A 57,671-nucleotide genomic window follows, 5' to 3' on the forward strand; every position below is an offset into this window, starting at 1 on the left:
TTACCCCGTCGTATCCGGAAACGTGTCCCTTTACAACGAGACCAACGGCAAAGGTATTCTACCAACGCCGGTTATCGGTGGTGTCGGCTTACTTAAAGATTCTGATAAAACTGCCACTGTTACTTTTGGATCAGAAAACGAAAGCCTCGTTCTTATCGGAGACTCAATCGGGCATATAGGCATGTCCATATACCTTGATGTCATCGAAGGACGTCGTGAAGGGAATGCCCCGGTTGTTGATCTTGCTGCCGAACGTAAAAACGGTGATTTTGTCAGATCTCAGATTGAAGGTGGTTTTGTAGAAAGCTGTCACGATCTCTCTGACGGTGGCCTTGCCGCAGCAATTGCAGATATGGCCATAGCCTCAAACATGGGTGCCGAAGTCATAAAACCTGCTAACGTTGAGATACCAACGACAGCATGGTTATTTGGTGAAGATCAGGGACGTTACCTGATTTCTATCGGTGATGCCGAAAGCTTGCTCGAAGCAGCCGAAGAAGCTGGTGTTTCAGCTGTTGTTGTTGGACGTACAGGCGGCAATGACTTGACGCTACCGGGTGGAAGCACCATATCCGTTGCAGAGCTTCGTGCATGTAACGAAGCATGGATGCCGAACTATATGGCTGGATAGTCTAATCTATCCTTCGAAAAGAAATTTTGACGCAGGAGAGGATTAAACATACCTCTCCTGTAGATCTTTTCGAACAAGCTTTGTAGTGTGGTATCTGAAAAGGGTTGAGAATCCAAAACAAGGTCTCAATCTGAACCGGAGAAATGAGAACAAGGACAGTATTTATGCCGATGAACCCTGCAGAGATCGAAGCACTGATTCGGGAAGCACTGCCCGAAGCAGATGTAACCATTGAAGATCTTCGTGGCGATGGTGATCACTATGCAGCTTACGTCGTTTCGCCTGCCTTTGAAGGAAAAACCCGCGTGCAACAGCACCAAATGGTTTATCAAGCCCTTCAAGGACGCATGGGCAATGAGTTACACGCGCTGGCTTTACAGACCTCTGCCCCGCAGAACTAAGCCCACCTATTAAATTAATACGATCAAGGAATAGACCCTATGGATAACGTTGTCGCTGAACGCATTCGTCAGGAAGTAAATGAAAACGACGTTGTACTTTTCATGAAAGGAACACCTGTATTTCCACAATGTGGGTTTTCCGCAACTTCTGCCCAAATCCTCACTCATCTCGGCGTAAAATTTACTGGTATTGACGTTCTTCAAGACCCAAGCATTCGCCAAGGTATTAAAGATTTTAGTAACTGGCCGACTATTCCACAGCTTTACGTCAAAGGTGAATTCGTTGGCGGCTGTGATATTCTTCGCGAAATGTTCCAGACCGGTGAGCTGCAACAGTTCTTCAAAGACAAAGGGTTAGAAACTCAAGAACAAGCTTCTTAACCTTCACTGACAATCGAAAGAGGCCGCTTTATGCGGCCTTTTTTTGTCCCAAACAAATCAAATTATTATTGAATTAATTCTCCAAGAGAATGAATAGCATGACGAAACCAAGATTCCTTACACAGCTGTTCACAATTTCCAGCTTTCTCTTTTTATCTATTGATAACTCAGTATCTGCTAGTTCAATAAATCCTTATCCTGAAGAAATTAAAGAAGTTCTCGCTAAATATAAAATTGACGAAAGCAAGATTACGTCGCAAAGAACTATTAGGGATTTTCGTAACAAGCGCAGAATATTTGGGTACGATACCTATATTCGTTTTGAAGACTGCAAAGGTTATTTGCAAATTGTTCAGCATCGTTTTGGGCGCGTGGACCGAATTTACACCAGAGGCGAATGTAAATTTCCTCGCATCGAAAGCTTTTAAGTTTTAAATCTTTGGTCAAAAGCACAGAGGCTTAAAACAGTCGAGACAATACGAATTACGGAAATAAAAAAGGTTGCCAGCAAAGCTGACAACCTTTTTTGATAACCATTTGATGCCACCGAAAATCGTTGGCAGAATTTTCGTCCCGATTAGCGGGAGTAAAATTCGATGATTAGGTTTGGTTCCATCTGAACTGGATATGGAATATCAGCAAGTTCAGGAACGCGAACGAAAGTAGCTTTCATCGCTTTCAGATCGGAATTTACATATTCTGGAACTTCACGCTCAACAGATTCGACAGCTTCCAGAACCATTGGGATCTGACGGCTTTTCTCTTTAACTTCGATCACATCGCCTTCTTTAACAAGATAAGAAGGAATGTTCACTTTTTTGCCGTTTACAGTTACGTGACCGTGGTTCACGAACTGACGCGCAGCAAATACAGTTGGTACGAATTTCGCGCGGTAAACAACAGCGTCCAGACGGCTTTCAAGGATACCCACAAGGTTTTGACCTGTGTCACCTTTACGACGGTTAGCTTCTGCGAAGTAACGACGGAACTGTTTTTCACCGATGTTACCGTAGTAACCTTTGAGCTTCTGTTTGGCCATAAGCTGTGTACCAAAGTCAGAAGTCTTACCTTTGCGGCGTTGGCCATGCTGACCTGGGCCGTAGTCACGACGGTTTAGGGGGCTTTTTGGGCGACCCCAAAGATTCACGCCAAGACGGCGATTAATCTTATATTTAGCAGCAATACGCTTGGACATTTCTGTATCCTATATATTAAGTTTGGTGTCCCGGTAGTTCCAATTAAGGACGGGGAACAGGCCTTGGGCCGCCCCACTTTCCCGGGAATGCAGGCGCGACTATACGGATACACTTCCAAAAGTCAAACCTATTTCCCGCTGTACAGATTGAAAAGCCTGCGTAAGATGCCTTTTATATCTTTCTTGCAGGTCAGCAGAAATACCCATTTTACGAGGTTAAGCCAATGGCAATCCACTTTTCCGAAGAGGAACTGGCCCAACGCCGCCAAAACACTATTAATGAAATGGTAAAAAGAAACTTAGACGGAATGCTAATTTTCCGTCAAGAATCAATGTTTTACCTAACCGGATACGATACTTTCGGTTACGTTTTCTTTCAGTGTCTTTACCTTGGCTCCGATGGAACAATGACTTTGCTGACTCGATCGGCAGATCTACGGCAAGCCAAACATACATCGATTATTGACGATGTGAGGATATGGGTTGATGGCCCCGATGCGACACCTGAATTGGAACTCCGGAAGATTCTGGATGAGCATGGCGGAAAGGATAAAACCTTTGGAGTCGAACTTGAGGCCTACGGATTAACAGCCCGAAACGGACGCCGTCTTTATGCTGCACTGGAATGTTTTTGTCGTCTTGAAGATGCCTCTGATCTCGTAAGCCAACTCAGGGTCATCAAAAGTCCTGCAGAGCTGGGATATGTGCGCAAAGCTGCTGAACTTGCTGATAATGCACTCCGCGAAGCAAATGAGCTTTGCGTGCCCGGAGCATTTGAAGGCGACATTCTCGCCGCCATGCAAGGGGCCGTCTTCAAAGGCGGCGGCGATTATTCAGGTAATGAGTTTATCATTGGATCAGGCCAAGATGCCCTTCTATGTCGATATTTCACAGGCCGTCGTCACCTTGATTCTGAGGACCAAATTACACTGGAATGGGCCGGCGCCTATCGTCACTATCACGCGGCGATGATGCGTACCATTGTAGTTGGCACACCGTCGGTCCGTCAGATTGAAATGCACAAGGTCGCGACAGATGCCATGGCAGCTTGTATGGACGCCCTAAAACCCGGCGCAGCCGTCGGTGATGTGTTTGATGCCTACGCACGAGTTGCGGATGAAGCAGGTATGCAGAAACATCGACTTAACGCTACTGGATACAGCCTCGGAACCACTTTTGCACCGAACTGGATGGATTGGCCAATGTTCTACCATGGTAATCCTGTAGAAGTGCAGGAAAATATGGTCTTCTTCCTTCACATGATCCTGATAGATAGCGATAACAACACCGCCATGTGCCCCGGCCAGACAGTTGTCGTTACAAAAAATGGCTGTGAGAATCTTTCCAAAATGCCGCTTGATTTGATTTCGAACGGATAGGACAAAAAGGATGTGAGGATTGAAACTTAACAATTTCTCTTCATCCTTCCTTCACAATAGAAAGAGCTATTTCTTTGGCTTTTGCACTCTTGGACCAAGCTGCAATGTCTTCACCACACCGTGCAGTGTATTGACTTCCTGGTCCGTTAAATGAGCCCGTTGAAAAATATTCCGTAAATTACGCACCATGTTTGGACGTTTTTCCGGCGGCCAGAGGAACCCGGATTCATCTAAGGCTGCCTCAAGACGTTTGTAAAAATTCAACAACTCGTCTTTAGTCGCAAGCGGAGAACTACCAAGCAAAAGTTCTTCATCCGGGACGTCAACACCCTGCTGAAACCATTCATACGCGATCAACAAGACAGCTTGTGCCAAGTTCAACGAAGAAAACTTGGGGTTCAACGGAACCGAGATAACAGTATCAGCCAAAACAACATCATCATTATGCAGACCAGCCTTTTCCGGCCCGAAGAGAACACCAACCTTCTGACCAGATTGATCAAAAGCACGCATTTCTTTGGCCGCATAATGTGGAACCGCTACAGGTTTTGTCATGTCCCGGGTCCGGGCCGTCGTTGCATAGACTTTATGTAAATCGGCAACCGCCTCTTCTGTCGTCTCGAAAATTTTCGCTTTTTCAAGCACCTCAATCGCGCCCGCGGCCGATGCTTCCGCCGCAGGGTTCGGCCAACCATCTCTGGGTTTGACAAGACGCAGTTCGGTAAGACCGTTATTCAACATGGCACGAGTGACCATGCCAATGTTTTCGCCAAGCTGGGGTTTTACCAGAATAATGACTGGGCCGCCTGTTTTTGAAGTGTGAGCCAAATTTTCTTGAGTGGAATCAGTACCGGCCACCGTGTTCTCCGTTCTCGAAATCAAACCTTAGATAGAATGCTTTTCGGGATTAAATGCTTTTGGCTTTTTCATGAAAGAGCTTCCATGTAATACCGTCATTAATGGCGTTATACGATGCATCGATAATATTTGGCGACACCCCAACCGTCGTCCACCTACGCCCCGTACTATCACCGGATTCAATCATCACACGGGTCACCGCTCGCGTTCCATCCTGTGGCGTTAGAATGCGCACTTTATAATCAAGAAGAACCATATCTTCAAGTTCCGGATAAAATGGCAACAGAGCTTTGCGTAAAGCACAATCCAAAGCGTTCACAGGACCATTCCCTGTCGAAACTTCCATTATCTCCTTATCGCCAACCTCCAAACGAACAGTGGCTTCTGATTCCGTCACAAGATTATGAGTGGCATCCCAGCGTCGATCATCCATGACCCGAAAGCGCGAAAGAGAGAAATACTTTGGCACCTCACCAAATGCACGTCTTGCCAAAAGCTCAAAACTGGCCTCGGCACCATCATAGGAATAACCTTCATATTCCCGATCTTTCACCCGCTGCAGCAAAGTCGTCATCTTGCCGTTATCCTGAACATCTAAATTGATATTCATATCACGGAACATGGCCAAGACGTTCGAGCGACCGGCCTGATCTGAAACAACTATATGACGGTGATTACCAACATCCTCAGGGCTTATGTGCTCATAGGTCTTAGGGTCTTTCTCCACAGCCGAAACATGCAATCCCCCTTTGTGGGTAAAGGCAGATTGCCCGACATAGGCAGCATTGCTGGAAGATGCTCGGTTTAGGCGCTCATCCAGCATATGAGAAACAGAGGTCAAGCGCCGTAACTGTTCGTCACTTACACCAATATCATAAGATGTTTTGAGCTTTAAGGATGGAATCAACGAGACAAGATTTGCATTGCCACACCGCTCGCCCAATCCATTAAGCGTGCCCTGAATTTGACGGGCGCCAGCCTCAACCGCTGCCAGTGAATTAGCAACTGCGTTTTCTGTATCATTATGACAGTGGATTCCAAGGTATGTACCTGGAATTTTATCTGTCACCTCACTCACGATTTGACGAATTTCTTGGGGTAACGTACCGCCATTGGTATCACAGAGAACTATCCAGCGCGCACCTGCATCATAAGCGGATAACAAACAGTCCATAGCAAACTTCGGATTGGCCTTATAACCGTCAAAAAAATGCTCTGCATCGAACATCGTTTCGCTTTTACGTGCTTTCAGAAAGGCAATGGACTCACCAATCATGTCGATGTTTTCTGTTTTTGGAATATCAAGTGCGACATCAACATGGAAATCCCACGTCTTGCCAACAATGCAAACAGCATCCGCAGCTGAATTAACCAACGGCGCAAGTCCGGGATCGTTTTCAGCCGAGCGCCCAGGGCGACGTGTCATACCAAAGGCAACAAACTGAGCTGTTTTCAGGTCAGGGCGCTCATTAAAAAACTCGTTATCCGTCGGATTAGCTCCAGGCCACCCCCCCTCAACATAATCAACGCCAATCGTATCCAACCCCATGGCAATAGCAATTTTATCAGCAACAGAGAAATCGACCCCCTGTGTTTGCTGACCATCACGCAATGTGGAATCAAATAGAAATACACGGTTTTCGTTTGGGGTTCCTGACGACATTTTATTACAAGTTTCTTTGTGAAATTGATTTATACCTGCTTTTGAGCATACAGATACGAAAAGGTCAATGTTCCAGCCATAATTCATATACTCATTAATGTCCCACCGATTACCGGGAGGTTTCACAGTTACGTCACAACTAACCAAGATAAAAACAATAGAATCACAACTATAATAATGTTATACAAGCGCCCAACTTAAGGCGTTCTTGAGTTCGTTTCTTTTTTGTACAATGAATCTGGGGAAAGCCTTTTTAGCGGTATTTTTTCACTCCTTGCCCTCATTCCTTCAATATTAATCCTAATCAAGCGTTGGCATGATAGAGATAAAAGCGGCTGGTGGACCCTTATTATTTTTGTCCCAATCATCGGCTCTTTTTGGGTTCTCATTGAATGCGGCTTCTTGAGAGGGACAGCAGGTCCAAATCGTTTTGGCGCTTCACGGTTTCCGGAAGAACAGAATATCAACGAAGTTTTTGAATAAAGCTTTTCATTGATCATAAAGCCCGTAGGATAAAACAAATCCTACGGGCTTTTTTTTGAGTATTAAGCATGCCACAGCTTCTTCCTGATTTATCGTTACTGATCCCCTTCATTCTTGCGGGGGTTGCGTTGAACTTAACTCCGGGTGTTGATATGGCCTATGTCCTTGCCAAGACAACACATCAGGGTAAGAAAGCCGGATTGCTTGCTGCATTGGGTATTAGTCTAGGATCAATGGTACATGCCACAGCCTCCGCCCTTGGGATTTCGACTCTTCTAGCTGCATCTGAAACTGCTTTTCTGACACTCAAAATTGCTGGCGCGATCTATCTTTTTTATATCGCCTACAAAATTTTGACGGCACCATCACAAAATCATAGAGAAAACGAAAAACAATTAATCTCAATAAAATCAAAAAACGGACGTATTATCCTAGAAGGTGCCACAACCAACCTTTTAAATCCCAAGATTGGCCTGTTCATGCTCGCCTTTCTACCCCAGTTCATTGATGCTGCACCGCAGGACGTCGTGTGGCAAACACTCGCCTTGGGGCTTCTTTTTAATATCAACGGCTACATAGTTTTCGTTGTTCTCATCACATTGACTTCTTTAGCCGCAGCAAAGATTAAAGCAAGCAAACGTATAAAGACATTATTACGCGGGATCACAGCGACTATTCTAGGCGGGATGGCAATACGAATAGCCTTTACCAATAACTAAGATTTTTCATAGAGAAACAGGGCTGAGAACCCCAGACCTGTTTGCTTTTTATCCTTACCTAAAACAAGATAAGTTTCTTTGGTGACATGACGGAACCAAAAGCTTACGCGAGATGCTTGCGAAAATGCGCAAGTGTTCGCTCCCAAGACAAATCAGCCATCGCTTCATCAAAACGCGGCGTGCTGTCGTTATGAAAGCCATGGTTGGCACCCTCGTAGATATAAGCCTCAAATTCTTTACCATTGGCTTTAAGCGCTGCTTCATAGTCAGGCCAGCCCGCATTCACCCGCTCGTCGAGTTCTCCGTAGTGTAGTAGTAATGGCGCTTGAATTTTTGGCACATCTTCAGCGCTCGCTTGTCGGCCATAGTATGGGACAGATGCTTTCAGTTCAGGATAAGCGACCGCTGCCGCATTGGCCACGCCACCGCCGTAACAGAACCCGGTTATACCGACGTTTCCTGTAGAACCTTCGTGGGCCATCATAAATTCAATAGCTGCGAAAAAGTCGTTCATTAGTTTTTCAGAATTAACCGTGCGTTGCAGCTCGCGCCCCTCAGCATCATTGCCGGGATAGCCACCAACCGACGTAAGACCATCAGGTGAAATTGCCATAAATCCAGCCTTTGCAAGCCGCCGGGCAACATCTTCAATGTATGGGTTAAGACCACGATTTTCATGCACAACGACAACGGCAGGTAGCTTGCCCTCAACACCTAAAGGACGCACCAGATAGCCCCGTACTTCACCATGTCCGTTAGGTGATGGGTACATGATGTATTCGGGTATGATATCTGGATCGTTAAAAGAGACCTGTTCCGCCAAGGCATAGTTCGGTGACATCAAGCCCAAAATAGTGGTTGCTGTCATGCCAGCAACAGTAAACTTTGCTGCCCTCGTAAGAAACTGTCGTTTCGTGATCATACCGTGCGCATAAAAATCGTAAAGTTCCAACAACTTTGGGTCAAAATCTTTAGCTGTTAGTCGGGTCATTATTAGTGCCTCCCTTGTAGGTTACGACTCAATTCAATACGGACCAGCCCTGAACTGTTGCAGTACACTATGATTAACTATTTCCGATAACTATCGCCGATACAAAGGAGCCGTTTATCACTCCAAAGCACCATTTACCAACATCCGCCTTGCAGTATAGCTCTTTTACACCTCACGCAGATATACTCTAAACCTTGCGTATAATAACATGCTTAAAGCCTCAAATATTATCGTGTGGATCTGCAATAAGCAACGTCTTGGCTGTGACCAAACCGCCATATCACGCAACTGTGTCCATTGTTTATCCTGCCTTTGAGGTTCTCTCCGTGAAAATAATCGAACAAAGTGTTATTATTAACTTGGATTTTTCATAGTTTGAAAGAAGCCACATGACAGATACTCTCATCACTCGTCGTACCGTCATTGCATCAGTTAGCGCAGCTTTGATTATCGGCGTATCTCACCCTCTTTTACCAGCTCACGCACAAGGACTTTTGCCAACACCTACAATGCGTGGCGGGTCCAACAACTACCTTCCCGGTGCAGCCATCGTAGACAAGATCGGTGGGGGTGGCTTTTGGATGACAGGAACTGTACGCCGCGCCGGGGATGGAAAGCCTCTTGCTGGTCAACGTATTCAAATATGGGCACATACGACCGAGGGGCACGAACGCGATCCCCAAAGCCATGGCGCTACGTTGACAAATGCTGACGGCGCTTTCCGACTTGAGATGCCACAGATTGTTCCCGCTTTCGGTCAACCGCACGGTCACCTTGTCTATGATGGTGATGAATATAAAACCGTCTTCCTTCGGCCTGTCATGCAAAGCGTCAACGATACGAGCCTTAATGTAGAATTCGTACTTCAACCAGCCTAATCAAAGTGAAGCTTAAAAAGAAGACCTGGATTAATACAGGTTTAATTTGGTTAATCCTTGCTATAGTCATCATTGTTCCCGTTGTTGCCGCACTGCGGAGTCCGCTGCTCGCGTGGCGTGATCCAATATATATTGTCGCCGGATTAGCTGGCATTATTGCGATGGTACTCTTATTCATTCAACCTGTACTCGCAGGTGGATATTTACGTGGGCTAAGCCGATTAAAAAGTCGCCGGGTTCATCGTGTTATCGGGAGAATACTGGTCATGATGATCCTGATCCATGTCATCGGTTTATGGATCACAAGCCCCCCTGATGTAATCGATGCACTCCTTTTTGCCTCACCGACGCCATTTTCCTTTTGGGGCGTCATTGCGATGTGGGCCTTATTTGCCTCTGCTCTTACAGTTTTATTGCGTCATCGCCTGCGCATTAATCCACGCATGTGGCGGTTCATTCATACGGGCTTCGCGGTCGTGATTGTTCCGAGCAGCGTTATACATGCGTTTCTAATCATCGGCACAATGGAAGTAATATCAAAACGCATATTATGTGGGTTCATTATCACGATTACTGCGAAAGTGATCATTGATTGGTGGCGGTTGCCTAAACGATAGATCACAGCACGACGACATTAACAGGTCATAATTTCACGCAATTAGTGGCGCCCAAATCAAAGGCCAGAAAGCTATTATTCCGAAGCTTACTCAACAAAATGAAAACTGAAAGTATCTCAAAATGAAAAGGGGCTAAGTCAAAACCTAGCCCCTAATCTAAATTCTTGCATAATCAAATTTTATTTACGACGCCAAGTCGTGCCCGTTGGGCTATCAAGCAACTCGATACCTTGAGCGGCGAGATCATCCCTTATTTTATCAGCACTGGCAAAATCTTTTGATTTCTTGGCTTCGATACGTTCTGCAATCAAAGCCTCAATATCCTGTTCATCATCACCCTCGCCTTTGAACCAGACTTCGGGGTCAGATTGGAGAATACCAAGCAAATACCCACCAGCCAGAAGCTGACCCTTTAAGCGACCAAGAGCTTTTCTATGACTTTTACGGTCCGTCCCGGTTTTGTTTAACTCAGTTGTAATCTCATGAAGGACAGATAATGCCAACGGCGTATTGAGGTCATCTTGTAACGCTTCAAGGAAAGCATCAGAAGCTTCTTCTGTTGAGGCTTCAATCTTTTCAACAGCCTGTAAAGCCCCGTAGAAACGATCAAGTTGAACTTTAAACTCAGCAACCTTTTCACGGGTGATATCCAATGGCTGGCGGTAGTGACCAGACAACAGTGTCAACCGCAAAGCCTCACCATTCAAACCTTCGTCCAAAAGCTGACGCACGGTAAAGAAATTGCCAAGAGACTTGGACATTTTTTCGCCATTCACCACCACATAACCATTATGCATCCAGTAGTTCACATAAGGTTTTTCATTGCAGCATTTTGACTGTGCAATCTCATTCTCGTGATGTGGGAAGGTCAAATCTAAACCACCCCCGTGTACGTCAAAGGTCTCGCCTAAATGAACCCGTGACATAGCAGAACATTCGATATGCCAGCCCGGTCGGCCTTTGCCCCAAGGGCTTTCCCAACCCGGTTGCTCATCATTGCTCGGCTTCCAAAGCACAAAATCAGCCGGATCTTTTTTATAGGGTGCAACCTCAACACGAGCGCCGGCAATCATATCTTCGCGGTTACGTCCAGATAACTCTCCATAATCCGCCATGGACTTTACTGAAAACAAAACATGCCCTTCTGCTTCATAAGCATGTCCTTTTTCAATCAGCTTCGCGCTCATATCAATCATTTCCTGAATGTGATCTGTCGCTCGAGGCTCTATGTCTGGCGGAAGCGCACCGAGTGCGGCCATATCATCATGATAAGCCTGCGTTGTACGCTTGGTAATACTTTCAATTGGCTCACCCGATTTTAGGGATGCTTCGATAATCTTGTCTTCAACATCTGTGATGTTACGGACATAGGTCACATGTTCCGCGCCGTATACATAACGCAGAAGACGAGCAAAGGTATCAAAGACGACAACAGGGCGGGCATTACCAACATGTGCCAAATCATAAACGGTCGGTCCACAGACATACATGCGCACATTTTTAGGATCGATTGGCTCGAAATCCTGCTTTTCACGCGCAAGAGTATTGTGGACTTTAATCGTCATTGTCTTTTCCCGAAATCTAGGGGTTGAGTAAAGTGATTGTATTAAAGAAAGAGGTTCATTTTAAACCTCTTTCTTGGATATACGCCAATAATTTTAATTCATAGCAACTTAGAGAGCGCTATGATGGCTAACATATTAAGCAGTTCGGCCTTTGAGACGTGCTTCTGCACGTTCCCGACCAATAACAGGCAGAAGCTGAGCCAACTCTGGGCCATGTTGCTGACCGGTCAAGGCTTTACGCAGCGGCATAAAGAGTTGTTTGCCCTTACGACCCGTTTCATCTTTCAAAACAGTGGTCAAAGCTTTCCATGTCCCCTGATCCCAATCTCCTTCTGGTAGTTTTTCTGCTGCCAGAGCTAGGAATTCGGCATCTTCACCTGCAATATCCGGCGTTACCGCGCCCCGACAGATATCAAACCAGGATTGCGTATCAGATAATTTTTCTAGATTTGGACGCACAACTTCCCAAAGCTCTTCATCAAACCCATCCTGTAAGCGGGATTTGATCGATGCAAAGTCTGCGTCGTGTAGAACTTTAGCATTCAAATGGCCAAGTTCAACAGGATCAAAGCGCGGTGTCGCACGGCCAAAGCGTGAAATATCAAACAGCTCGGTCAAAGCCGCTGGTGTCTGTCGTACTTCAATCGGGTCAGGCGTCCCAAGACGTGCCAAGTAGCTATTCAAGGCCATTGGCTCCAGACCCTCTTCTTCACGAAGAGACCCAAGACTTAAACTACCAAGGCGTTTTGACAGACCAGAACCGTCTGCACCAACCATAAGCGAGATATGCGCAAATTCCGGCACTTTACCACCGAGGGCTTCAAACAACTGAACCTGAACGGCAGTGTTAGATACATGGTCTTCACCACGCAACACATGCGTCACGTCCAGTTCAATATCATCGACACAGGATGTCAGCGTATACAAAGGACGACCGTCTTCTCTGATAAGCACAGGATCGGTCAGGTGTTGACCTTCAAAATGCACGTCGCCGCGCACAAGATCGGTCCAGTCGATATCCTTGTGCTCTAGCTTGAAACGCCAATGAGCCTGACGCCCTTCAGCTTCGTACTTGGCAATATCTTCAGGCGTCAACTTCAGAGCTTCGCGATCATAGATCGGTGGACGACCAGCCTGTAAGGCAATCTTCCGCTTTAGACCAAGTTCATCAGAGGTTTCATAACAGGGGTAAAGACGACCATCCGCTTTTAGCTTCTCCGATGCGAGTTCATAACGATCCATACGGTGGGACTGAACAGCAAATTCATCCCACTCAAGGCCCAACCATTTCAGATCGGTTTGAATGGATTGTGCGTATTCTTCGGTTGAACGTTCAGTATCGGTATCATCCAGACGAAGCAAAAAGCTTCCACCTGCTTTTTTGGCCATAAGCCAGTTCAATACCGCAATACGGGCGTTTCCGGCATGTAATCGACCCGTTGGGCTAGGAGCAAAGCGTACTTTCATGAACTCGTCTTTATCTCTAATTATCTGTTTGTAAGACCACGAAATGCATTCGTAATCGGATAGCGTCGATCGCGGGCAAGGTCACGAATTGTTACACGAACACCCGGCGCAGATTGACGTCGTTTATATTCAGCAAGGTCTAACATACGCCAGACCCGACGAACAGTGCTCTCGTCATATCCTCGTGCCAGAATATCTACAAGGGGTAATTCCTCTTCGATAAGGCATTCCAGAATACCATCCAGAACATCATACTCCGGCAAACTATCCTGATCCGTTTGATCTGGTTTTAATTCGGCAGAAGGTGGTTTGGTGATAATTCTATCCGGCATCACCGCACCATCTGGCCCAAGAACATCAGCTGGTTTGTTTTCATTTCGCCAGCGAGAAAGGGCAAAAACCTTGGTTTTATATACATCTTTCAAGGCGTTATAACCACCACACATATCGCCATAAAGCGTTGCGTAGCCAACCGACATTTCAGATTTGTTACCCGTAGACAGCACCATATAGCCCAACTTGTTGGAAATAGCCATCAGTGTTAAGCCACGCGATCTCGCCTGAATATTTTCTTCTGTTGTATCCGCTTCGGTACCTGCCATCACTGGAGCCAACATTTCTTCGAATGCCTTCATGGCCGGGCCAATAGAAATAGAATCGTATTTTACCCCCAGCAGTTCGGTGGCAAGCCTTGCATCTTCTAGGCTTTCTTGGGATGTATAGGGCGAGGGCATCATCACACAACGCACGCGTTCTGGACCAATCGCATCCACTGCAATTGCGGCAGAAAGCGCGGAATCAATTCCCCCTGACATGCCAATGACAATACCGGGGAAACGATTTTTCCGGATATAATCACGGACACCGATTACCAAGGCACGATAAATGGCTGCAAGTTCTTCTTCGGGTGCGACGGTCTGTGCTGGCTGACACTCCCATTCACCATCCGTATTCTTCAACCACTCTGTCACCATGAAGTGCTCATCGAACACGGGAGCCTGTGCCTTGAGACTGCAATCCGCGTTCAGAACAAAAGAACCACCGTCAAATACAATGTCATCTTGCCCCCCAACCATGTTCAGATAGGCCAGCGGCAATTCACATTCCTTGATCCGTTCTATGGCTAAAAGCTGACGTATATCTGTTTTTCCGGCGTTGAACTGAGACCCATTGATCCCGATCAACATTTCCGCGCCAGCTTCAGCAAGCGTTTCGCAAACATCAGCATCCCACATATCTTCGCAGATAAAGACACCTATGCGGACACCACGGAAAGAAAACGGCCCTGTCAAAGCACCCTGTTTAAAAACACGCTTTTCATCAAAAACACTATAATCACAGAGGAAATGCTTCCCCTTCCAGCCAACAAGGTTTCCGCCATCCAACAGAACAGCAGCATTGTAGATTTCTGACCCCGTTGTCGTGAAGGCTTTCTTGAAAGGGTTTTCCTGTAGCTTTACATCCGGCATTGGCGCCCCAACCAGTATCCCCGGACCACCATCAGCTGTATCAGCCATAAGGCTCCGCAGTTCGGCCTGAGCTTCCAGCAATAGTTCTGGCTTGAGAACCAGATCTTCTGGCGGATAGCCCACCAGACTTAACTCCGGCGTAACCAGCAAGTCCGCCCCGGCATCAGCAGCTTTCTTACGGGCAGCACGAATAAGATCAGCGTTCCCACGGATATCGCCGACTGTCGGGTTCATTTGCGCAAAGGCTATAATCAGTTTTTCGCTCATGTCAGCTTATTACCTCTATACAGGTACGGCGGCAAGGATAAGAGGCAGTACTTACCCTAGAAATCTACATATACTCATATTGAGTATATGTAGATTTCTTTCTGCCAAAAAACAAGTGTAATTTGATATGGCGAAAATAATGTACGCACAGCCAATCATTAGAGCTTGCAGGATGGTCCGAGAAGCACAAAATTGATGGCAAGAAATTCGCCCATGAATTCCTATCTTTTATAAATCAGGGAGATACAGAATGGATCTAGATATTGCAGGCCGCAAAGCCATTATCTGCGCATCGTCCAAAGGGCTTGGGAAAGCCTGTGCTATGGAACTCGCAAACGAAGGTGTTGAAGTCGTTATTAACGGAAGAACACCAGAGTCGCTGGAAACAACAGCTGAAGAAATTCGCAAAGCGACAGGAACAGCCGTAACAGCTGTTGCCTGTGATGTCACAACTGCCGAGGGGCGCGCTCTCTTACTTGCCGCATGCCCTAATCCTGATATTTTGGTAAACAATGCCGGTGGCCCACCACCAGGTAACTTCCGCGATTGGGACAGCGATGAGTGGCACAAAGCTCTAGAAGCCAATATGGTCACTCCTATTTTGCTTACCAAAGCAGTTATTGACGGGATGATCGAGCGTAAATTCGGACGCGTCGTGAACATCACTTCTGGCGCCGTAAAAGCACCTATCTCTATCTTGGGGCTATCCAACGGTGCGCGGTCTGGCTTAACCGGTTTTGTGGCTGGTCTTGCCCGGGAAGTCGCCGCAAATAACGTTACAGTTAACAATTTATTGCCTGGACCGTTTGAAACAGATCGTCTGACCGCGACACTGGAAGGTGCTGCGAAAAAGAACGGCACAACGCTTGAGGAAGAATGGGCCAAACGCCAGTCATCAAACCCAAGCAAGCGCTTTGGTAAACCTGATGAGTTCGGCGCTGCATGCGCATTCCTGTGCAGCACACGTGCAGGCTTTATTACCGGACAAAACTGGCTACTCGATGGTGGTTCTTATCCCGGAACTTTCTAGTCCGACCCAATACCCCCGTATTATAAAGTCACAAAAAAAAGCTCGCAGAAAGTTTCTGCGAGCCTTTATACTTTTGAAGGCATTTTACAAGCCCGCTACTGATCTCAACAATAGCTTTCGGCAGTAGCCTGAATACGCTTTACCATGGCATGCAAACCATTGGCACGGTTCGGACTAAGATGCTGAGAGAATTCAAGTCGAGCAAGAATATCATCAATATCAATCGCCTTGATTTCCTGGGCAGTCTTATTTGAAAAGATCATCAGAAGAACAGCAACAAGCCCGCGGACAATATGGGCATCACTATCAGCAATAAAGCTCAAACGCGGCGGCGTGCTTTCATCCACATTACACACAAGCCACACTTGACTCGTACACCCTTGAACACGGGAAGATTCTGTCTTGAGAGCATCGTCCATAGCCGGAAGCTTTCGCCCCATCTCGATGATATAACGATATCGTTCTTCCCAATCATCTAGGAATTCAAAACTATCGATAAGATCTGCAATAGATGTATCTGTGACTGTTTCAGTCATTGTGACTTATTTACTTTCTAATCAGGAACTCTCGTCCCACCTTAACACGGGGAACGTTGTCATATTCTACGATATCAGCCGTCGCATAGGTTTCAGACCAACGATTAGGCAGGTAACTTCCTGTACCAACGACATTAAGCGGTGCTTCCGCCTCGGCCATTAAGCGACACTTTGCCGGACTGAAACCGGATGAAGCAACAATTTTGACTTTGGAAAAACCTTCCTTATCCAAAGCTTCGCGCATCGTCCAAATCGCAGCGGCGGATACACCAGGTCCAACCAGATAACGAAGTTCTTCTTCGTTACGATAGCCACGGATTGCCCGTGGCACATTACGTTCTAGCACCGCATAAGAACTCGGAGGATCAAGTGTCTCGACAAATCGGCTTCCCGCCGTATCCAAACGTACAGACAACAGACCTTCAGCCGCACGTTTTGGAAAGCGGCGACATACCGTCAGTGCATCTGTAATCTCACGAGCAAAATAATCAACGAGAACAGTCATAGGATCGCCCGGAAAAGTTTCATCGAACATTTCCGCAGCTTTCAACGTCGACCCAGCATAGCCAATCAGAGCATGCGGCATTGTGCCCATACCGCTATCTTGTCCAAAGAAGTGCGCCGTTGCATCCGTCGCATTACCAATGAAACCAATTGCTCCGTTTTTACGCTTGGCCCGATCTGCGCCAACAGAAGCAGCATAGGCCATAATTTCAGCCATGTCGGTTCCGGCACAATGGCGCGCATCCATTGCAAGGAAAGCAACGGAATGAAGATCTGAACACATCGTAAAGGCATTGTATGCAGCCACACAGGCAGGCCCAAGGCGCTGTAACAGCAAGGTCTCAAGATCTACCAGATGTACCAGAGATCCAGTCAGATACATTATCGGTTCACCCGCACCGACCCATCGTCCTTCGGCGTAACGGAGATCTATTTCAAGATCAAAGTTACGTTTTTCTGCCATCTCTTCCAGCCACTTGATGACAAGACCCGGCGCGGACACGACAGGACGCCGCATAAAGATGGCATAGGTCACCTTTTGATCACCAAACTTTTCAACAACCTTTTTACTTCTATTAAAATAATGGTCGGTCCAAGCCGTGATGTCTTTATCTTCAACAGGCCAGAGGGAGGATCGCTCCTCCCTCTGGTGTTTGTTCTGTTGACGTTTTTCGTGTGTACTGTCAGGCATAAAGCTTACCCGTTAATCGTCAGAACCTTAAGACGCCTGTGCAACAGGTGAAGAGGAACGGTTTTCACGCTCTTCTTTCAACTGTTCCGCAATCAGGAAGGCCAATTCCAAGGATTGGCTGGCATTCAAACGCGGATCACAATAGGTGTGGTAACGTGCGGAAAGATCTTCATCTTTAATCGCCTGCGCTCCACCGATGCACTCGGTCACGTCCTTACCTGTCATTTCGAAGTGAACACCACCTGCATAGGTGCCTTCAGCTTTATGAACTGCAAAGAAGTTACGAACCTCGGCTAGGACACGATCAAACGGACGTGTTTTGTATCCGCTAGAAGACTTGATGGTATTGCCATGCATAGGATCACATGACCAAACCACTTTCTTGCCTTCACGCTCAACAGCACGGATCAGTGCCGGAAGATGCTCTTCAACTTTGTCGTGGCCCATACGAACGATCAAGGTCAGACGCCCAGCATCATTTTTCGGATTCAGGCGGTCAATAAGTTTCAGCAGGTCATCCGGATTGGATGTCGGACCACACTTCATACCGATTGGGTTATGGATACCACGCATAAATTCGACATGCGCCTCGTCCAGATGTCTTGTACGGTCACCAATCCACAGCATGTGTGCGGAACAGTCGTACCAATCACCAGTCAGACTATCTACGCGGGTCAGGGATTCTTCATAATTAAGAAGAAGGGCTTCATGACTGGTGTAGAAATCAGTTTCGCTCAACTGCGGAACCTTGTCTTCGGTCAAACCACAGGCTTCCATAAAACCAATGGCTTCATCGATACGCTGAGCCAAGGCTTCGTAGCGATCTGATTGCGCAGAGTTACGAACGAAATCATGGTTCCAGTCGTGAACCTTACGAAGGTTGGCATAACCACCCTGTGCAAAAGCCCGCAACAGGTTCAACGTCGAAGCTGATTGGTGGTAAGCTTTTACCAAACGTTCCGGATCGGGAATGCGTTCTTCAGGGGTAAAACCGATACCATTAATGATATCACCACGATAGCTTGGCAGCTCCACACCATCGATTGTTTCTGTTCCCGCTGAACGTGGCTTAGCGAATTGTCCCGCCATACGGCCAACTTTAACAACAGGGCAAGCTGCCCCAAAGGTCAAAGCCACAGCCATTTGCAGCATTACTTTAAAAGTATCGCGGATATTGTCAGGATGGAACTCGGCAAATGCCTCTGCACAATCGCCGCCCTGTAACAGGAAGGCGCGGCCTTCGGCCACTTCACCAAGTTGCTTACGTAGTCTGCGTGCCTCGCCTGCAAAAACCAGTGGCGGTTGGCCCGCCAAGGTTTTTTCCACGGAATCTACAACAGCAGAATCCGGGTATTCGGGCACTTGCCGAATATCCTTGGCGCGCCAGGAATTAGGTGTCCATTTCGCGCTCATTTACAATACCTCTAAATTACACAATATAATTTCACGTTTGACAGTTTTAATCGTCTTTTCTGTCCTTTACCAGCATAAAGCCTTACTTATCTTATATATTCATCAAAAACACATATCTCAAGCATATCCGCAGTACGGAAGATACTCTTGATATAGGCATCTAGAATTCAGATTTCACTAGAATTTCATTTGCAGCAAAGCCTATTCATGATTAGTTGATAGCGATTCGCACTTATAGCTTTTCGTCATTTGAAACAGTTCAGCAGACGGGCTATATACATAGAAGAAACGTTAGCCAGTTTGAAAATCACACCGCCGATCGATCTTCCCAAGATATCAGGCTCAGCCGGAAATATCAGAGACATGTCGTATTCGGTCAGAAGCTAAGGGTCACTTTATGAGCAAGAAACAGATCAGCAGGTTATTACGCGTAATCATTCCGCTGGCGATCCTCCTCTACTTCATCCCCCTCTTGACCATAGCCTTTATCATCATGGGTCTTCTGGATGTCGGGCGTCACCATCAGGTCACAGCAGATCTGGCAAAGAAATATTTTATCGGCAACGGCATGCTAACCTGGGCCTTGTCCCCGATCAATCTGTTCCTTGATCTGATTTCTGATCGCAACAGATATGTGTACAAACTGGATGATTTTCCCGAAGGACATCGCAACGAGATAGCAAGTGTCCTGAAAGAGTTTGACGATAATAAAGAAGAAATCATTGGTGACATCCGCGCTCAACTTGGCGGTGAAAGCCGTGGCATGCTGTTTTACAAATGGTATGGCAAGAACACCAATGATGCGGTTCCAGCCTTTAATAAGGAATTTACCTATATCAAGACCATCGGCGTATCCGTTTTTAATAAAAAGAAATCCACGTCACTGCATTTTGGCCCCTTACGCCTGACGCTACGTGTTCTTTATAACCTGACACCGATTAAAAGTGATAATATCTATATCGAGGTCGATGGCAAAAAGCACTACTGGCACGATGAGCCGCTTTTCATTTTTGATGATACGATCCAGCATCAGTCTATCAATGAAGAAGACCACGAACGCTATTGTGTCTTCGTTGACGTGCTGCGGCCATCAGCCTTCACAGGATTACAAAACGTCTTTATGCAAATCATGCAGACTGTGTTCATTAAATTTAATGGCATCTTTTACAAAAACTGGACTTTCCTTAAATAATTTAAAGTCTGAAAGTCATATTCTATGCACAAACAAAGGGCTGCACGAATTTCGTGCAGCCCTTTGTAATTAAAAACAATAAATGTAAGTTCGTTATTTTTTCACAGGCTCACGCATTGTGACAAACTCTTCCGCAGCTGTTGGGTGTATGCCAACAGTTGCGTCAAACATATCCTTCGTCGCCCCGGCTTTAATGGCAACAGCAAAACCCTGAACGATTTCAGGCGAGTCAGCGCCGACCATATGAAGCCCAACAACTTTCTTGCCATGTTTTTCAACAATCAGCTTCATCAAAGCCCTTTCATCACGCCCAGACAAGGTGTGCTTCATGGGGCGGAAAGAAGATTGGTATACATCAACGTCACTATAACGATCCAACGCCTGTTCTTCGCTCAAGCCAACCGTACAAACGGGCGGATGACTAAAGACAGCGGTCGCAACATTATGATGATCCATCGCGCGAGGCTTACCCTTAAAGGCTGTGTCAACAAAAGCCATTGCTTCCTGAATGGCAACAGGTGTTAGGTTAATCCGATCAGTCACATCTCCAACGGCATAGATATTCTTCGCCGTTGTCTGAGAGAATTCATCGACCTTGATTGCGTCTTTGCTGTTTAGTTCAACACCGGCCTTTTCAAGGCCAAGTCCCTCAACATTCGGCTTACGACCTGTTGCCGCAAAAACAGCGTCCACTTCGACCTTGCGCCCATCAGAATAGGTTACTTCCAGTCCGCCATCTGTTTTTTCTATATTTTCAATCGTCAAATTAAGCTCAAGCGCGATACCCTTTTTAGCCATTTCAGCACCTAGGAATTCGCGAACATCACGGTCAAATCCACGCAAGAGTGCATCACCGCGATAAACTTGCGTTACATCGGCCCCAAGACCGTTGAAAATCCCTGCAAACTCGACCGCAATATAACCACCACCATAGACGATCACGCGCTTGGGCAGCTCATCCAGATGAAATGCTTCGTTAGAGCTAATCGCATGCTCCCAGCCTTTTCCTTCGGGGAAGACAACATGACCGCCAGGAGCTAACAAGATCTTATTGGCCGTAAAAGTCTGATCGCCAACACGCACAGTGTGCCTGTCTTCAAGAACAGCACGCCCGTCATATCTTGTTACATTTGCATTTTTCAAAATGCCCTTATAAATATCTTCAAGGCGATCAATCTCTTTATCTTTATTGGCAATCAGTGTCTTCCAGTCAAAAGAGCTACCACCTACGGACCAACCAAACCCGGCGGCATCTTCAAATTCTTCATGAAAATGGCTTGCATAGGAAAAGAGTTTCTTGGGAACACAACCGCGAATAACGCAAGTTCCGCCATAGCGATATTCCTCTGCCAAAGCGACTTTAGCGCCCGTAGCCGCAGCCATTCGTGCACCACGAACACCACCGGAACCCCCACCGATTACAAACAGATCATAATCATATTGAACATCATCATCGTGATAGGTCGGCATACAACAGGCTCCTGAAAGATAAAGCTATATTTTTGATATTAAATACTTAGGACAGACTAAGTGGAAATAAAAGTATCGAATTTAAAGATCAGATTATTATAATAGTTATTATAGGCACTGTAATCTCCCTCTTAGCCCTGATAAATCACTGTTTTTATTATACAGTTAGAAGTTCACAAGATCGTGACAGGGTAATATTTTTTGAAGACACTAGAAGTTTAAAGAAACGCATTCTCTTCGGAAGAGTTAACCAGTACATGAACCCTTACAAATACATCATCATTTTGATCGCTCTCATCCATTTCCCAACATTTGCACATAGCGAAGAAAGAAAACTATCCAGTGAGGAGATCAGACAGTATCTCACAGACAAAAAGGTTGTTCATCGCCAAGATGCAAATAATGGTTTCTGGCAAACCTTCAATGCTTCAGGAGTAACCAGTTATCAGGCACAAGACAGAAAATCTGAACAGGGGAAATGGAGCGTGCAAGCTGATCAATATTGCTCGCAATGGGGACCTTTTGGCTGGACTTGTTATGATATGACGGTCCAAGGCAATCTCATAACCTGGATATCGAAAGAAGGAACGCTTTATAAAGGGCGGATAATTGATCAATAGAGAGACGACTATGTTAGGCCGCTCCTTCCTCCTACCGCCTTCTCTCTAAATTTTACGATCTATAGCTTTACGATGACCTTACCCTGATTAGCTCCGGTCAGAAGGCTTTCCAGCCCCTTAGGCGCAGAAGACAGCCCTTCAAATATCTCTTCGCTAAAACTTAATTTCCCTGTTTTGTAGAGTGGCAAGAGACCTGAAACAGCTTCGGAGAGACGGTGCATATGATCAAAAATCAAGAAACCTTGCATCTTGGCCCTCTTCACCAGCATAGTACGCGATACACGTGGACCATTCATGTGATCCGGCGAGATGCCAATCACGCCGCAAACAGTCATCCGGGCGCCGATATTAAACAAATTCATAACAGCATCTGAAATTGGGCCACTGACATTATCAAAATAGACATCGACACCATCAGGGCAAACCTTGGCAAGATCACCAGCCAAATCTGTCGCTGTTTTGTAATTCAATACAGCATCATACCCAAATTCCTTGAGGCAACGCGCTGCTTTTTCATCACTACCCGTAATACCAATGGTTCGACAGCCCCTTGCTTTGGCAATCTGTCCAACCATAGATCCCACAGCGCCCGCCGCCGTCGAAACCACAACAGTCTCTCCCCTTTTAGGATCAGCAAATTCGGTTAATCCAAACCAGGCTGTTGCGCCCGTCATCCCCAGTACATGAAGGTTGATCGAAAGAGGGCCATCCTCAGAATTAACCTTGCGCTCAATATCCGTACCATCACTTACCGCAAACTCTTGCCACCCAAACAGTCCATACACAAATTCGCCAACGGCATAGTCAGGATGCTTGCTTTCGACCACTTCACCGACAGCAAAGCTTCGCATCACCGCGCCGATATCGACAGAGGGAATATAGTTCGGCATATCTGTCACCCACCCGCGCATTGCAGGATCAACAGAGAGATAGTGGTTTTTGATTAGAAATTGGCCATTAGACAAAGGCGAAACTTGTTCTTCTTCCAACCGGAAAATATTCGCCGAGATTGTTGGGTTTGGGCGTGTTGCCAACACAAGTTTATTATTCTTCATCTGATTGCCTTCATTACTGGGTCCCAAGATTTTCTCGGGCTCAAGATATAACTGAGCCTTAAGGGATTTTATATGGACAATGCCTGCGTGGGCACACACTTGATAGATTTATCAACACCACTATAAATTTAGAGCACAGATATTAAACAAAAAAATGGCCTACCACTGTAAATAACAGTAACAGGCCATGAATAAAAATATAGGATTTATCCTTATTTAATTAAGACGTTCAAACACAAATCGATAGCTAACCGGAACGATAGTCGCAACCGAACTCAGATCCGCCAGTTCACGTAAAACCTCAACACCAGCTTCTAAATTGAAATCCTCGGCATCGAGCATCACAATAAAATCGGGCTGAACCATAATCCGTGTCGAGCTAAGGCGTGTCACAACAATAGAGCTTGTAATCTCACTGTTTGCACCCGCAATTGACACGTTGGTATCGACATCTTCCAAAACCATCATCTCCCCGGGTTTCAGGGCGGTTAAAGAAGTAATATCCACATCCATAGCAAGTGTTGCTTGTGGCCACGAATCCGCTTTAAAGACATGTTCTTTTAAGCGTTCATCCCGAATATCAATGCCAGTCTGTACAGAACTCAGCTCAACTTGAATTTGCGCTTTACCAGCAGCGTTCACGCTTCCCTTTAGATTAGAAAAATAATGGCTCTCTCCAACAGATGTTTTCTTGATAGAGCCAAAGCTTAACCGCGAACTGTCATTATCAAGTTGCCAATCACTGGCTATCGCCTTCAAAGGCAAGAACACAAGAACCGCAGCAAACAGAAAATTGACTGTATTTTTTAACATTATAAAACCCTTAAATTTGTTTATCCCAATTATAAAACACGCGAGAGCAATTTTTATTCATTGGTAAAAGGATTTATTTAAAATCAGCCCTCTAACCCCATGTTAATATATTTAATTTCAAGATATTCCTGAAGCCCGTATTGCCCTCCTTCACGACCAATTCCAGATTCTTTAATCCCGCCAAAAGGTGTTGCTTCGGAAGATAACGTTCCCGAATTAGCTCCGATCATACCGAACTCCAAAGCTTCGGACACACGCCACACCCGACCAACATCACGAGAAAAGAAATAAGCCGCCAAGCCATAGCGTGTCGCATTCGCCAATTTGATGGCCTCGTCTTCTTTCTCAAAACAGTAGAGCGGCGCAATCGGACCAAAGATCTCTTTGTGAAAAACCTGCATATTTTCAGTAACGCCCGTCAACACTGTTGGGGCATAAAATTGATCACCAAAGGACAACGACGTTCCCCCGACCAGAGCTTCCGCCCCTTTGGACAAGGCATCCCGGACCAGACCATCAACCTTATCAATCGCGCGGTCATCAATTAATGGACCTAACTCTACGCCTTTCTCTTGACCAGCGCCGACTTTTATCTCCTTTACAGCCTTTGCCAACTTCTCGGCAAAAGTATCATAGACACCTTTTTGGACCATGATCCGATTGGCACAGACACAGGTTTGACCTGCATTGCGAAACTTGCTTGCCAGCAAGTGCTTTACCGCAAGATCAAGATTGGCATCGTCGAAAACAATAAAGGGGGCATTCCCGCCAAGTTCCATAGAAACCTGTTTTACCGTCAAAGCGCACTTTTCCATCAGAACCTTACCGACAACGGTTGATCCGGTAAAAGAAAGCTTACGAACCGCATGATGGGACGTCATTTCATCCCCGATTTCACCAGCCTTGCCCGTCACAATATTAAAGACACCATCTGGCAATCCGGCTCTCTGGGCTAAGACAGCCAAAGCAAGAGCAGAATAAGGCGTCTGAGGTGCTGGCTTCACAACAACAGTACAGCCCGCGGCCAAAGCCGGCGCACATTTACGCGCAATCATTTGCGCCGGAAAATTCCAGGGTGTTATTGCAGCAACAACGCCGATTGCCTGTCGGATTGTCAAAAGCTGTTGATCATGACGCCCAGCCGGAATTGTTTCGCCATATACCCGTTTAGCTTCTTCTGCGAACCATTCAATATAACCGGCAGAAGATCTAATTTCCCCTCTTGCTTCGTCCAGTGGCTTTCCCTGTTCAGCTGTCATGATCTGAGCCAAATCATCTTGGTGCTCTAACATCAGATTTTGCCATCGCCGCAAAACAGAAGCGCGTTCTTTTGCTGTTTTTGCCTTCCAGCCGACAAGAGCCTCTTCCGCGCTTTCTATTGCTCTACGTGTTTCCCCAGCCCCCATCCAAGGCATTTTCCCCAATTCATTTCCCGTAGCCGGATCATATACAGGAACCGTTCTGCCAGAAACTGCATCAACCCATTTACCTCCAACAAAGGCCTGTTGTTGGAAAAGAGACTTATCTCGTAAAGAAAGAGACATTGTGGGTATCCTAAACAAATATAAGGTTGGCGACGCAGGCAATTAGACATCTCGAGAATTGAGTAGCTTGAACGCTAAACAAGCATAGATCACAGTTCAAGAGCCAATTATCGCGACCACTTGGGTTACGGAAAAACTATTAAATCCAAGCTCCACTCAACACAAAAAACACCAAAGTATTGTAAATTTTATGTGGATGTAAACTATTGATAATACTGAAATTTAAATAACGATATCACTTTAAATACAAATTCACATATTTATGGGCATAATTATTATTTTTTGAATTTCAATACCCCTGATGAGGTATTGCTGAAGCAGAAAGATCATTGCTAGATCTCGTAAGCAATTTAGAAAAATGCGCAATGTTCCTCAAAGTTCAGCTTTACTATGGAGATCTAAATAAATGAAAAAAATTTTCCTGGCGAGTACCGCGCTTGCTGCAGGTTTTTCCTTTGCCGCATCTGCGTCTGCAGCAGATACGCAAATTGAATGGTCTGCTTATACAGATTTCAACGTTTCGTCGACAGGCGTTGATGGAGATGTAGCTGGTGGAGACACCAATAAAGGCCTTGATTTTAACACCAATTCTGAGATTCATTTAAATGCATCCCAGACAAGTGATAATGGCCTAACCTATGGCCTTCACATTCAATTAGAAGCAGATCAAAACAACACAAACAACACCGATGAAAACCATATCTTTATCGAAGGTGATTTCGGACGCGTTGAACTTGGCGACCAAGATTCAGCGGGTGATCGGATGATGGTTTCAGGCTCTTCAGTTGGGTTCCAGTACGGCATGTTTGGTAACTATACTGGTGGTTTGTCCGCACTTGAAAATGAAGGTAACCTGGGGCGTACCGCCGCAGATTTTAGTGATTCATCTGATTCGTCTAAAATCACATATTTCACCCCAACATTTAATGGCTTTAAAGCCGGGTTATCCTTTGCCCCTGACAGTGATTCAGGGCAATCCGTCAGCGGCGACGAAACTAGTTTTAACAACCATATTGATACTGGTCTGAATTATTCTGGTACCTTCAATGACTTTACCATTGATGCTGCACTTATAGGAGCCACCCACGAAGTCACCAGCCAAGGATCTTCTGACGACACTTATTATGCCGTAGGCGGCGGTTTGATGCTTGGTTACGCGGGCTTTAAAGCAGCCGTCGGCGTGCTACATGAAGACACCGAAAATACAAGCGAGATCAACACTGTTGATACAGGGTTATCATACGGTATTGGCGCGTGGAGCATGTCTGTGGGTGCTGCGTGGTCAGAGTTTGACCAAGATAACGGCGTCGAGAACGAAAGTATTGCCTATTCCGCTGGTGTTGGTTACGAAATCGCCCCTGGATTAACAACTTGGGCAGGCGCAACAATCGGGGACTATGAAGGCGGTGTCGAAGACTTCACCAACTTCCAAACAGGTATTTCTGTCGCGTTCTAAATCACCCATCAAACGCAATGTCGAAAAGAGGTTCGCGATTTGCGGACCTCTTTTTATTTCGTCCAAAATTTAAAAAGCCATAAACACGACTATCAAAACCAGAAAGAAATTCTGATTTGGAAGAATAAAAACAAAACATACATACAGTATGTCAGATAAAACTAGGAATAGCCTTCAAATCTTCAAAAAGGATATTCATCTGATTTCTAACGACTTCTTGTGCAAAACAGGTTTACCTTTATGTCTCCAACACACGACCTCACCTCTTTTTACATTCTTGGTGAACTCGACATGATCAAAAAATTCATTGCAGATGAAGTTGGCATAGCCTTCCCCGAAAGCAAAGTTTTCATCAACGATGGTGACGATATACGTCTTCCCTTCAATTATACGGAATTTCCTCACTGTATTTTGTATATATCTGCAACGCTTAGTAAAAATTGTTTATTAAGAATTGCATCAATCAAACAGAATACGTCTGCAAAAATAATTCTCATAACCGATGAAAAAACTGGTCCAGCCCATATTTTGAATACCATTGAAGTAGAAGCCATCTATTCCATAAACAAGCCAATTAACGGGCTATTCAATTTAATCCATCAATCATTTTCTTTGGATCTGTCTCATAGAGATGACGTACTTTATTCAAACAGTGATTTATTTTCAGAAATACAGTTAACAACGACAGAAATTCAGATCTTAACTCTCCTGAAAACAGGCATGAGTAATAAAGAAATTGCGAACATAACGAGAAAATCAGAAGGCACAGTTAAAGTGCAATTGAAATCAATATACAAAAAGCTAAATATTCATAGCAGAACTGAAGCCATAAATCTCTTCATCACCTAGCTTACAACCATTAAGCACAAACAAAAAAATGCTCGTGTAAGCAAAAAGTGGTCAGGTCAGACCTGCCTCTGATTTTTCGATAAGAAAATCATAAAATTCATCTTGAAGAAGATTTTGTGTTCTCGTTTTACGGCGGGCAACATCAATATTAATCGTGATCGGTTTAGATTCTGGGAATACAGGTACGACAGCATAATCTTCTGATTTTGATTGCCCTCCAAAATCATCATAAAAACCTATTCCAGCTCCTTTTTTTATCAAACTGCGCAAAGCCTCAGCATCCTTTACGGTTATAAGCTTAGTGATATTATCAACCTGCTTAAGGAGTTGGTTTTGCTGGTTTATTTTAAGCCAATATTTATAATCAGAAAGGAGATTAGAGCTCGCAATAACCTCTAGATCAAAAATATTTTCATACGTAAGTGTCGATGAAACGGTCGACAAATACTCACGTGATGCGACAAGGTGGCGTTGAAAACTATAAAAGGGCTGTGTTTCAAAGAAGCTAGGCTTTTTTAGGGTTGTAACCAGTCCAAGATCGATATCATTTCCCAAAAGCCCAACTTCGAGAGCATCATGGTCGAGCTCAATAATATCTAAACGAACTCTCGGGTGTTCCCTTTTAAATGCATGCACAATCTCAGGAACAAAAGAAGAGGTAAGCTCGAAGTAAACTCCTAAGCGAATTGTCCCATCCAGGTTTTGTCGATTATTACGAAGGCAGGCCACAACTCCATCAATTTCATCAATACGCTCACGTGCGTATTCGAACAGACATGTGCCTTCTTTAGTCAAATAGATCTTTGAATTTTTCCGTTCAAAAAGTACTAGCTCTGTTTCCTCTTCAACATCCTTAAGCTGAGCACTTATAGCAGGTTGCGTTCTATAAAGGCGTGCCGCCGCCTTTGTAATTGAACCTTCATCCGCCACCACAGTAAAAGTACGAAGCTTATTTAAATCAATCATAGCCCAAGATTACTCGACAAATAATTACGCTAAAACAAAGGGGATAAAACGATACGGGTATGAGTGATAAAGTTTGTTAAACTTCACTATATTCCCTGTCGAAGATATAAGCACTAAGACACTGATTTCAATAGTTCTGAGAGGCTATTAAGGAATAAAAAAACTGCTAATAGATATAGTCTTTCAATCAAAGGCATCGGAAACAAGGTATAAAACTTAAACCTACAAACACATAAATGTAAGAAAGTTTACATTATCAACGTATATAATTATATTTCAATTAATAAGCCCTTATCCAATACAGGTAATTTCCGTGATTGATCAAAAGCGCATAGGTATCAACAATCGTCAGGACCAGATCATCGATCTTGTTCGTGAGCGTGGATTTGCGTCCTTAGAAATGCTCGCCGAAAAATTCCATGTTTCTCAACAGACCATTCGCCGTGATATCATCTATTTAAGTGAAAAAAACTTGCTCCAGCGTCATTTTGGTGGTGCAGGATTACCCGCTGGAATAGATGGCTTAGCCTATCCCAACCGCAAAGTCAGAAACGCGCAAGAAAAAGCAGCAATTGGCCGTGAAGTTGCAAAGCAGATCCCGAATGGGTCTTCGCTTTTCATTGATATTGGCACGACCATGGAAGCAGTTGCCGAAGCACTCGTTTATCACGAGGGGCTACGAATTCTTACAAACCACATTGGCGTCGTCTCAATACTTTGTGAAAAAACGGACTTCGAAATTATCTTACCAGGGGGACTTGTTCGCAATAAAGACCGCGCCATAGCGGGGGAAACGACAACCGACTTCCTTAAAAGCTTTCGAGTTGGGTATGGCATCTTCGGCATAGGCACCATCACAAATGACGGACAGCTTTTGGACTACGACTATCGTGACGCACAGGCATCCAGAGCTGCCTTAGCCATTTCACGCCATAAATTTGCCGCTGCTGATCATTCGAAATTTAACGCAGATGCCATGATGCCATTTGCCAGTGCCGCAGAGGTTGATGGTATTTTTACGGACACGCCCCCCCCAAAATCAATCGTTGAAGCATTAGATAAAGCAGGAACAAAACTTTTTGTCGCCCCCAAATAACCTGTGCCCTAGCTAACCAAGGTTTATCACAACGGTATTTGGCTTTCACACCCTCTAGTGTAAGAATATTTACATTCATGTAATTTTATGTACACAATAGTTACATAATTCACCCCTATACAGGCACCATATTTTGGTGCTGACACCTCTCATAGAGGGTACAGGAACCTGAAAGGCAAAAGAGAGAATATGTCAGCCATAGAACTACAAGGCATAAGTAAAATATGGGGAGAGACAACTGCTGTTAATGATGTTTCCTTCTCTATAGACCAAGGAACTTTTGCCGTACTTTTGGGGCCATCTGGTTGCGGAAAATCCACCTCGCTGAGAATGATCTCTGGCTTAGAAGAAATCAGCCAAGGCAAACTTGTTATCAATGGGAAAGATATGACGACAGCATCACCAGCTGAACGTCATCTTTCAATGGTGTTCCAAAATTACGCTCTGTTCCCCCATCTTAATGTAGAAGAAAACATTCTCTTTGGCTTAAAAGTACGCAAGACACCAAAACCTGTTCAAAGTGATCGTCTGCAAAAAGTTGCTCAGCAGGTAGGGCTTGAACAGCTTCTTGATCGCAAACCAGCGCAACTTTCTGGTGGGCAACGGCAACGCGTAGCACTGGCACGGGCAATTATCGCTGAAAATCCAATCTGCCTGATGGATGAACCACTTTCTAATCTGGATGCCAAGCTTCGCCATATAATGCGTGTCGAAATCAGAGCACTTCAACAGCGTTTAGGAATGACCGTTATTTACGTCACACACGATCAGGCTGAAGCGATGAGTATGGCAGATAAAGTTATTTTGATGTGCGATGGTAAAATTGAGCAAGAAGGCACCCCAGAAGAGCTTTACAACAAACCAGCAACAACCTTTGCTGCGGCTTTTATCGGCACTCCGCCAATGAACCTTATTGATCCGACAGCATGTGATATCGGCAAGAAAATATCTGCCAAAAAGAAAGACCAATTTTTAATCGGAATCAGACCAGAAGACATCACATTATCTGATAATAAGGGTCTGAAAGCAGAGCTTGTTTCAGCCGATTATCTAGGCGCAGATACTGTTGTTACCGCTAAAATCAATGATCAGGAAATACTTGTACGCACCCCCGGTAAGGTCGCGATTTCAGCCCCCGTATCAACACGACTGCAATGGGATGAAAAGGCCGTGCATGTTTTTGACAAATCAACAGGTAAACGTAATGACGAAGTAAAGGTTCAATCTTTCTAATTTCACCCCCTTACACACCCCTTCTACAATCAAGTAGCAGGAACTAAAAGGAAGCCGGAAGTACGGTCTTCCTCAATCACAAGAGGACTACACCATGCTGAAGACACTAAAAAGAAAAGCCGGAAGTCTCGCGCTCGCTACAACCCTGGGGTTGGGGCTTGCGACAAACGCATCTGCGGTTGAGCTTACAATGTATTATCCGGTAGCCGTTGGCGGCTCATTAACAAACATTGTTGATGGATTAGTTGATGACTTTGAAGCACAGAACCCGGATATCAAGGTTAATGCAATCTATGCCGGTAATTATAATGATGCGCGTATTAAAGCCCTGGCGGCCCTTAAAAGTGGGGAACCTGCTCAGACTTCTGTCATGTTTTCAATCGACACCTATGAGTTGATCGAACAGGGGGCTATCGTTGCCTTTGATGATATCGTTGAAACCAAAGAAGAAAAAGAATGGCTCAAAAGTTTCTATCCCGCGTTAATGGAAAATGGCCAGACCCAAGGGAAAACCTGGGGTATTCCTTTTCAAAGATCAACAATCGTCATGTACTACAACAAGGATGCTTTCCGTGCCGCAGGCCTTGATCCAGAAACACCTCCTGCCACGTGGGACGAATTGGTTGCTGCCGGTAAAAAGCTAACCAAAGATGGTCAATGGGGTACCATGATCCCATCCACAGGTTATCCATACTGGATGTTTGGCGCGCTTAGCATGCAGAACGGCCAAGTTCTTATGAATAGTGATGGCAACGAAACATATTTTGACGCACCTGCAACTATTGAAACGCTAGAGTTCTGGAAAGACCTGGGATCAAAACATGGTATCATGCCTGAGGGAACGATCGAATGGGGAACTCTCCGTCAGAACTTCCTTGAAGGTAAAACAGCCATGATGTGGCATTCAACAGGGAACCTGAGCGTTGTCAAAAAGAACGCCAAATTTGACTTTGGTGTTGCCATGCTTCCTGCTCAAAAACGTCGCGGCACACCCACCGGTGGCGGTAACTTCTACATCTTTGAAAAAACGACTGCCGAAGAACGTAAAGCCACGATGAAGCTTATCCGGTTTCTTACCGAGCCAAAACGGACAGCTGAATGGAGCATGAAAACAGGTTACCTAGCCACAATGCCAGCGGCTTACGAAACAGAAGAAATGAAACAGTATGTAGCTGATTTCCCGCCTGCTGCTGTTGCTCGTGACCAGTTGGAATTCGCAACAGCAGAATTATCAACTTATCAAAATGGTCGTGTCAGAAAACTTCTTGATGATGCCATTCAGGCAGCGTTGACAGGATCAAAAACACCAGCAGAAGCATTAAGCGGTGCACAGAAACAGGCTGATCGCCTGCTAAAACGCTACCGTTAAATCTTTGGTTGCAAGCCCCCGGAGACGATTAATTCGTCTCCGGGACTTTCTGTTTTATGGTTAGAATTTATTGTTGATTAGGTATGAGTGTAAATAGATGAAGCATGTATCCACAAAACATCAGCTATATGGTTGGCTTTTATTATTGCCTGCCGCTCTATTTCTACTCTCTTTCACCTATTACCCCACCCTTGCCACATTAGCGAAAAGCTTCTTTTCCCAAGGCACAGCAATCAGGCCCTCTGAGTTTGTGGGGCTCGAAAACTACACTTTTATGTTAGAGGACGACGTGTTCTGGCGTGTCGCTTGGAACAACGTAATTTATGCACTGTTCACGATCCCGATTTCCATTGCTTTGGCTTTGATGATGGCCATTTGGGTGAACAGTCGTTTGAAGTATAAATCTTTGGCACGCATGAGCTTCTTTCTGCCAACCATGCTGCCCATGATCGCAGTCGCAAATATATGGCTTTTCTTTTACTCCCCTGAAATAGGGTTAATTGATCAAGTCACCGCCGCATTTGGGGTCGAAAGCCACAACTGGCTCGGAGATCCGGATACCGTTTTAGGATGCATCATCGTGATAACCATATGGAAAGAAGCTGGTTTCTTCATGATATTTTACCTTGCGGCTTTACAGACTTTATCACCCGAACTGGAAGAAGCGGCCCGTCTGGAAGGTGCCAGCCGTTGGTATTATTTCCGTCGCATTATGTTTCCATTATTAATGCCCACAACCCTATTTGTGCTGATCAACGCGATTATTAATTCTTTTAAACTGGTTGATCATTTGTTTATCCTGACAAAAGGCGGACCAGATAACGCAAGCTCATTATTACTGTACTACATCTACGAGGTTGCTTTCAGTTTCCTTGATCAAGCTTACGCGTCAACCCTGACGGTAATTCTACTCGCTGTACTCGCGATTATTGCAATCGGGCAGTTTGTCTTTCTTGATAAAAAGGTCCATTACCAGTGACAGCCAACATACAAAGACGAAAGTTTTCATTTTCGATTGAATCCAGTGCAGCCTATTTTTTGGCTTTTCTCTGGGTTTTACCGCTCGTTTACGCGCTCTGGGCTGCTTTTCATCCTGCAGAATACGCGACCCGGTTTGAGCTTTTTGCCCCATTGACCCTTAACAATTTTGCTACGGCATGGGAACAAGCCCCTTTTGCTCGCTATTTTCTCAATACCTTTTTGTTGGTCACTTCTATCCTATTGGTCCAATTCTTTCTCTGTACACTCGCGGCCTACTCTTTTGCCCGGTTCGAATTTCCGGGGAAATCGCTCGCTTTTGGTCTTGTCTTGATTCAGCTGATGATTATGCCAGAAGTCTTGATTGTAGAGAATTACACGACAATGAGTAACCTTGGCCTCGTGGACAGTATTCTGGCGATTGGGTTACCGTACATGGCCAGTGCGTTTGGCATATTTCTTCTGAGACAAACCTTTAAAACGATCCCCCATGAATTAGAAGATGCCGCAAAAATTGAGGGATGTTCTTTGTGGCAAATTCTATGGAAAGTTTATGTCCCCCTCGCTCGGCCAACCTATGTCGCCTTTGGGTTGGTTTCCATCAGTTATCACTGGAATAACTTTCTTTGGCCGCTTGTGATTACGAACTCGGTAACAACTCGTCCCCTGACTGTTGGCTTAGCCATTTTTGGCGCCCCGGAATCAGGCGTTGATTGGTCGATCATTACCGCTGGAACTCTTCTGGCTGTTGCGCCTCTGCTTGTTGCCTTTCTTCTCTTCCAGCGTCAGTTTGTTCAGTCTTTCATGCATGCGGGGATCAAATGACAAAAATTGTCAGTTGGAATATACAATGTGGCCTCGGGGTTGATGGCCAGATCAATCTTAACAGGATCGCAGAAGTCATTTCATCACAGGGCGATCCCGATATCATTTGCCTGCAAGAAGTGGCTCGTTTTGACCCAGATTCAGATCAAGGCCAAGGCGCTGACCAGTACGCTATTCTTTCAGACCTTTTTCCTCATCATAGTGCCTTTTGGGGACCTGCAATCGATCGACTATATTCTGGTGAGCATAATCGGCGTCAATTTGGCAATATGATTCTCTCCCGCCTTCCTGTGCTTCAGGTATTTAATCATCTATTACCTCAGCCTCGGCCAGAAAAGCCATGTAAGAATATGCCGCGTCAGGCATTGGAAGTTGTTGTTAACCTCGAAAATGGCCCCTTACGCATCGCAACAACACATTTGGAATATCACTGTACGAAACAACGCTATGCACAAGCAGGGTATCTATGTGAAGTACAAGAAGAAGTGGTTTCAAACTTGGATTACCACTGCATTGCCCCCTCATCTGGACCTTATGCAGCGATCCCTAGACCGGAACGCAGCATTATTTGCGGGGACTTCAATGCCGTCGTTGGCGAAGAAACCTACAGCCTGTTGAATTCAGAGATTCCCCTGATATCAAAACATTACATTGATGCATGGCCTGCTTTCCATAACGATAAAAAGCATGCCCCAACTTGCGGCATCTTCGACCCGGAACAATGGCCCGAAGGCCCGCATTGCCGTGACTTCTTCTTCATCACAGAAAGCCTTGTGCCTTTCGTGAAAAATGTGCGTGTAGATGAACAAACCGATGCGTCAGACCATCAACCCGTTACTCTTGAGCTATAAAGGTAGAATCCTAAATCGTCAGATAATAAAAATAATGATCCGTCTCTCTTTCAAACCCAAAAGATTCGTAGAGAGACTGTGCTTTTGCATTCAGGATATCAGTTTCAAGCAGAAGGCCTTTGGAATTCATTTTTTTCCCATGATCCCGTGCGGCAGTTAACAACTTTCGAGCAACACCTTGTCCTCGGGCTTTTTCATGCACATAAAGATCATTCAGGATGAGATCTCGTCTTAAGGAAAGAGAAGAAAATGTCGGGTAGAGTTGGGTAAACCCCAGAACATCACCGTCCTTATTCTGCGCATAAAGCACAACGGATTCAGAACTGTCCTGACGTTCTGAAAGAAAAGCCTCACAAGCTTTGCAGTCACTTTCTTGCCCATAGAATTGACGATAGAGATCAAAACATTCCACCACTTTAAGGATGGTCTGTGTATCGGCCTGCAAGATCTCTATTATCATTTTTTCGCTCTAACGTTTTTGTTTCAGAGCATTTTATAGAGATATTTTCAAAAGACAGCAAAGACTAAGATATTAGAAAGCTTCATGGTGAAGGTCTTTACACTTATACGCGTCATACACCAACATTGATGGGATCAGCAGGAACAAGACCCTCTATCAAAGCAGGGAGATACTTTCCGAGTTCCAAGGGCACTAAAGTTTCATCTGATGCATTAATATCTGCGATGCTCCACCATCGGTAGCCGTGAAAATGTTGATTTTCATTTTCATCAGGCATAACCTGAGTCGGATCAAACTTTGTAGATCTGATTAAATAAAAGACCTCATCAAAATCGGGGACATTTCAGGGGAGCAGATCACCCAAAATGCTGAAGAAGATTTGTTACTCGAATATTGCTCAAGGAAAGTATAGACACGCTTTCTCTCTCCAAAATCCACGTCCCTCCCCCATCAACAACCCTAAGTATGAATACACTTGAATTTTTATTAAAATTTTTAATAGAATTAGTAGAAGCTATACAGCGTGATTTCTTTGATTTGTTACCATAAGTAAACTCATAGACAATATAAGGCTTTCCATACATACCACGAGTAATTTTGACAGATTTAGCCGGCAATACATCGCCATACAAATAACAATTTAAGCATTTTTTCTCATACCTAACTGTTGTAAAAAAATACATAAAACAAACAAAATACATTATTAATACAGCAGTAAAAATTTCAATTGTTTCTAAGTGTTCGTCAGAACAAATCCACGCCAATAATGACAAAAAAGTTCCAGCAAAAAAGTGGAATACAAAGCTAAGTAAAATTCTTTTATTAGTATGCTGGAGACATTTAAAATTTAAATCACCAGAATCGTTTAAAGATTTTATTTTTCTTCTTACTTTTGGTCCTAGAAACCACAAAAAAATCATAAAATTTACCCCGCAGTACTATAACTCATTATAGTACTTGGTACTTGGTACTTGGCACTTGAATTTTGCCGTCATCACCTGTGTAGTAAAAAACAAATTTTTGAGAAGATGAGTTTGTCATTAATTAAGACTCCACTTTAAACTCTAAAGTCAATGCAACATTGGACAAGCAATATAAATTGAAGTTTGAATCTATATATATGCAGGAATATTTTGGTAAATCTTTAGCGCACACAATTTCTACAGGCTTATTCTTTTCCCACTCACTAAAGTAATAACCGACACCTATTCTTTGAACGTCAGTATGCTTTGTGCCATTCAGAAAGAATTCATAACGAACTTCGAATTGCCCATATCTATCAATCCATCGCCGAATAATTGTCCCCATTACAAAAGTAGGCGTAGTACAAGAAATCACCATACGCTCTAGGCGCTTCATTGGTGCATAAAATAATGAGAACAAAAATAATATACTTATAAAAATACCCGCATAAATAGGTATCAACTTACCACTAGCCAAGTAACTATAAATACACATCCCCCAAACCAGAAATATCAATAGAAAAATCAATAAAAATCTATTACCTAATTTATGCTTATAGATTTTTAGATTTTCTGTATTAATATCATTCTCTTCTTTCAATTTACTGAGGGTGTTATTGAAATCCCGAGAAGAAAATACATTGAGAACACAATCATAAAAACTCATTTCCCAGCATCAACCCGCTTTTCATTGTAAAAACTCAATTATTAGGAAAAATTTTCAATTTATGAGCACCTTGCAGCTTATTCAAAAGATGATCTAACATTGATTTATTGAATTTTGATGGCACAACTAAAGTTACCAACCAAGGAACATCACCACTCTTCCAGTCTTGGTGAGCAAGGGAGAAATAACCAGCCATTCAAGATCATTTGAATCAAAACTCATCATCTAAGACTCCCTAACTTGGGAGATATGAAACATAAAAAATTCATTAGGTAGAAAACCATTGAACTGGACTAAGACCCTAACGAGACCAACTCATATAATATAGCCCACCATCCTCAAAAGATATTTTTTTTAGTTCTCTTTAACTCGGCAATTATTCAACAGTCACAGACTTGGCTAGATTTCTGGGTTGATCAACATCTGTACCTTTAAGGACAGCGGTATGATATGCGAGAAGCTGGATAGGAAGCGCGTAAAGGATAGGCGCCACAAAGGGATCGACCCTTGGCAAGACAACGCTATGCTTGGCAATATCACCGGCCCGTGCAACGCCTTCTTGGTCAGAGAACAGAATAATCTGTCCACCACGCGCATGAACTTCCTGAAGGTTGGAAATCGTCTTTTCCATCATCGGGCCGCTTGGGGCGCATGCGATAACAGGGACGTTTTCATCAATCAAAGCAATGGGACCATGTTTCATTTCGCCCGCGGCATAGCCTTCGGCGTGGATGTAACTGATTTCCTTGAGCTTCAATGCTCCTTCCATCGCCATGGGGTAAAGATTGCCACGCCCAAGATAAAGTACATCCCGCGCTTCACTGACATCAGCAGAGATTTTGCGGATGGCCTCGTCTGTATTCAAGATTTCAGTAATACGTGACGGAATTTCGGTTAAAGCCGAAGACAGCTCCGCTTCACGTTCCGGCGAGATCGTCCCTTTGGCACGACCAATACCAATTGCAAGACAAGCAAGGACAGTAAGCTGCGTGGTAAAGGCCTTGGTTGATGCCACACCAATTTCAGGCCCCGCCAAAGTAGGCAACACCATATCTGATTCACGGGCAATGGTCGATTCAGGTACATTGACAACAGAGACGATCTTTTGCCCCTGTTCCTTGGCATAGCGAAGTGCCGCCAAGGTGTCAATTGTTTCTCCAGATTGCGAAATAAACAAGCTGACACCATTTTCCGGCAACGGTGCTTCACGGTATCTAAACTCAGAGGCAATATCGACTTCGACCAACTGGCGGGCTTCCTGTTCCAGCCAGTATTTGGCCACCATCCCCGCCAAAGATGCTGTGCCGCACCCGACGATGGTCAGACGGGAAATATTGGCGAGATCAAACGGAAAGTCAGGGAGCTGAATAGAACGGGCCAGCGGATTAAAAAACGTATGAAGCGTATCACCGACAACTGCAGGCTGTTCATAGATTTCTTTTTGCATGAAATGACGGTATTGGCCTTTGCCAATCATCGCACCGGACACAGCAGTTTGAACGACTTCACGGTTCAAAAGGTTTCCAGCAAGATCTCTGATCGTCGCACCATTGTTATCTAGAACAACCCAATCCCCTTCTTCCAGATAACAAATTTGGTCCGTCAAATGAGAAAGAGAAAGAGCATCAGATCCCAAATACATCTCGCCATCACCATACCCAACGGCAAGTGGACTGCCACGGCGTGCGCCGATCATAAGATCTTCCCGACCCGCAAAGACAATTGCCAGAGCAAAAGCGCCTTCCAAGCGCTTGAGAGTCGTATGAACGGCCTCTTCAGGTGACAGGCCATCATTCAAATAATGTGTGATCAGATGCACGACAACTTCGGTATCAGTTTCGGTCTGAAATGCTTGTCCTTTGGCATCCAGCTCGGCACGTAGTTCCTGAAAATTTTCGATAATACCATTATGGACTAGCGATACCTTGTCACTGGCATGCGGGTGGGCATTTACCTCATTGGGACGACCATGTGTTGCCCAGCGGGTATGACCAATTCCTGTCATACCGGTAATGGGGTCTTCTTCGACACGGTTTTGCAGATTAACGAGCTTGCCTTGCGCGCGCCGTCTTTGCAGACCACCATCAACCAGTGTGGCAATCCCCGCGGAATCATATCCACGATATTCCAACCGTTTCAAACCATCCAATAAGAGAGGAACAACAGGCTTTGTACCGATAATACCAATGATGCCACACATATTGCTTTAGCCTTTTTTCTCTTCTTTAATCTTTTTGCGACTAGCACGGAAACTCGCCCCGGCACCAGCCTTGTCAATCAAACGTCCCCGGACCACAGCCATCGTATCGTCAGCAACCGATTTTGTGATTGTAGAGCCTGCACCGACAATCGCCCCGGCACCAATATCAACAGGGGCAACCAGCGCGGTATTCGATCCAATAAATGCGCCTTCACCAATAGAGGTTTTCCATTTATTGAACCCATCATAATTACAGGTAATAGTCCCGGCGCCAATGTTGGCTTTTGCACCAACTTCGGCATCCCCAATATAGCTCAAGTGATTGGCCTTCGCGCCTTCACCAAGAACAGCATTTTTAGTCTCAACAAAGTTACCAACCTTGCCGCCCTTTCCAATTACTGTACCCGGGCGTAGTCTGGCATAAGGGCCAATTGCAGCGCCCTCACCAATGACAGCACCTTCCATATGACAGAAAGCTTTGATATGGCTGTTATCAGCAATAGAAACGTTGGGACCAATAAAAACAGAAGGTTCGATAATAATATCACGACCAAATTGTGTATCTGTTGAAAGCCATGTCGTCTCTGGATCTATCAAGGTAACACCCTGAGCCATCGCCGCCGCACGCAAACGCTGTTGCAAAATGCGTTCAGCAACCGCCAGCTCCTGACGGGAATTAACGCCCATAACTTCTTCTTCACTTGCCTCAACCGCGCGGGTATCCAGACCTTCTGCATAAGCGAAATCGAAAATCACCGGAAGATAATATTCCCCTTGGGCGTTATTATTATCCAGCTGATTGATCAGGCGATGTACTGTTGGGCCATCCCCCAACAAAATCCCAGCATTGCACAGGTCAATCGCGCGTTCTTCGTCCGTTGCATCTGCGTGCTCAATGATGCCCATAACACGACCGTCACTATCTTGCTTAACCCGACCATAGCAGCCGGCTTCTCTAGGGCGAAAAGCAAGACCAATAAGCTTGGGTCCGTTTTCCTCTTCCCGTAGCGTCTGCATTGCTTGATATGTTTCAGGCCGGATCAACGGTGTATCGCCAAAAATCACCATAATATCCGCCAGATCATCGGGACCAAAGAACCCGCCCAGCGCTTCAAATGCCTGTTTTACTGCATGCCCTGTGCCCAGACGATCAACCTGAACAACGGTCTCATGTGGTTCAGCTGCTTTTTCAACGGCCTGAGCATCAGGACCAACGACAACGACTACCCGATCAGGGGAAAGTGTTTCAACACCATCTAGAACATGCGATAGCATTGGTTTTTCGGCCAAACGGTGTAGAACCTTTGGCATATCTGATTTCATTCGGGTGCCTTGGCCAGCAGCCAACACAATCACAGCGAGTTTACGTTCAGTCATCGATCTCTGGTATTCATTAATCTCGGGGATCCTAAGGATCACAGTTCGTTAAATGCTTCCACAGTGCTTACCCCCTGCTTCTCTTCGGATCAACCATTAGAACGTGTCGTCCCGACAAAAGCAGGTAAAATATAGCGTACAAAAGCTGGCATAAAAGAAATCACAGCTCAAATCACCATTTATTTCTGTGTGTTACACAATATTTCGATTTATTACACGTCACAAAACCAGTTAGTATTTATTTACAACAGTTGCGGTAGAGATTAGCTCGGTTTAGCTTTCACATTACAACGCCCAGCTTGTTAACCAATCCAACAACCAAAGTAAGCCTAATCTTCATGACCAAACGCAATGTACTTGTTTTCGACCTTGATGGTACTCTTATTGAAAGTGCGCCGGATCTCGCATTATCCTTACAAATTCTATTAAAGAGTGAGGGACGCAGAAAGCCGGACCTGATGGAAGTAAAGTCAATGATCGGTGATGGCGCGACAAAGCTAGTCGAACGCGGGTACGCAGCAACAGGATCTGCACTGTCAGAACAAGAACTCAAAGAGAAAGTTAAAAAATTCCTTGAGATATATTCAGACAATCTGATTGTCGAAACTCATCTTTACGACAACTGCCGAACGGTTTTAGAAAGTCTAAAAGCACAAGGTTGGAAGCTTTTGATCTGTACCAATAAACCCATTGCGCCAACTATTGAGATCATGAATGAATTCAATCTTCATAATATTTTCGATAAAGCTGTCGGCGGTGATAGCTACCCCGTAAAAAAACCAGACCCCGCCCATGTCCTAAACCTTTTGAACGAATCAGGTGTAAGCGCAGCGCAGGCTATTATGATTGGCGATGGCGTTAATGACGTTCTGGTCGCAAAAAATGCAGGGATACCATCTATTCTTTTCACCCATGGCTACGGGACTGAGGCAGCGAAAGCACAGAACCCTGATGAAATCATAGATGCTTTCATAGAACTTGAAGACGCCATTAATCGCCTTGCATAAAACTGCGACATTACCGCACGCACTAACAAAATTAAGGTGAAAAAAGCTCATAAGCAGGATAAATTGAGCATAATCAATTCTTAAACAGATCTCGTGGTATAGGTTGCACAAAGACAACTAGCTAGAGATTATTTAATGTTTAAGGTTCGCTAAGTTATTACTGGCATAATCTTTAACCAGTAGAACTAAACAACATGTACAATTCAGGAGAGAGTAATTATGGCAAAAATCGCCACCATGGCCATGGGCCTCGTTATTGGATTAGGTCTTAGCCTTAGCGCCGCCCAAGCTGGCGATGCCGCTGCGGGTAAAAAAGTCTTCAAGAAATGCAAAGCCTGTCACACGATTGACGCAGGTGGAAAAAACAAAATTGGTCCAAATCTTCATGGTATCGTCGGAAAAGCCGCAGCTTCTTCTGAAGGATACAAATACTCGAAAGCTATGAGTGCATCTGGCATCACATGGACCGAAGAAAATCTGGCCGAGTTTTTCAAAAAACCTAAAAAATTCGTTCCCAAAACAAAAATGTCCTTTGGTGGGCTGAAGAAAGAGAAACAGATTGAAGACCTTATCGCTTACCTAAAAGAAAACAGCTAAACGGTACAGCGAGATCACGAAAAACCCGGGCCTTTGTTGCCCGGGTTTTTGTTTGTGGCGCTGATAACAATTGTTCCCACATCATCACGAATTCGCGAGACTTTACAGACAAGTTAAAATTTCCCCGGCATGATACACTCCTAAGCGTAAGATGCTCATGGATCTAAAAAACAATAAATAAAACAGGTTTCCTACTTCAAATGAACCCGTTTTAAACAGGGGAGAATATTCTTTGCCAATATCTTTACATAATAGCTTTAAAGCTCTCGCGATTGTTTTGGCAACAGCCACCACACTTTTCACGGGGCAGGTATCAGCAGGGGATACTGTTGCGGGTAAAAAGGTTTTTAACAAATGCAAAGCCTGTCATTCCATTGGAAAGAACAAAATCGGACCCGATTTGACAGGAGTATTCGGTCGTCCTGCAGCAAGCGTCGAAGGGTATAAATACTCTCCAGCGATGACAGCCTCCGGACTCACTTGGACAGAGGAAAACTTAGCATTATTTTTAAAGAAACCAAGAGCATTTGTCCCGGGGACTAAAATGGGATTTTCCGGTTTAAAGAAAGAAACACAGATAGAAGACCTGCTCACCTTTTTGAAAGAGGCAACCGCACAGTAACCAAACGCTTTCCAGCTATCTGACTAGAAATGTTTCAACCAAGTCAGCAGCCCCGTAGCACTGGCTTTTTGGGTTCGTATTTCTACGTACTTTTTTACTGCTCGTCATTCTTTGGTCTTATCTACGAAGTATGCTATGAAGCCTCTATATTATTTTGTATTATCGCTTAATTCTTGAAATATTTAAGATTATTTTGCTTAAAAATAGAGAACCAGGCGGTCTTACTCAACTATTCGTTAACCTTAAACAGGCAATCTATGCACTGAAAATAAGGTTAACAGATAGAACAAACAAATTTAAGCCAAGGCCCTAAACTCCCTTAGGGTTGTGGATTCTGTTTTTCGGGGGAAACGGGGATAGAATGAGTTCTGATAATACGGCGAGTAAACCCAAAAATACTAAAAAGGGTTCCGCAAAAGACCAAAAGGCAAAAGAGCAGAAAAAAGAAGCTCTTAAACCTACGGACGTGATTGAAGATGGCGTACCACCAAAAGAAGAGTGGCAGGTTGATCCCGGATCGGTAAATTTCGAAGATCCACTTTTGGAATGCGTACACATGCTTGCTTCAATGATGCAAAGACCTATTTCGGTCGAAGCATTAAAAGCAGGTCTTCCTCATAGCGATGCGCATTTCACGCCAGATCTGGCTGTTAGAGCAGCGGAACGCGCCGGTCTGACCGCACGCACCGTACGTCGGGCAAAGATCGAAGATATTCAGCCCGTTACTCTTCCTTGTGTTGTCCTCCTTAAACAAGGTGGCGCCTGTATTCTTCTCAACTATACAAAATCGGGTAAGGCGAATATCGCTATCCCTGAAGGACGCGGCCAAAGAGAAATTACAGTCGCCGAGTTGCAAGAACAGTACACTGGCTATGCCATATTCGCGCGAACAGAATACAAATTTGATTCTCGTGCATCTGATATTCAGTTAAAAAAACCAAAAGCCTGGTTCTGGGGAACGCTCCTCAAGTTCTGGCCAATTTATAGTCATGTCATGTTGGCATCGATTTTGATCAACCTCTTTGCGATCGCCAGTCCTCTGTTTGTGATGAACGTCTATGACCGCGTTGTACCGAACGGGGCCAGCGCGACACTGGCTGTGTTAGCAATTGGTGTCACCACGGTCTTCTTGTTTGAATTTATCATGAAGAACCTGCGAACCTATTTGGTTGATGTCGCAGGGAAAAATGCAGATGTCATCATCGCCAGCCGATTACTAGAACAATTAATGGCTATGAAACTGTCCAACAAGCCCCCTTCCACCGGGGCTATGGCCAACAACCTTCGAGAATTTGAATCACTCCGTGACTTTTTTACGTCCGGAACTTTGGTTGCTCTTATAGATCTACCTTTTATCTTCCTCTTTATCTGGATTATTTCCATTGTCGCAGCACCTCAGGTCGCTGTCATACCATTAATTGTTGTGCCTTTGGTTATTCTTGTCGGCATATTCCTCCAAATTCCACTGCGTAAGGTTATTGAGAAAACGCACAAGGAATCCAGCCAAAAGCACGCCTTGTTGGTCGAAACAATTGATGGACTTGAGACCATCAAGACAACAGCCGCCGAAGGTCGTATTCAGCGATCATGGGAACGTTTTGTTGGGTTGACCGCGGATTCAGCAGGTAAAGCCAAGCTCTTGTCGGGTATTTCAACAACCTTTGCCCAACTTTCCATTCAGATGACAACTGTTGTTGTCGTAATCGTCGGTGTTTTTCTGATCATTGAAAAAGAAATGACAATGGGTGCTTTAGTAGCATCGAGTATGCTGACCGGTCGTGCATTGGCCCCTCTCGGCACCATTGCTGGCATGCTGACCAGATTGCAGCAATCCCGCGTTGCCTTGAAGTCACTTGATAATATTATGAACTCTGAGGTTGAGCGTTCAGCAGATAAAACTTATCTGCATCGTCCACGTCTGAGTGGGGAAATAGAGCTCAAAAAAGTGACCTTCAACTATCCTGGGCAAGAAGTAAAAGCACTGGATAATGTTAGCTTGAAAATCAAACCAGGCGAACGTGTCGGCATTCTCGGTCGGATTGGTTCGGGCAAATCGACAATCGCTCGACTTACTCTCGGACTATACGACCCTGCCGAAGGTTCTGTTCTTGCTGATGGCACAGATATTCGCCAGATTGATCCAGCTGATTTGCGTAGAAACATCGGTTACGTTTCGCAAGATAACTATCTTTTCTTTGGTTCTGTAAAAGAAAATATCTCTTTCGGTGCCCCCCATGTAGATGACCAGACAATTCTTCGTGCCGCATCTCTTGCTGGTGTTACAGACTTCCTGAAAACGCATCCTCATGGATTTGACCTTCAGGTTGGTGAACGCGGTATGTCCCTTTCAGGGGGGCAGCGACAAGCGGTTGTTATTGCACGATCATTACTTCTTGATCCGCCAATCCTGTTAATGGATGAGCCTACCAGTGGTATGGACAACTCATCCGAGGCTGCTTTCAAGCAACGTCTTGCATCCGCTGTTGTTGGCAAAACACTCGTACTCGTAACGCACCGTAGCTCACTGCTAACGCTTGTTGATCGCCTGGTTATTGTTGACAGTGGACGTATCGTCGCTGACGGACCAAAGGCTGAGGTTCTTGAGGCCTTGAAACAGGGACAAATCCGAGCCAGTGCCGGATAAGTTTCTGACCATTAGAAATAATTGAGAACCATCAGATAAAAAATAAGACACAAGGATAAAGGCCATCATGTCTTCCATGTCTAAAAAGGACGAAGATCTACTATTTGCTCCGGACCTACACGCGGCAACCATGCGTAAGGGACGCCGTATTGCCTACACTCTCACTTTCACTGCCTTTATGTTTTTCGTAATCTTCGGAACATGGGCAAGTATGGCTGAACTTGACGAAGTCACGCGCGGTGAAGGTACATTTATCCCAGCGCAAAAAACCCAGATTATCCAGAACCTCGAAGGTGGTATCATAACCGAACTCATGGTTCAGGAAGGGGATATTGTCGAAAAAGGGGACATCCTGCTTCGTATTGATAACTCACAGGCGACGTCCAATGTGAAAGATTCGAACGAACAACTAAAAATTCTGTCTGCAACGGTCAAAAGACTTACGGCAGAGTTGAACGACAAACCGCTTGAATACACAGAAGCCGAGATAAAGAACGCACCGGATCAGGTTGCAGATCAAACCTCGCTCTATAATGCACGCAAGCTCCAGCAAGATGCGCAGATCAAGGTTCTCGAAAATCAGTCCCGCCAGCGTCGTCAAGAAGTTGCCGAAGTCCGAAGTCGTATAGGGCAACTTCGCAATTCGTTGGCATTGGCACGCGAAGAACGTAACATTACAAAGCCACTTGTTGATAAAGGTATCTCACCAAGGCTCGAGCTTATTCGTATTGATCGACAGGTCGCAGATCTCGAAGGTGAAATCAAAACCCTTCAGACAAGTTTGCCGCGTCTTGAAGGCGCAACACTCGAAGCGAAACAACGCATTGATGAAATGGTTCTGACCACAAAGGCCGAAGTCTCTGACGAACTAAATAGGTCACGTGCAGAGATGAAATCATTAAGCGAACGGGTTGCGGCAGGTGTTGATACCGTCCAGCGAACAGATATCAGATCCCCTGTACGCGGAACAATCAAAGAACTCAAACGTAATACTGTTGGCGGCGTTATTCGTCCTGGTGAAGACATCGTCGAAATTGTCCCGCTTGATGATACCCTATTGGTCGAGGCAAAAATTAGACCTTCGGATCGTGCTTTCCTTCGTTCCGGGCAAAAAGCAACGATTAAGGTTACCGCTTATGATTTCTCTATTTACGGCGGGCTTGAAGGTAAACTTGAACGGATATCTGCCAGTACGATTAAAGATGAAGAAGGCGAAAGCTTCTACCGCGTCTATCTTCGTACCGAAGACAACAAGATTGTCAGCAAAGGCAAAGAGCTTGAAATTATTCCCGGGATGACAGCAAACGTTGAAATCCTGACAGGTAAGAAAACTGTGATGGATTACTTGCTAAAACCGATCCTGAAAGCACGAGATTCTGCGCTGAGAGAAAAGTAAGCCTTTATCTCAAATTAGTTATGGTGGGCTCCAATACGTGGCCCACCATCAACACAACGTGTGCGCGACAAATTAAGATCATACACACCGCAAAAATTAAGACTCTTTTAAGCGGTTCTTTGTCATTTTAGAAGCTACATACTTTTACTATTTTTGGCGAACGCGACGCAGCTCTTGACCCATTTAAAGCCGTTACAAATCATTAAAAAGGCTGTCTTAATCACTGCCTTGGCTTCTGTGTTTGTAAACACAGTATCAATAGAGACTGCGCATGCCCAATCACTTGGCGATCTGGCAAAAGCAGCCAAAGGCAAAGGGACAGCCCTTTTCAGAACGGTTGAGTTCCGATCTAAGTCTTTCAAGGCCTTGCCGCAATGGGCCCGTGTTTTAAAAAAATCCAAAGCAGAAATTAAACTATTAAACGCGTGCGCGAACAACGCAGCCAGCTGCAAAACACCGCAACAGAAATCGTGGCGAAAAATTATTCAATCCGCCAAAAGCATGTCACGGCGTCAAAAACTTGATACCGTAAACAAGTTCTTTAACCGTTGGCCCTATAAACTGGACAGCGAAGTTTACGGCGTTAGTGAATATTGGGCATCACCAAATCAATTTATGCGCACATCCGGCGATTGCGAAGACTATTCCATTGCCAAGTTTTATGCTTTGAAACAACTGGGTTTCAGAGACAATGAAATGCGTATTGTTATTTTAAAAGATAGTATCCGTGGTATTGGGCACGCAGTGCTGGCAATATACGAAAAGAACGATATTCTTATATTGGATAGCCTGTCGAATCTGATACTAACACACACAAAATATCGGCATTATATACCACAGTATTCTATGAATTCGACGACACGTTGGGCACATATCAAATAAGATGATAATGACACTTCAGATATGCGCCAGGAATACGAATGCTCCCCGGGGGGGAAAGAGCGGAGACCAATGAAGAAAAACGGTAAAGAGAAATTTGAATTTCACGCCATAAGCGACATAACAAGCTCTGAGCGTCCCGCAAATCGGCGAACGGTGGTAACTGCTGCTCTGGTTATTGGTGCGCTGATACTCTTATCAATTATTGTACCCGGCGTGATCATTAATGATAGGAAGAGCAGCGTTATTGCCAAGGTGCAGGATCGACAAGAAATTCTGGCATCGAGCAGAAGTGAGCTCGTCCAAACCTGGCTTGATTCCATCCGTGCGCAATCAGACCGACTTGTTACAAACGAGCTTTTTCGTCTTTTTGCCTACGAAGTTGATCTCGCGGGCGGTGACTTCACGCAAATTGTTCCCCCAAAACCCGGTGAAGACCCTGATTCCAATCTAGGGGTATCTTTATTTGAGCAGTTGCCTTTTATGGAACGCGTTCTCACTGACTTTACAATCAACAGTGATTTCACAACCAGTTATCTTTTTGGCAAAACAGGGGTGGCGTACCTGACCAGTGGCGGTGCAGACCCTGTCTCTGAGCAACAAAAGCAACTTGCTATGTCCACCTTTGGACGCAAAGAAGTTACTTTTGGCCCTGTCCGGGTTGATGCATCGGGTTTGGTGATGGATCTTTTACTACCCGTATTACCAGCTCAGTCAGAAGCAGATCAGGAAGAACCTGTTGGCTTGATGCTCCTCACCTTTCCTGTCACCACAAAATTTGGGGAATTCCTTTCTCAACGTGCGTTATCTGAAGAAGGTGAAGTCACCAGAATGGTTCAGATAACCAACAAAGGATTTCAAGAGATAATACCCCAGAATTCAGCATTAATCCGCAACATCACCCTGACATCAAACAACCAAGATATCTTTGCCTTTGCCCTTCGCCCGACAATTGGGGTTGCCGCAAAAGAAGTCTATTCCGTCGGTTCTGCTTTAATCCCTGATCAACTGTGGATCTTTCAGGAAGTCGATCGTGCCAGCGCAGAAAAAAGCCTGATAGAATTCAGAAACATCGCTTATCTGCTTGCTGGGTTTATTGTTTTGATTGTTGCCGCCGTCTTCCTTGCGTTCTGGTGGCGCCTAAACAGCGAACATAATGGGGCCCTAGCTAAACAGTTCAAAGACCTTGCCACACGCATCCATGCGCAAAAGCAGCTGTTGGATAAAATCAACGGGTCTATTGCTGACTTCATTGGTCTGAAAGCTGTCGATGGCAGTTATCGTTACGTTAACCCTGCCTTTGCCAAGGGGGTTGGGCGAGAAGAAGATCAGCTTCTTGGTATGGATGATGCCGCTATCTTTGGCACAGGTACTGCGGCCAGAATGTCGATCAGTGACCAGAGCGCCGTTTCTTCCGGTGGTGTCGTCACCAATAATGAGCGGGTCTTCCTGAACAACAAAGAGCATCATTTACAAATCAGCAAGGTACCTTTTGTTGGTGAGGACAATCAGGTTTCCGGTATTGTCTCTGTTTTCCGCGACGTTACTGAAATTGTCGAAGAACAGCGCAAGAAAGAAAAAGCTGTAAAACAAATGGTGACAGCATTGGTTCGCGCCGTGGAACTTCGTGATCCTTATCTTGGCGGGCACTCACGTCGTGTTTGCCTGTTTGCCCTTATGGTTGGCAAGCGGATGAACCTCAGTGAACCAGAAATTGCAACATTGGAAATTTCTTCCAACTTGTCTCAAATAGGTAAACTGGCTATTCCCCGCAGCATTCTGAACAAACCAGAGCGTCTGACACCGGAAGAAATTGCCGAAATCCAAAAACATCCAGAACATACGCAACAGCTTTTGCGTGGGATTGATTTCGATCTGCCCGTTCTTGAAACCATCATGCAAATGCACGAGCGTCTGGATGGCAAAGGCTATCCCCGTGGGTTGGTCGGTGATGAAATTCTTATTACCGCGCGTATCCTTGGAGCCTGTGATGTTTTCTGCGCACGTATTGAACCCCGGTCCTATCGTCACGGGCTGGAACCACTTCGGGCGCTAGATATTCTTGAAGACAATAATGATCGCTATGATACGGGTGTCATTATCGCCCTGCGGGATGTGGTCAACTCTGTCGAAGGCGAAAAGCTTATCGCTTCTATTCAGCAATAGGCTTAACAGATGCACATGCAAACGCGACTGTTGAAAGCACTGTCTTTGGGAATATTGCTTTTAACAGTCCTGTCTGCTCTTGCCCTGTATAGTAAGACTGTAAATGCATCCCAAAAGCTGGCAGTTCAGCAACGTATTCTCGTCAATGCCATGGAATATCCGTGGAGCACAATCGGTAGACTGAATGCAGCCGGACGCGCCCACTGTACGGGGGCCATGGTCAGCGAACGCCATGTTCTCACCGCTGCCCACTGTATTTATGATGCCAAAACAGGGCGGTGGCTCGCCCCACAGGAATTGTATTTTATCGCGGGATATCAATTCGAAGAATATAAAATTAAATCAAAGATAAAATCCTATAAAAAATCCGAAAACTACAAACCTAAAAACGAAGCATCCGCCCGCAATACAGAAACAGATTGGGCTTTGTTAGAATTAACAGATCCCATCGGCACTCAAACGGGGTGGCTAAAGCTTTCTTCCCTAAGCAACGCAATCATCGACAGAATAAACACAAAACAGGCCGTACTTATTACCTCAGGCTATCGCGCGGGTGCCCCACATGCACAGACTGTGGACTTTAATTGTCAGCCACCGGGAAAAGTTAAAAATCCCGGGAAGGTCAAAAACCCTGGGAAGACAAAGAATAATGACGGCATTGCGCATCGTTGTTTTTTGCAAAAAGGTGACAGTGGCTCTCCCCTACTCCTCTTTGATCAACAGGATTTCTCTATTGTTGGTATCAACGTCATCGGCATTGAAACAGATACACGTGGGGTTAATACCTATGTAGGCGCCTTAAACGCCCAGCGGTTTCACCCAGCGAATGGTAAACCTGATGTCAGGAAAAGTATTCGAAGCCTGGATTTTCTATGGGACAAAGGTGCAAAACCCGACCAAGGAAGCAAAGCATCTGCATCGCCAGAACGGACAATTGCGGCTTTACTTGCCCGTAAAGGGTATCTTACAGGCAATCCACTAAGCGCACCATCACAGGCGATTACCACTGCGGAAACCCGTTATAAAAAAGAACAAGGTAAAACCCACCTGAAAACGCGATTACAGCTTTTGGATGATATTATCCTATCGATAGAGTAATATAGACCAGATTTAATTGATCATTCGTCCCTGACTTGACCTAGGTTTGTGCAAATTCAATGATAAGCAAGACAACAAACATTTTGCCCCCCATTCAAGCGGCACAAACAAAATTAGACAGACACAGTCAGATACCTACCACTGTTAAAGGATAGTCCCCATGGAACATGTATTCACAGATGGCGTTGGTTCCATCACCGTCGTTAACGGCAACGTTCGTATCGAACTCCGCCAGATTGTCCGGGACCAGAAAAACGTCGGCAAGCTGATCTCTGAACCAACAACAACACTCATCATGCCCCTGTCATCTTTAAAAGACGCAACCGTCAAACTCGCCAACACCATGGAAAAAATACAATCGGATGAAAAAGCCAAGGCCCAGATGGACAAACAGGCCGACGATGAAGATGCCTTGACGCAGTTGTAGGGTTTAAAGCATTTCAATATTACTCATCAACTCAATAAAAAACCTCTTTGATCTAGTGATAATCAAAGAGGTTTTTTATGAGTAAACAGAAACCGATACCAAAATCCCCTACGAAAAAAGGCGCCCGAAGGCGCCTTTTTCATAAGCTGACTACTTACTTTAAAGCGTGGTCATATTCAGAATGTGATCATCATCAACTTGGACTTTGATGATTTCATTATCACCAACACCACTTAGTGTCGCAACCGTTGTGAAACTATTGCCATCTGATGATACAGACACAGTCGTAACACCAGCCGTAGAATCTAAGTGAACATGGTCGTTGATGTTTCCATCGTTCAGTCCATCCAATGCAGCCTGATCAAGTCCAGCTTCAATCAAAAGATCATGAAGGTTCAGAATATCACCATCACCATCATCCGCTGTTCCATTGAAATCAGTAATCACATCTTGGCTGTTAATATCACTGAGAACAAAAGTATCAGAACCTGTACCACCGGTCAGAACATTAGCGCCGGTACCACCAATCAGAATATCATCACCACCACCGGCATTGATAATATCCGCAAGCGAGCCACCGATCAGGATTTCCCCATCATCAGTACCTGTCAGCGTCAAGCTATCAACAGTACTGATCACAACTGAAGCATCATCGCTGTCTGCGCCATCTTCAACAGTATAGTCAAACCCTGGTGTTGGAGTGCTTACGCCGCTGTTATCAACAGAAAGCCAGAGATCATAATCGCCATTATCAGTACTGCTATATGATTCTACTCGTACATAGTACGTACCGTCAGAAGACGCCGTATACTCAAGATACGAATCCAAACTATCGTCATCCCACTGATCTCGTCTAGAGCCAGCTCCTCCATTCGTGAAAAGAGAATCATCATTCTGCTCAATCTCACCACCAGAAGCATCATACAGACGGACACGTGTATCAACACTATCCATACCACTTGAGCCATTGTCGATATCAAGAACTAGCTTCTCACCAGCAAGGAGAGATACCATGACATAATCGTAATCAATACTACCATTATTCATAACTCTTCCCTTGAAAAGGATACTCGGCAAAGCAGCATTTCCAACATTGAGAGCATTACCATCAGTAACAGGCCCCCACTGGGAACGATCCGTTAAATCAACAGCATTTGCTTGTGAGTTATTGGTATCATTATATCCACTATCATATACAGCTTCATTGACCACAGTATAACCAGAGCCAAACGAGTGATCAGCTAGGGTAAATGTTGTCTCATCAGCAGAACCATCATGCGACGTTGATCCACCTGTTGTATTACTAACACCACTAATGTCACGGGCACTGCTGCCCCCGTCATTCTGTGTCAGTACCCAATCAGGAATATCAATATCACCAGATGTAATGTTGGTAATGACACTATCATCCACTGCACTTAGTGGCTCAGCAGCAGTAATATTCAGAACTGCTGATGAAGTATCGCCGTCACCGTCTGTGATTGTATAATTCACAGCCAGATCAGCTGCTTCACCCTCATCAAAGATCAGAATAAATTCGTCCGTTGCCGTATTGTACCCGAACTCAAATGTTGCTCCGTCCAGCTCCCATGAGTTTGTAGAACCATTGAACGTTGCCGGAACACCATCAATAGAGATCGCTGTTACGCTTGCACCATCAGCACCCAGATCATCGTTGGCGATCAAGGAACCAGAAGCGATCTGCTGCGTCGTACCTGATGCAGCCAGCAACTGTGCAGCCAAATTGGCAAAGTTCGGTACAGAAACAAAATCGTATTGATCAGCAGGAATACTTGGATTCCCACTATCTCCACCACCTTGATTCAGGAAGTAATCTTCAAGACCATCTTGAACACCAGAGCTTGTACCAATACCAATACCTGTAACCTGAACATCGTTGTTGATAATCGACGTAGCAACACTTTGATCAATCTCATCATGATTATTTGAACCAGAGTTCGGCTCACCATCACTGATGAAATACAAATGGTTCTGGCTAAGCGGCAAGTCCGTGATCGGGTTCGTCAGATATTCGGAATTATTGGCGAACAAAGACTGCATACCAGCATCATAGTTCGTCGAACCTCCGTTATCGTAATTCCCCCGAACTGTGGTCAAGGTATCATCCAATGTCGTCGATGACAGAGAACCATTGTTATTGATACGGACGAAGTCATCCAGATCAATACCACCAACACCGTTATCCTGGAAGACAAAGCTACCGTAATCTTCGGCATCCGATCCAAAAGTAACCAATGAGAAAGCCAGTTTTTCTGGCGCACCATTTGTTACAAGATCAGTGATGAAGGTACGTACTCCATCAATCTGGGACTGATAGTTTGACTGACCAACAGAGCCACTTTCATCCACAACAAACGCAATATTCTGTGGAAGAACGCTGCTGTCAGTTGTTGTTTCGACAGCATCATTCTCTGCAGTTGGCACATCATCAATGATTTTGATTGAAAGCGTGCTGCTGGCGGTGTCGCCATCAACATCTGTCACTGTAACATTCAGGTTATCGAACAGATTGTTTTCACCGTTATCTGCCGGACCATGACCAGTTGAATTATCAACAAGTGTATAGGTGTAGCTAACTTTGCCATCAGCAGGATCATAGGACGTGATTTCAAGTGCATTACCTTCTGGTGTTGTAATCGTCACAGGTGTGAACACACCAGCACTAATCACAGCTTCTCCACCAATGGTCAGATCACCAACACCATCTGGTGTCGAGATATTGAAATCGCCGTTTTGAACCAAAGCACCAGAATCCGGGCTGGACCCATCCGCAAGATTGTCTTCATCAACAACTGCATCACCACCATCAGCAACAGCAGTAAGGTTACTAATTTCAACATCCTGATCAGTATTTTTCAGCGTCAATGTCAGAGTAGCAGTATCGCCATCACCATCACTATCCTTAACGGTATATGTGAAAGTTTCAGTCAGCGTTGCACCACCAGCCAGCGCAATAACATCCGGATCAGTATAATCCAGCGCATAGCTGTAGTTACCATTGGCATCAACTGTCAGTGTTCCGTATGTACCAACAACTGTTGTACCACCAGACACATTGTCCCAAGTAATTGAACCGAAACCATCAGCACCGAGATCATCTGCATTGCCATCTGTTGTATTGGCATCACCATTCGCAACATCGACACCAGTAACAACGTTTCCGGTTGCAACATTTCCAGAAGATCCAACATTACCGTTCAGTGCATCAGCAAGATCCGCAAAAGCAGTGGTAACAACTTCGGATGGCGCATCAACGATACCGACACCGAAGAAATCTTCGAAAGTCTGAGGACTAACACTGTCACCAATTGCAACAGCCGTCAGTTCAATCGCGCCGCTGTTAAGCAGAGCCTTACCGTTGTTATCAAGAACAACATTATTGCTACCGATAGAGGAAGCACCATCATTACGGTTTCCATCACTCAGGAAGAAGACCTGGTTATTAGCACCAGGTTGTTCCGCATAACCCGCTCCGCCAGAATTGCTAAATAGCTCTTCAAGACCTGCTTCGAAATCAGTAACACTACCACCTGAATAGCTATTTCCATCAGGTTGGGTAAAGGTACCATCCGCAGCTGCATCCATTGCCGCATTCAATGTTGCCAGATCAGTAAAGACACCCACAGTTCCAGCATTATCATCGAAGGCTACAATCGAGATCGTTACATTTGGATTGCCATTAAACAATGTCGCCGCAAATGCTTTGACACTATCTACCTGCGCAGCACGTTCTGTAGAATCAACGCTACCGCTGAAATCCATAACAATACCGATATTCTGTGGCGGTACTGCATCAATACTTACTTCAATGCAATCCACGTCATCAACAGCGGTTGGTACATCGTCAATAACAGCCACTGTAACTGGCGCGCTTGCCGTGTCACCGTCCGTATCTGTCGCAACAACGTTCACGCCACTGATATCAATAGAGCCACCACCAAGATCATGCTTCAGTTCATCACTAAGAGTAACGGTAACTGTCGCTGTTCCTGTGTTCCCTGCCGTTGCTGTTCCACCGCTTACAGTCAGAACAATTGCAGCGCCTTCTGAATCAGACCCTGTCCATGTCAAACCATCGCCACTTAGAGACCAAGTGAAACCTTCATCAATCCCGGCAATGCTTGGATCATTTGTACCATCGAACTCGACAGTCACAATATCGTCTGAACCAGCCTGGAAGGTAATTGTACCATCATCAACATCAGATGGCAGGTTCACTTCGCTAACGCTCAGCGCCAACGGCCCACCGGACGGATCTGTTACAGTTGGAATACCACCATCATTGATCGTAATAACCAACTCGGCAACATCCGTATCACCATCGCCATCTGTGATCGTGTAGCTAAAGGTATCTGTCAGAGGTGACGCATTGTTCAAGTTGCCATTCGCTTCATAGCTATAGCTACCGTTTGCATTCAGTGTCAGCGTACCGTAACTACCGACAATCTGCGTACCTACAGAACCTGTCGGCTCTGTACCAGTATCATCACCAGTACGAACACCCGTAATCGCAGGAGAAGCGGCACCATCTGCACCAAACTCATCGTTACTGAGAACACCGTTGGCAGTCGTAACTGTCAGTGTCTCACCCTCAGTAATAGAACCGCTGTCATCAGCTGCTGTTGGAACATCATCAACAATTTGTATCGAGAGCGTATCACTGGCACTGTCACCATCGGTGTCTTTTACTGTCAGAGCAATATCATCAAACAATGCATCAGAACCTGGCGCATGTGTTTCATCATCAAGTAGCTCGTAACTATAACTAACGACACCAGTCGCCGGATCATACCCTGTGATAGTAAGGATATTACCCAACTCAGTGATAACTTCTAGATTAACTGTTCCGGAATTAAGCAAATGAGCTTCTGTGAACTCATAAGGAGTTGCCGGCTGACCTTGAATAATAATACACCCAAGTCCGTCGATCGCTGAAATTGCAAAGTCGCCCGTTACAGTCGTTGATTCCGGCGTATCATCACTTCCATCAAGAAGATCATCCTCGTCAACGATCGCATCACCACCAGTCAACGCAGGTGTAAGATCAGTAATCTTGACACCATGATCTGCCCCTTTGATTGTCAGGGTCAGAGTTGCCTCATCTGTATCACCATCACCATCAGTAACTGTATAGGTAAAGACTTCCGGTAAGGTATCTCCCAATGGAAGATCCGTTACTGCTGAATTAGAATAATCCAACGCGTAGCTGTAGTTACCATCAGCATCGACTGTCAACGTGCCATAAGTACCAACAACAGTCGTGCCACCAGCAGTTGCACCATCCCAAGCAATTGATCCGAAGCCGTCTGCACCCATGGTATCAGCAACGCCATCAGTCGTATTCGCATCACCCCCAGCAACATCCGTTCCGGTAACAACATTACCCGTCGCAACTGGCGCATTATCTGTTGTTCCATCTAACGCATCTGCTAGATCTGCAAAATTAGGAACAGAGACATAGCTATACTGGCTTACCGGAATTGATGGATTACTTGCATCAGAACCATCAACAGCGAGGAAATAATCTTCCAGGCCATTTTCAACAGAAGAGCTAGAGCCGACACCAATACCAGTAACCTGAATATTGTTATCTGTAATCGCCGTCGCGATATCAGTATCAATTTCAGAAGAAATACCGGTGCTAGAGGAATTTGGACCACCATCACTGATGAAATACATACGATTTTCAGCAT

The 57,671-nt window shown here is 45.1% G+C and carries 51 protein-coding genes (2 of these 51 cut by a window edge); 29 read left to right on the forward strand and 22 right to left on the reverse strand.

Annotated features, from left to right (window positions below; translation table 11 throughout):
* The 4 genes from purL to ACN0QW_RS07955 form a co-directional block, all read left to right on the forward strand.
* Positions 1-631, forward strand: the 3' end of a protein-coding gene (gene purL, locus ACN0QW_RS07940; RefSeq protein WP_417430333.1) for a phosphoribosylformylglycinamidine synthase subunit PurL. 1,559 nt of this gene lie to the left of the window's left edge; only the last 631 of its 2,190 coding nucleotides appear in the window; its start codon lies off the left edge, out of view; the stop codon is at positions 629-631.
* A 164-nt stretch (positions 632-795) separates the two neighbouring features.
* On the forward strand, positions 796-1,032 hold the full coding sequence (locus ACN0QW_RS07945; protein ID WP_417430335.1) for a BolA family protein: 237 nt from the start codon (positions 796-798) through the stop codon (positions 1,030-1,032).
* A gap of 39 nt (positions 1,033-1,071) precedes the next feature.
* Positions 1,072-1,413 (forward strand): Grx4 family monothiol glutaredoxin, encoded by a 342-nt coding sequence (grxD, locus tag ACN0QW_RS07950; RefSeq protein ID WP_085904255.1) that lies wholly within the window; start codon positions 1,072-1,074, stop codon positions 1,411-1,413.
* A 98-nt stretch (positions 1,414-1,511) separates the two neighbouring features.
* Positions 1,512-1,841, forward strand: coding sequence for a hypothetical protein (locus tag ACN0QW_RS07955; RefSeq protein ID WP_417430338.1), 330 nt, complete (start codon positions 1,512-1,514; stop codon positions 1,839-1,841).
* 149 nt (positions 1,842-1,990) lie between these two features.
* On the opposite strand, the gene rpsD is transcribed toward ACN0QW_RS07955, so the two are convergent.
* The gene (gene rpsD / locus ACN0QW_RS07960) at positions 1,991-2,608 is read right to left on the reverse strand and encodes a 30S ribosomal protein S4 (protein ID WP_047765689.1); all 618 of its coding nucleotides are present in this window, start codon (positions 2,606-2,608) and stop codon (positions 1,991-1,993) included.
* A gap of 224 nt (positions 2,609-2,832) precedes the next feature.
* Here rpsD and ACN0QW_RS07965 point away from each other — a divergent pair, with 224 nt between their 5' ends.
* A complete protein-coding gene (locus tag ACN0QW_RS07965) occupies positions 2,833-3,987 on the forward strand; it encodes a M24 family metallopeptidase (RefSeq protein WP_417430341.1) in 1,155 nt (384 codons plus the stop codon).
* 66 nt (positions 3,988-4,053) lie between these two features.
* Here the strand turns inward: ACN0QW_RS07965 and ACN0QW_RS07970 are convergent, their stop codons facing one another.
* Complete coding sequence (locus ACN0QW_RS07970) at positions 4,054-4,845, reverse strand: RNA methyltransferase (RefSeq protein WP_417430343.1); 792 nt, start codon at positions 4,843-4,845, stop codon at positions 4,054-4,056.
* A 49-nt stretch (positions 4,846-4,894) separates the two neighbouring features.
* The gene (gene cimA, locus ACN0QW_RS07975; RefSeq protein WP_417430345.1) at positions 4,895-6,508 is read right to left on the reverse strand and encodes a citramalate synthase; all 1,614 of its coding nucleotides are present in this window, start codon (positions 6,506-6,508) and stop codon (positions 4,895-4,897) included.
* A gap of 225 nt (positions 6,509-6,733) precedes the next feature.
* On the opposite strand from cimA, the gene ACN0QW_RS07980 reads away from it, so the two are divergent.
* Together ACN0QW_RS07980 and ACN0QW_RS07985 are read left to right on the forward strand one after the other, a co-directional pair.
* Positions 6,734-6,991, forward strand: a complete 258-nt coding sequence (locus ACN0QW_RS07980; RefSeq protein WP_417430347.1) for a DUF805 domain-containing protein — start codon at positions 6,734-6,736, stop codon at positions 6,989-6,991.
* 68 nt (positions 6,992-7,059) lie between these two features.
* Positions 7,060-7,710 (forward strand): LysE family translocator, encoded by a 651-nt coding sequence (locus ACN0QW_RS07985; protein WP_417430349.1) that lies wholly within the window; start codon positions 7,060-7,062, stop codon positions 7,708-7,710.
* Between the two features lie 103 nt (positions 7,711-7,813).
* Here ACN0QW_RS07985 and yghX read toward each other — a convergent pair whose 3' ends face one another.
* Complete coding sequence (gene yghX / locus ACN0QW_RS07990; RefSeq protein WP_417430351.1) at positions 7,814-8,701, reverse strand: YghX family hydrolase; 888 nt, start codon at positions 8,699-8,701, stop codon at positions 7,814-7,816.
* A 389-nt stretch (positions 8,702-9,090) separates the two neighbouring features.
* Here yghX and ACN0QW_RS07995 point away from each other — a divergent pair, with 389 nt between their 5' ends.
* Complete coding sequence (locus ACN0QW_RS07995; protein WP_417430353.1) at positions 9,091-9,579, forward strand: hypothetical protein; 489 nt, start codon at positions 9,091-9,093, stop codon at positions 9,577-9,579.
* A gap of 5 nt (positions 9,580-9,584) precedes the next feature.
* Positions 9,585-10,196, forward strand: a complete 612-nt coding sequence (locus tag ACN0QW_RS08000; protein ID WP_417430355.1) for a ferric reductase-like transmembrane domain-containing protein — start codon at positions 9,585-9,587, stop codon at positions 10,194-10,196.
* A gap of 179 nt (positions 10,197-10,375) precedes the next feature.
* Here the strand turns inward: ACN0QW_RS08000 and cysS are convergent, their stop codons facing one another.
* The 3 genes from cysS to ACN0QW_RS08015 form a co-directional block, all read right to left on the reverse strand.
* The gene (gene cysS / locus ACN0QW_RS08005) at positions 10,376-11,761 is read right to left on the reverse strand and encodes a cysteine--tRNA ligase (protein WP_417430357.1); all 1,386 of its coding nucleotides are present in this window, start codon (positions 11,759-11,761) and stop codon (positions 10,376-10,378) included.
* A gap of 135 nt (positions 11,762-11,896) precedes the next feature.
* Positions 11,897-13,228, reverse strand: coding sequence for a glutamate--tRNA ligase (gene gltX, locus ACN0QW_RS08010; RefSeq protein WP_417430359.1), 1,332 nt, complete (start codon positions 13,226-13,228; stop codon positions 11,897-11,899).
* A 20-nt stretch (positions 13,229-13,248) separates the two neighbouring features.
* The gene (locus ACN0QW_RS08015) at positions 13,249-14,964 is read right to left on the reverse strand and encodes an NAD+ synthase (RefSeq protein WP_417430361.1); all 1,716 of its coding nucleotides are present in this window, start codon (positions 14,962-14,964) and stop codon (positions 13,249-13,251) included.
* A 250-nt stretch (positions 14,965-15,214) separates the two neighbouring features.
* On the opposite strand from ACN0QW_RS08015, the gene ACN0QW_RS08020 reads away from it, so the two are divergent.
* On the forward strand, positions 15,215-15,994 hold the full coding sequence (locus tag ACN0QW_RS08020) for an SDR family oxidoreductase (protein ID WP_417430363.1): 780 nt from the start codon (positions 15,215-15,217) through the stop codon (positions 15,992-15,994).
* Positions 15,995-16,098: 104 nt separating this feature from the next.
* On the opposite strand, the gene ACN0QW_RS08025 is transcribed toward ACN0QW_RS08020, so the two are convergent.
* From ACN0QW_RS08025 to ACN0QW_RS08035, 3 genes are read right to left on the reverse strand one after another with little or no spacing between them, the layout of a single operon-like run.
* The gene (locus ACN0QW_RS08025; protein ID WP_417430365.1) at positions 16,099-16,530 is read right to left on the reverse strand and encodes a SufE family protein; all 432 of its coding nucleotides are present in this window, start codon (positions 16,528-16,530) and stop codon (positions 16,099-16,101) included.
* A gap of 10 nt (positions 16,531-16,540) precedes the next feature.
* Complete coding sequence (locus ACN0QW_RS08030; RefSeq protein ID WP_417430367.1) at positions 16,541-17,725, reverse strand: nicotinate phosphoribosyltransferase; 1,185 nt, start codon at positions 17,723-17,725, stop codon at positions 16,541-16,543.
* 27 nt (positions 17,726-17,752) lie between these two features.
* Complete coding sequence (locus ACN0QW_RS08035; RefSeq protein WP_417430369.1) at positions 17,753-19,138, reverse strand: class II 3-deoxy-7-phosphoheptulonate synthase; 1,386 nt, start codon at positions 19,136-19,138, stop codon at positions 17,753-17,755.
* Positions 19,139-19,535: 397 nt separating this feature from the next.
* Between ACN0QW_RS08035 and ACN0QW_RS08040 the strand changes: the two genes are divergently transcribed.
* Positions 19,536-20,330 (forward strand): aspartyl/asparaginyl beta-hydroxylase domain-containing protein, encoded by a 795-nt coding sequence (locus ACN0QW_RS08040; protein WP_417430371.1) that lies wholly within the window; start codon positions 19,536-19,538, stop codon positions 20,328-20,330.
* 93 nt (positions 20,331-20,423) lie between these two features.
* Here the strand turns inward: ACN0QW_RS08040 and gor are convergent, their stop codons facing one another.
* Positions 20,424-21,800 carry a glutathione-disulfide reductase gene (gene gor, locus ACN0QW_RS08045; protein ID WP_299379978.1) on the reverse strand — a complete coding sequence of 459 codons (1,377 nt, stop codon included), beginning with the start codon at positions 21,798-21,800 and terminating at the stop codon, positions 20,424-20,426.
* A 257-nt stretch (positions 21,801-22,057) separates the two neighbouring features.
* Here gor and ACN0QW_RS08050 point away from each other — a divergent pair, with 257 nt between their 5' ends.
* A complete protein-coding gene (locus tag ACN0QW_RS08050; protein ID WP_417430373.1) occupies positions 22,058-22,420 on the forward strand; it encodes a hypothetical protein in 363 nt (120 codons plus the stop codon).
* A gap of 59 nt (positions 22,421-22,479) precedes the next feature.
* Here the strand turns inward: ACN0QW_RS08050 and ACN0QW_RS08055 are convergent, their stop codons facing one another.
* The 3 genes from ACN0QW_RS08055 to ACN0QW_RS08065 all read right to left on the reverse strand — a co-directional run bounded on the left by ACN0QW_RS08055 (position 22,480) and on the right by ACN0QW_RS08065 (position 25,832).
* A complete protein-coding gene (locus tag ACN0QW_RS08055) occupies positions 22,480-23,475 on the reverse strand; it encodes an NADP-dependent oxidoreductase (protein WP_417430375.1) in 996 nt (331 codons plus the stop codon).
* A 216-nt stretch (positions 23,476-23,691) separates the two neighbouring features.
* Positions 23,692-24,288 (reverse strand): YceI family protein, encoded by a 597-nt coding sequence (locus ACN0QW_RS08060; protein ID WP_417430377.1) that lies wholly within the window; start codon positions 24,286-24,288, stop codon positions 23,692-23,694.
* A gap of 83 nt (positions 24,289-24,371) precedes the next feature.
* Positions 24,372-25,832, reverse strand: a complete 1,461-nt coding sequence (locus ACN0QW_RS08065; protein WP_417430379.1) for an NAD-dependent succinate-semialdehyde dehydrogenase — start codon at positions 25,830-25,832, stop codon at positions 24,372-24,374.
* Positions 25,833-26,238: 406 nt separating this feature from the next.
* Here ACN0QW_RS08065 and ACN0QW_RS08070 point away from each other — a divergent pair, with 406 nt between their 5' ends.
* Entirely contained in the window at positions 26,239-27,288 is a 1,050-nt protein-coding gene (locus ACN0QW_RS08070) for a porin (protein ID WP_417430381.1), read from the forward strand.
* A gap of 240 nt (positions 27,289-27,528) precedes the next feature.
* Complete coding sequence (locus ACN0QW_RS08075) at positions 27,529-28,137, forward strand: helix-turn-helix transcriptional regulator (RefSeq protein ID WP_417430383.1); 609 nt, start codon at positions 27,529-27,531, stop codon at positions 28,135-28,137.
* A gap of 51 nt (positions 28,138-28,188) precedes the next feature.
* On the opposite strand, the gene ACN0QW_RS08080 is transcribed toward ACN0QW_RS08075, so the two are convergent.
* Entirely contained in the window at positions 28,189-29,103 is a 915-nt protein-coding gene (locus ACN0QW_RS08080; RefSeq protein ID WP_417430384.1) for a LysR family transcriptional regulator, read from the reverse strand.
* 313 nt (positions 29,104-29,416) lie between these two features.
* On the opposite strand from ACN0QW_RS08080, the gene ACN0QW_RS08085 reads away from it, so the two are divergent.
* From ACN0QW_RS08085 to ACN0QW_RS08110, 6 genes are all read left to right on the forward strand, one after another.
* Positions 29,417-30,199: a DeoR/GlpR family DNA-binding transcription regulator gene (locus ACN0QW_RS08085; RefSeq protein WP_417430386.1), complete on the forward strand. Its 783-nt coding sequence runs from the start codon at positions 29,417-29,419 to the stop codon at positions 30,197-30,199.
* A gap of 189 nt (positions 30,200-30,388) precedes the next feature.
* Positions 30,389-31,432 carry an ABC transporter ATP-binding protein gene (locus tag ACN0QW_RS08090; RefSeq protein ID WP_417430388.1) on the forward strand — a complete coding sequence of 348 codons (1,044 nt, stop codon included), beginning with the start codon at positions 30,389-30,391 and terminating at the stop codon, positions 31,430-31,432.
* Between the two features lie 94 nt (positions 31,433-31,526).
* The gene (locus tag ACN0QW_RS08095; RefSeq protein WP_417430390.1) at positions 31,527-32,801 is read left to right on the forward strand and encodes an ABC transporter substrate-binding protein; all 1,275 of its coding nucleotides are present in this window, start codon (positions 31,527-31,529) and stop codon (positions 32,799-32,801) included.
* A gap of 97 nt (positions 32,802-32,898) precedes the next feature.
* Positions 32,899-33,780 carry a carbohydrate ABC transporter permease gene (locus ACN0QW_RS08100; RefSeq protein ID WP_417430392.1) on the forward strand — a complete coding sequence of 294 codons (882 nt, stop codon included), beginning with the start codon at positions 32,899-32,901 and terminating at the stop codon, positions 33,778-33,780.
* Positions 33,777-34,604, forward strand: coding sequence for a carbohydrate ABC transporter permease (locus ACN0QW_RS08105; RefSeq protein WP_417430394.1), 828 nt, complete (start codon positions 33,777-33,779; stop codon positions 34,602-34,604). The genes ACN0QW_RS08100 and ACN0QW_RS08105 overlap by 4 nt, the downstream gene beginning before the upstream one ends.
* Positions 34,601-35,455 carry an endonuclease/exonuclease/phosphatase family protein gene (locus ACN0QW_RS08110; protein ID WP_417430396.1) on the forward strand — a complete coding sequence of 285 codons (855 nt, stop codon included), beginning with the start codon at positions 34,601-34,603 and terminating at the stop codon, positions 35,453-35,455. Before ACN0QW_RS08105 ends, ACN0QW_RS08110 begins: the two co-directional genes overlap by 4 nt.
* 10 nt (positions 35,456-35,465) lie before the next feature.
* On the opposite strand, the gene ACN0QW_RS08115 is transcribed toward ACN0QW_RS08110, so the two are convergent.
* The 6 genes from ACN0QW_RS08115 to glmU form a co-directional block, all read right to left on the reverse strand.
* The gene (locus tag ACN0QW_RS08115; RefSeq protein ID WP_417430398.1) at positions 35,466-35,915 is read right to left on the reverse strand and encodes a GNAT family N-acetyltransferase; all 450 of its coding nucleotides are present in this window, start codon (positions 35,913-35,915) and stop codon (positions 35,466-35,468) included.
* A gap of 112 nt (positions 35,916-36,027) precedes the next feature.
* Positions 36,028-36,192 carry a hypothetical protein gene (locus tag ACN0QW_RS08120; protein WP_417430400.1) on the reverse strand — a complete coding sequence of 55 codons (165 nt, stop codon included), beginning with the start codon at positions 36,190-36,192 and terminating at the stop codon, positions 36,028-36,030.
* Positions 36,193-36,271: 79 nt separating this feature from the next.
* A complete protein-coding gene (locus ACN0QW_RS08125; RefSeq protein WP_417430402.1) occupies positions 36,272-36,835 on the reverse strand; it encodes a hypothetical protein in 564 nt (187 codons plus the stop codon).
* A 124-nt stretch (positions 36,836-36,959) separates the two neighbouring features.
* Complete coding sequence (locus ACN0QW_RS08130; RefSeq protein ID WP_417430404.1) at positions 36,960-37,544, reverse strand: hypothetical protein; 585 nt, start codon at positions 37,542-37,544, stop codon at positions 36,960-36,962.
* Between the two features lie 376 nt (positions 37,545-37,920).
* Positions 37,921-39,744 carry a glutamine--fructose-6-phosphate transaminase (isomerizing) gene (glmS, locus tag ACN0QW_RS08135; RefSeq protein WP_417430406.1) on the reverse strand — a complete coding sequence of 608 codons (1,824 nt, stop codon included), beginning with the start codon at positions 39,742-39,744 and terminating at the stop codon, positions 37,921-37,923.
* Between the two features lie 6 nt (positions 39,745-39,750).
* Entirely contained in the window at positions 39,751-41,121 is a 1,371-nt protein-coding gene (gene glmU, locus ACN0QW_RS08140; protein WP_417430408.1) for a bifunctional UDP-N-acetylglucosamine diphosphorylase/glucosamine-1-phosphate N-acetyltransferase GlmU, read from the reverse strand.
* Between the two features lie 338 nt (positions 41,122-41,459).
* Here glmU and ACN0QW_RS08145 point away from each other — a divergent pair, with 338 nt between their 5' ends.
* From ACN0QW_RS08145 to ACN0QW_RS08185, 9 genes are all read left to right on the forward strand, one after another.
* Positions 41,460-42,128, forward strand: a complete 669-nt coding sequence (locus tag ACN0QW_RS08145) for an HAD-IA family hydrolase (RefSeq protein ID WP_417430410.1) — start codon at positions 41,460-41,462, stop codon at positions 42,126-42,128.
* 219 nt (positions 42,129-42,347) lie between these two features.
* Positions 42,348-42,725: a c-type cytochrome gene (locus tag ACN0QW_RS08150; RefSeq protein WP_417430412.1), complete on the forward strand. Its 378-nt coding sequence runs from the start codon at positions 42,348-42,350 to the stop codon at positions 42,723-42,725.
* A 232-nt stretch (positions 42,726-42,957) separates the two neighbouring features.
* Positions 42,958-43,347 carry a c-type cytochrome gene (locus ACN0QW_RS08155; RefSeq protein ID WP_417430414.1) on the forward strand — a complete coding sequence of 130 codons (390 nt, stop codon included), beginning with the start codon at positions 42,958-42,960 and terminating at the stop codon, positions 43,345-43,347.
* Between the two features lie 361 nt (positions 43,348-43,708).
* The gene (locus tag ACN0QW_RS08160) at positions 43,709-45,991 is read left to right on the forward strand and encodes a type I secretion system permease/ATPase (RefSeq protein ID WP_417430416.1); all 2,283 of its coding nucleotides are present in this window, start codon (positions 43,709-43,711) and stop codon (positions 45,989-45,991) included.
* A gap of 67 nt (positions 45,992-46,058) precedes the next feature.
* Complete coding sequence (locus ACN0QW_RS08165) at positions 46,059-47,387, forward strand: HlyD family type I secretion periplasmic adaptor subunit (protein WP_417430418.1); 1,329 nt, start codon at positions 46,059-46,061, stop codon at positions 47,385-47,387.
* 174 nt (positions 47,388-47,561) lie between these two features.
* The gene (locus ACN0QW_RS08170; protein WP_417430420.1) at positions 47,562-48,269 is read left to right on the forward strand and encodes a transglutaminase-like cysteine peptidase; all 708 of its coding nucleotides are present in this window, start codon (positions 47,562-47,564) and stop codon (positions 48,267-48,269) included.
* Between the two features lie 69 nt (positions 48,270-48,338).
* Positions 48,339-50,432: an HD-GYP domain-containing protein gene (locus tag ACN0QW_RS08175; RefSeq protein ID WP_417430422.1), complete on the forward strand. Its 2,094-nt coding sequence runs from the start codon at positions 48,339-48,341 to the stop codon at positions 50,430-50,432.
* Between the two features lie 9 nt (positions 50,433-50,441).
* Positions 50,442-51,530 carry a trypsin-like serine peptidase gene (locus ACN0QW_RS08180; protein ID WP_417430424.1) on the forward strand — a complete coding sequence of 363 codons (1,089 nt, stop codon included), beginning with the start codon at positions 50,442-50,444 and terminating at the stop codon, positions 51,528-51,530.
* 160 nt (positions 51,531-51,690) lie between these two features.
* Complete coding sequence (locus tag ACN0QW_RS08185) at positions 51,691-51,957, forward strand: hypothetical protein (RefSeq protein ID WP_417430426.1); 267 nt, start codon at positions 51,691-51,693, stop codon at positions 51,955-51,957.
* A 159-nt stretch (positions 51,958-52,116) separates the two neighbouring features.
* Here ACN0QW_RS08185 and ACN0QW_RS08190 read toward each other — a convergent pair.
* Positions 52,117-57,671 carry part of the coding region annotated (locus ACN0QW_RS08190; RefSeq protein WP_417430428.1) for a VWA domain-containing protein on the reverse strand (this coding region is incomplete at its 5' end). 561 nt of the annotated region lie beyond the right edge of the window, so 5,555 of the 6,116 annotated nt are shown.

Origin of the sequence: Kiloniella sp. (genome assembly GCF_048259265.1) — a bacterium.
Lineage (GTDB): Bacteria > Pseudomonadota > Alphaproteobacteria > Kiloniellales > Kiloniellaceae > Kiloniella.

Coding starts and splice junctions, on each gene's coding strand:
- ACN0QW_RS08150 (WP_417430412.1), top strand. CDS start 42,348: ATGGCAAAAATCGCCACCATGGCCATGGGCCTCGTTATTGGATTAGGT.
- ACN0QW_RS08035 (WP_417430369.1), bottom strand. CDS start 19,138: ATGAGCGCGAAATGGACACCTAATTCCTGGCGCGCCAAGGATATTCGG.
- cysS (WP_417430357.1), bottom strand. CDS start 11,761: ATGACGATTAAAGTCCACAATACTCTTGCGCGTGAAAAGCAGGATTTC.
- ACN0QW_RS08100 (WP_417430392.1), top strand. CDS start 32,899: ATGAAGCATGTATCCACAAAACATCAGCTATATGGTTGGCTTTTATTA.
- ACN0QW_RS08175 (WP_417430422.1), top strand. CDS start 48,339: ATGAAGAAAAACGGTAAAGAGAAATTTGAATTTCACGCCATAAGCGAC.
- ACN0QW_RS08025 (WP_417430365.1), bottom strand. CDS start 16,530: ATGACTGAAACAGTCACAGATACATCTATTGCAGATCTTATCGATAGT.
- ACN0QW_RS08160 (WP_417430416.1), top strand. CDS start 43,709: ATGAGTTCTGATAATACGGCGAGTAAACCCAAAAATACTAAAAAGGGT.
- ACN0QW_RS08080 (WP_417430384.1), bottom strand. CDS start 29,103: ATGATTGATTTAAATAAGCTTCGTACTTTTACTGTGGTGGCGGATGAA.
- ACN0QW_RS08070 (WP_417430381.1), top strand. CDS start 26,239: ATGAAAAAAATTTTCCTGGCGAGTACCGCGCTTGCTGCAGGTTTTTCC.
- ACN0QW_RS08095 (WP_417430390.1), top strand. CDS start 31,527: ATGCTGAAGACACTAAAAAGAAAAGCCGGAAGTCTCGCGCTCGCTACA.
- ACN0QW_RS08120 (WP_417430400.1), bottom strand. CDS start 36,192: ATGCCTGATGAAAATGAAAATCAACATTTTCACGGCTACCGATGGTGG.
- ACN0QW_RS08050 (WP_417430373.1), top strand. CDS start 22,058: ATGAACCCTTACAAATACATCATCATTTTGATCGCTCTCATCCATTTC.
- ACN0QW_RS08075 (WP_417430383.1), top strand. CDS start 27,529: ATGTCTCCAACACACGACCTCACCTCTTTTTACATTCTTGGTGAACTC.
- ACN0QW_RS08015 (WP_417430361.1), bottom strand. CDS start 14,964: ATGAGCGAAAAACTGATTATAGCCTTTGCGCAAATGAACCCGACAGTC.
- ACN0QW_RS07985 (WP_417430349.1), top strand. CDS start 7,060: ATGCCACAGCTTCTTCCTGATTTATCGTTACTGATCCCCTTCATTCTT.
- gor (WP_299379978.1), bottom strand. CDS start 21,800: ATGCCGACCTATCACGATGATGATGTTCAATATGATTATGATCTGTTT.
- ACN0QW_RS08065 (WP_417430379.1), bottom strand. CDS start 25,832: ATGTCTCTTTCTTTACGAGATAAGTCTCTTTTCCAACAACAGGCCTTT.
- ACN0QW_RS08165 (WP_417430418.1), top strand. CDS start 46,059: ATGTCTTCCATGTCTAAAAAGGACGAAGATCTACTATTTGCTCCGGAC.
- ACN0QW_RS08145 (WP_417430410.1), top strand. CDS start 41,460: ATGACCAAACGCAATGTACTTGTTTTCGACCTTGATGGTACTCTTATT.
- ACN0QW_RS08115 (WP_417430398.1), bottom strand. CDS start 35,915: ATGATAATAGAGATCTTGCAGGCCGATACACAGACCATCCTTAAAGTG.
- ACN0QW_RS08060 (WP_417430377.1), bottom strand. CDS start 24,288: ATGTTAAAAAATACAGTCAATTTTCTGTTTGCTGCGGTTCTTGTGTTC.
- ACN0QW_RS08090 (WP_417430388.1), top strand. CDS start 30,389: ATGTCAGCCATAGAACTACAAGGCATAAGTAAAATATGGGGAGAGACA.
- ACN0QW_RS08020 (WP_417430363.1), top strand. CDS start 15,215: ATGGATCTAGATATTGCAGGCCGCAAAGCCATTATCTGCGCATCGTCC.
- gltX (WP_417430359.1), bottom strand. CDS start 13,228: ATGAAAGTACGCTTTGCTCCTAGCCCAACGGGTCGATTACATGCCGGA.
- rpsD (WP_047765689.1), bottom strand. CDS start 2,608: ATGTCCAAGCGTATTGCTGCTAAATATAAGATTAATCGCCGTCTTGGC.
- ACN0QW_RS07945 (WP_417430335.1), top strand. CDS start 796: ATGCCGATGAACCCTGCAGAGATCGAAGCACTGATTCGGGAAGCACTG.
- ACN0QW_RS08055 (WP_417430375.1), bottom strand. CDS start 23,475: ATGAAGAATAATAAACTTGTGTTGGCAACACGCCCAAACCCAACAATC.
- ACN0QW_RS08040 (WP_417430371.1), top strand. CDS start 19,536: ATGAGCAAGAAACAGATCAGCAGGTTATTACGCGTAATCATTCCGCTG.
- ACN0QW_RS08130 (WP_417430404.1), bottom strand. CDS start 37,544: ATGAGTTTTTATGATTGTGTTCTCAATGTATTTTCTTCTCGGGATTTC.
- ACN0QW_RS08185 (WP_417430426.1), top strand. CDS start 51,691: ATGGAACATGTATTCACAGATGGCGTTGGTTCCATCACCGTCGTTAAC.
- yghX (WP_417430351.1), bottom strand. CDS start 8,701: ATGACCCGACTAACAGCTAAAGATTTTGACCCAAAGTTGTTGGAACTT.
- ACN0QW_RS08125 (WP_417430402.1), bottom strand. CDS start 36,835: ATGATTTTTTTGTGGTTTCTAGGACCAAAAGTAAGAAGAAAAATAAAA.
- ACN0QW_RS08110 (WP_417430396.1), top strand. CDS start 34,601: ATGACAAAAATTGTCAGTTGGAATATACAATGTGGCCTCGGGGTTGAT.
- glmS (WP_417430406.1), bottom strand. CDS start 39,744: ATGTGTGGCATCATTGGTATTATCGGTACAAAGCCTGTTGTTCCTCTC.
- ACN0QW_RS07995 (WP_417430353.1), top strand. CDS start 9,091: ATGACAGATACTCTCATCACTCGTCGTACCGTCATTGCATCAGTTAGC.
- ACN0QW_RS08030 (WP_417430367.1), bottom strand. CDS start 17,725: ATGCCTGACAGTACACACGAAAAACGTCAACAGAACAAACACCAGAGG.
- grxD (WP_085904255.1), top strand. CDS start 1,072: ATGGATAACGTTGTCGCTGAACGCATTCGTCAGGAAGTAAATGAAAAC.
- ACN0QW_RS07965 (WP_417430341.1), top strand. CDS start 2,833: ATGGCAATCCACTTTTCCGAAGAGGAACTGGCCCAACGCCGCCAAAAC.
- glmU (WP_417430408.1), bottom strand. CDS start 41,121: ATGACTGAACGTAAACTCGCTGTGATTGTGTTGGCTGCTGGCCAAGGC.
- cimA (WP_417430345.1), bottom strand. CDS start 6,508: ATGTCGTCAGGAACCCCAAACGAAAACCGTGTATTTCTATTTGATTCC.
- ACN0QW_RS07955 (WP_417430338.1), top strand. CDS start 1,512: ATGACGAAACCAAGATTCCTTACACAGCTGTTCACAATTTCCAGCTTT.
- ACN0QW_RS08180 (WP_417430424.1), top strand. CDS start 50,442: ATGCACATGCAAACGCGACTGTTGAAAGCACTGTCTTTGGGAATATTG.